Genomic DNA, 57,009 nt, shown 5'->3' on the forward strand with positions numbered 1-57,009 from the left:
TGTACGGATTGTACGGATTGTACGGATTGTACGGATTGTACGGATTGTACGGATTGTACGGATTGTACGGATTGTACGGATTGTACGGATTGTACGGATTGTACGGATTGTACGGATTGTACGGATTGTACGGATTCAACGGATTCAACGGATTCAACGGATTCAACGGATTCAACGGATGAAGCTGTGTTGGGTTTATGTGAAGAGATGCCCGTTCAAAAATCCTTCTGATCCTGTCTTTGAATCCGTCCAATCCTTTGAATCCGTATAATCCGTAGCAAACGGGCCTCCCCAGTCCTTAACGGCATTGGCCTGAAGGCGGGACTACGTACCCTTGGTGGCGGATGTCCGGGGTGGCTCCCTTGTTCATCTCGATTGGGTGAAGGTGGCGGGGGCTTCGTGTGAAATCGCTGCGGGGGGCGGGGTGTTCACCCGATTTTCCTCGCGCGGGAGGTCTGGCGGTGCTTCTGGAGAGGGGCTGATACCCGTATCCCGATGAAGCCCGTTTCCCTGCTGTCGCGCGTTTGCTTGTTCCTCGCTCTCGGCATGCCGGTGCTGCGGGGGGAGGCGGAGCTGGTGAAGGACTTGAACCGCACGCCGGGGAGCTTCTCCGCGGAGATCGAGTGGGTGATGCCGGTGGAGCACGGGGTGGTCTTCCAGATGAAGAGCATGGCGCAGGGCTCGGAGCTGTGGACCAGCGATGGCACGCCGCAGGGGACGCGCCTGCTGGCGGACATCCTGCCGGGGAAGCTGGGCTCGTATCCCGGGCAGCCGGTGCGCGCGGGGAACCGGGTGGGCTTCCGCACGCTCTTCCCGGCGAATGAGGAGCAGCTGTGGCTGAGCGATGGCACGGAGGCGGGCACGCGCATGATCTTCGATACCGCGGCGGAGGGCGGCAGCGGCCAGATCGGCCTGCTGACCGGGACGGGTCGCGGGCTCTTCTACTATGTGGCGCGGGAGGTGCCGAAGCGTTCGGGCGAGGTGTGGTTCAGCGATGGGACGCAGGCGGGCACGCAGTTGCTGGACCGCAATGAGGACCGCATCGGGAGGATCACGGAGTTCCATAGCAATCGGGCGTATGCCTGCTTCCTGGCGGATGACGAGGAGCTGTGGCGCAGCGATGGCCGGGCGGAGGGCACGGTGCTGCTGCTGAATGTGCGGACCGTGACGGGCGGTGTGCCACTGGAACTGCGGGTGGCGGAGAGGCGGATCTACTTCACGGTGCAGCAGGCGGGCGGGCGGATCGAGCTCTGGGGCTGCGGGATGGATGGCGATGGGGCCGAGCGGCTGGGCTCGGGATTCTGGACGCATGTCGGCGAGATCGAGACGATCGGGGATGAGGTGGCATGGATCGCGTGGAATCCGGACTCCACCCGCACGCTATGGTACAGCGATGGCACGGCGGGAGGGACGGGGGTGCTGGAGCTGAGCCGTCGCGGCGGGCTGCGCTATTTCCCGCAGGGCGGGCTCACGTCGTGGCGGGGCGCGATGTACTTCACGGCCTATCACGAGGAGCTGCCGCTTTCTCATCCGAATGCGGGCACGGGGGTGGAGCTGTGGCGCACGGATAGCACGGCGGCGGGCACGCGGCTGGTGAAGGATGTGCGGCCCGGAACCGCGAGTTCGAACCCCGCGCACCTGATGGGTGCGGGGGCTCACCTCTACTTCCAGGTGGAGGGGGCGGACGGGATCTCGGAGCTGTGGCGCACGGATGGCGGGGCGCGAGGGACGGAGAAGGTGGCCAGTCTGTTAGACCGTGCGGCGGCTCTCTCGACCGGTCCGCTGGTGGCGGCCTCCGGCGGCTCGTTTTACTATGCGGCCAGCCGCGGGCTGGGGGAGAACGCGCTGTGGAGGACGCGACCGAGCGGTCGGGGGGTGCAGCGGCTGAGCCGGCCGGAGAAGAGCACGGGCTCCGCCTTCACGGTGGAGCGCGGTTCCTATCTGGAGCTGGGGGGCGGGGTGCTGGCATTCGTGAATGGCCCGGGGCAATCGGTGGCGGAACTGTGGCGGCTGGGCGCGGATGGCGGGGCGCGTGCGGTATGGGCACCGGGTGCGAGGGTGAGCGGGCCCTTCGGCTTCAACTTCGAGACGAGCACGAACGGGCAGGCGATCTTCAGCGCGCAGCCGGTGGATGATCGTCCCGGCGAGCTGTGGGCCAGCGATGGCAGCCGCCGTGGCACGCGCCTGTTAGTACGGCATGCGTCGTACCATTACCTCACGGATTTCACGCACTCCGGCGGCGTGCTCTACTATGCGCTGATCCATCAATTCGACCGGACGAAGTCCTCGCTGTGGCGGACGGATGGCACGCCGGGGGGGACGCGGCAGGTGATGGCCGCGGATGGCAGCGGACCGTCGCCGATGTGGGGCGAGCTGGTGGACTATCAGGGTGTGCTGCACCTGATGGGGAACGATGGCCCGGCCACGGTCTCGCTGTGGCGCAGCGATGGCAGCGCGGCGGGCACGGTGAAGCTGCGGGAGAGTTGGGTGGGCGTGCTGGGCGGCTTCGCGTCGCATCTCGGCACGGTGGGGGATGAGCTGTGCTTCACGCTGAATGCGGGCGGGCAGCCATCGCTATGGCGCAGCGATGGCACGGCGGCTGGCACCTATAGCTGGCCGAATCCGGAGGGCGGCTTCCGGGCGGGATCGATCGGGCCCGCGGTGGATCTGGGCGGCGTGCAGGTTTTCCAGGCGGCGCCGCCCGCGATCACGGCGGCGCTGCGCTGGTATCGCAGCGATGGGACGACGGAGGGCACCTATCCCATGCTGCCGGGGAGCAGCGGCCAGCATGCCTACCAGTATGCCGCGCCGGAGGGGCATGTGGTGGTGCTGGGCGGGAGGATGATTTATCCGGGGCGGCAGGAGCGCTCGGGCGAGTTCGAGAGCGAGCTGTGGTCGAGCGATGGCACGGCGGCGGGGACCTATCGGGTGAAGGACATTCGTCCGGGGCCGCTGTCCTCACCGCCGACCGAGCTGCTGCGGGTGGGGGATGTGGTTTACTTCACGGCGGAGACGGACGAGCACGGTCGAGAGCTGTGGAAGAGCGACGGCACGGAGGAGGGCACGGTGCTGGCGGCGGACGTGGAGCCGGGCCCGCTGGGGTCCGAGCCCTTCGGGCTGCGGGTGATGAATGGGCGGCTCTACTTCACGGCTTACCGGAATGAGACGGGCCGTGAGTTGTATTCGGTGGAGCTGGAGTGAGGGGATGTTTTGTAGCGGAAGGACTCTCGTCCTTCCGGCTGGGGAAGTCCGCGAGGGAGAAGCACATGGCGATTTATGGCGGAGATGCGAGCAGCCGGAAGGACGAGAGTCCTTCCGCTACGATGGAGAAATTTCCTCATCACGTGTCCTGAATCCGGATGCGCGTTCGTCGTTCTGGTGACATCATCACCAGTTACCATGAGCACGAACCTATCGAATCACGCTGTCGTATCCCGGGAGGATTGGCTGGAGGCGCGCAAGCAATTGCTCGCGAAGGAGAAGGAGGCGACGCGCCTGCTCGACCGGCTGGCGGCGGAGCGCCGGGCGCTGCCCTGGGTGAAGGTGGAGAAGATCTACCTCTTCGATACGCCGACGGGGAAGGTCTCGCTGGAGAGTCTTTTCGCCGGGCGCAGCCAGCTGGTGATGTATCATTTCATGTTCGGTCCGGATTGGCAGGAGGGCTGCCCGAGTTGCTCGTACGTGTCCGATCACACGGATGGCCGGCTGCCGCATCTGGCGGCGCGGGATGTCTCCTTCGTGGCGGTATCGCGCGCGCCGATGGCGAAGATCGCGGGCTTCAAGGACCGGATGGGGTGGAAGTTCAATTGGGTGTCGTCGAACGGCAGCGACTTCAACGCGGACTACCACGTGTCCTTCCGCAAGGAGGAGGCGGCGAGCGGGAAGGTGGATTACAATTACGAGCTGCAGGAGTTTCCGAGTACGGAGGGGCCGGGGGTGAGTGTCTTTTACCGGGATGCGAAGGGGGACATCTATCACACCTACTCCGCGTATGGCCGCGGGGTGGAGACGCTGGTGGGGACCTATCGCGTGCTGGACCTCGTGCCGAAGGGGCGGGACGAGGATGAACTGGATTTCTCGATGGCGTGGGTGCGCTACCACGATCAGTACGAGACGAATGTATTCGCCGATGCGGACAAGCCCTACTGGCCGGAGACGGCGGGTGCAGGGTGTTGTGGGAAATGAATCACCGGCAATCCGCGACCTAACCCTTTCAGTCGTCTCCGTGTCGTCCCTGCCGGGACTCTGGACACGCTCCGATTGTTTCCGGTGGCTCACGCCACCGGCTAATATCGTCCGCCCCTTCCGGGGCTCGAGAGGTGGCGGGGAGTTCCGATGCCGCCCTTCGCTTGGAGAATGATCCCCGGGGGAGGTCCCGGCCGGGAGGAATCGCCCTGATCGGGCTCCGGGGTTTTTCTTCGGGTGCTCCCCCGGCCGGAAAGATGCTTGGATGATGGGTCTGCGTCAGACGAACTTGTCCATGCGCTGGTGCGGGCGCCCGACTTCGGTGATGATGCCGCCGACGGCCGAGTAGCCGCACTTCTCGTAGAAGCCGATGACGTTCTGACGGGCGTGAAGGAGGAAGTGGCTGACGCCGTGCAGCACGAGGAGTTGCTCGACCGTCTCCAGCAGGTTCCGGCCGTGGCCTTGGCCGCGGAGCTCGGGAAGCACCCACATCTGTCGGAGCTTCGCCGAGTCCGGGCTCAGGCGCACCGCGATCAGTCCGCCGGCGATCTGGTCGCCCTCTTTGATCGCGAAGTGCCGGTGACTGTCCTCGCCCACCCGGTCGGCCGGGTGCAGCCGCAGACCGATCGGCTGGCGCAGGTGCAAGTCCCTCAGACGCACCAGTTCCAGGTAATCCGTGCTGCCGTAAGCAACCTCGTAGGTCGGGCATGTGACAATCATCACTGCCGAGGATAGCCCCGCGCGGCGGGCTCTCAAGATAGGGGGAGTACCGGAATACGATAGGGGGATTCGCTCCCTGCGATCAGGGTGCTGCGACCTTGGCCGGGCCGGTGCTCTGGCGCGGGGTGTAGACGGTGGCGAAGACTTCCTGCCGCGGGGCGATCTCCCCGGCAGACTCGATCCGCGAGATCAGGAGGTCCGCGGCGGTGCGGGTGATCGCCTTGTAGCGTTGGCGGATGGAGGTGAGCGTGACGGGCAGGTAGGAGCAGAGCGGCACGTCATCCACGCCCACGACCGAGAGGTCCGCGGGAATCTGCATGCCGGCCTCGATCGCGGCGCGCATGGCTCCGATCGCGGCCAGGTCATTCATGGCGAGCAGCGCGGTGGGGCGCTTGTCCGGGCGCTTGCGCAGGAAGCCGGCGAAGGTCTCGCAGGCGCTCTCCACGGTGTGGCCGGTGCGCAGGATATCGATATTCGCGGCGGCGATGCCACGGGCGGCGAGCATTTCCTGGAAGAGCCGCGGGCGGCTGCCATCGGCCTGACCCTCCGCCAGCGCGCTGAGGAAGGCGAAGCGCTTGTGGCCGAGCCCGCAGAGGGCATCGACCGCCTCGGCGAGTCCTTGGGTGAAGTCCGAGAGCACGGCATCCACCGGGAGCTGCTTCTCCGGGATGCCATTGCCGAGTGCGACCAGCGGGTGATTCGCCTGCGCCATCTCCGCCAGCTCGGGGCGGAAGACTTCGTTGTCGGAAAGCCAGAGCACGCTGCCGTCCACCTCCAGGTCGCCGAGGTCGGCGAAGAGTTGCTTCTCCCGCACCAGCGAGGAGCGGCAGTTCTCGACCAGGAGATTGTAGCCGCGCTCTTCCACGGCGGCTTCCAGCTCGTCGGCTAGGGTAGAGAAGAAAGGATTCGTGAGATCCTGGATCAGCAGGCCGATGGTGTGGTAGCGGCCGGAGCGCAGAGCGCGGGCAGTCTTCGAGGGGCGATAGCCAAGCTCCTTCGCGGCTTGGAAGACGCGGGCCTCCGTCTCCTTGGATGCCCAGGAATTCGGGCGGCGGTTCAGGATGGTGGAGGCGGTATTCACCGCCACCCCGGCCCGCTCGGCCACGTCCTTCAGACGGATGCGCTTGGTCATGTAGGAAAAGTTCCTATCAGGGTCGGCGCGCGTAGGAAGTATTTCTTGTGTCGTAGGGAGAGTGCCAAAGGAACTCAGGCGAAGGCCACGCTCACCCGGGCTTCGCCGCTCCGGTAATTGAAGGGGCGCCAGCGGGCCCATGCCGGCCGGGCCTCGCCCCCGGGTGCGGCGAGCCGTAGCTTGAAGACGATGTCTCCCTTGCGGTGAAGCAGGTCGGGACCGCCACGCCAGAAGGGGCGGGTGATTTCGACGATGCGGAGCCCCTGCCGGTCGGCCCACTCCTGCACCTCCGCCATGCCGCGGGCGGTCCGGGCGCGGCGCAGGATCGGGATCACGAACGCCAGGATGACGGCGAGCACGAGCAGTTCCATGTGGCGAGAAGATAGGTGAAGGCGACAGGTCGGCTATTCCAATCGGTCGCGTCGTTCGGACTGGCCCGCGGATAGGGGGCGCGTCCAGCATCTGTCCATGCTGCTGCCCATCCTCCTGATTCTCGCGAGCTGCGCCTTCCTCTTCCTAGGGGCCGAGCTGCTGGTGCGAGGGGGCTCCTCCTTGGCGCTGAAGCTCGGGCTCACGCCGCTGGTGGTGGGACTCACGGTGGTGGCCTACGGCACTTCCACACCCGAGCTGCTGGTGTCGCTGAAGGCGGCTTTCGCGGGGAATCCCGATATCGCGATCGGGAATGTGGTGGGCTCGAACATCTTCAATATCGCGGTGATCCTGGGGCTGTCCGCGCTGGTGCTGCCGATCAAGACGAACCTGCAGGTGCTGAAGTGGGATGCGCCGCTGGTGGTGCTGGCCACGCTGCTGGTGCCGCTGACCTTCCTGGACGGGGTGGTGTCCTCCTTCGAGGGGGCCTGCCTCGTGCTGGCGGCGCTGCTCTACACTTGGTGGGCAATCCGGCTGGCACGGCGGGACGAGCGGCTGGGGCATGAGGCGCATGTGGATGTGCCGGAGATCCGCCGCCGCCCCAGCGTGGTGCTGGATCTGCTGAAGATCGTGGCCGGGCTGGCGGTGCTGGCCTTCTCCTCCCGCATCCTGGTGGAGAATGCGGTGGTGGTGGCGAAGATCGCCGGGCTATCGGATACGGTGATCGGGCTCACGATCATCGCGGCGGGCACGTCCATGCCGGAGCTGGCGACCTCCATGGTGGCGGCCCTGCGCGGACAATCGGACATCGCGCTGGGGAACGTGCTGGGCTCCTCGCTGTTCAATCTCTTCTTCGTGCTGGGCGGTGCCGCGGTGGTGGCACCGGTGAGCACCTCCGGGCTGCAGATCTTCGATCTGGTGGCGCTGGCGGTCATCACTACCCTGATGCTGCCCTTCCTCTTCACCGGGCGTTCGCTGAACCGCGTGGAGGGCGGGATCCTCTTCCTCAGTTATCTGATCTATCTGGGCGTGATGTGGCCGAAGTGAGCGCTTCCACCCGGGCGGGGGCATTGACGCCGCGGGGCTTCTGGTGCAGTGTGCCGCCGTATTTCTCCCCCCCCCCTGATGGATGACAAGACGCCGAAAGACCGCCCCCGCGCTCCGAAGAAAGCCCTCGTGCTCTTCGTGATCTCCTTCGCGCTCGCGCTGCTGGGCGGGGCCTTGTTCATCGGTCGCTCGGTGGTGCTGCCGGGGAAGCATGAGAACTTCCTGAGCCTGCTGCGGGACTGCTACGGCGCGCTGATCTGCCTGGCCGGGATCTCCGGGATGTTCTACCTAGGGATGAAGCTCGGGTTCTCTTCTAGGGAAGAGGACTGAGGTGGTGGATCTTTCGGAAGCGGGAATCTCCGGCTTGACGTAACGGTGAATTACGTTACGAGGTTCCCCGTCACGATGAATCCCGTTGAAATCTGCCGAGCACTGGGCGATCCGATCCGCTGGAGGATCGTGCGCCTGGTCTCGCGGGATGCGCTGTGCGTGTGCGAGCTGGCGGACATCCTGGGGATGCCGCAGTCCTCGGTATCCAGCCACGTGCAGGTGATCCGCCGGGCGGGGCTGCTGGAGTCCGAGAAGTGCGAGAAGTGGACCTACTTCCGCGTGCAGCGGCCGCTGCTGAAATTGCTGGCGATGCTGGAAAGCAGCGCTTCCGGCGAGTATCCGGAATGGGCGGCCGACGAGGAGCGGACGCGGGAACGGCTGGCGCGGCGGGAGGGCAGTTGCTGCCCGGGCCCGAAGCGGCTGGCGATGAAACGAAACTCTAACAAACCGATCGCGCGATGACCCTTTCCGAATTGAAGTCCCTGCTGAGCGAGCATTCCGGCCTGCACTTCCGCATCCAGCTGCCGGATGGCTCCGCGGTGCCGCAGTGCTTCCACGTGACGGAGGTGGGCCGCGTGCACAAGACCTTCCTGGACTGCGGCGGCACGCTGCGGGAGTCGATCACCTGCCAGCTGCAGGTGTGGATCGGGCCGGACTACGAGCACCGGATCGAGACCGGCAAGATGGCTGCGATCCTGGAGAAGGCGCGGACCTATCTGCCGGACGAGACGGTGCCGGTGGAGGTGGAGTATGAGGATGCGGTGATCTCCCAGTACACCATCTCCGGTCACGAGGTGCAGGCGGATGCGGTGGTGCTGGAGCTGGCGCACAAGCACACGGAATGTCTGGCCCCGGAGCTCTGCGGGCTGCCCGCGATCGGGCGCTTGCCGGCGATCGGGAAGAACCCGTGCTGCGGGCCATCGGGATGCTGTTAGACGGACGATGAAGAAGCTGCTGGCAGAGTTCCTCGCGACCTTCGCGCTCGTCTTCGCGGGCACGGGGGCGATCGTGGTGAATCAGATGAGCGGCGGCGTGATCGGTCATGCCGGGGTGGCGGCGGTCTTCGGCCTGATCGTGCTGGCGATGATCCACTGCTTCGGCAGCGTGAGCGGGGCGCATATGAATCCGGCGGTGACCCTGGGCTTCGCGGTGGCGGGTCGTTTCCCCTGGCGGGAGACGGGCGGCTACATTCTGGCGCAGTGTGCCGGGGCGATCGCGGCGAGCCTGCTGGTGAAGTTCCTTTTCCCGGCCTCCCTCACGCTGGGGGCAACGCTGCCTGCGGGGAGCGTGCAGCAGAGCTTCGTGCTGGAGCTGGCGATGAGCGCGCTGCTGATGCTGGTGATCCTGCGCGTGTCCGCGGAGGCCGAGGAGAAGGGCACGGCGGCGAGCCTGGCGATCGCGGCGACGGTGGGACTGGAGGCGATGTTCGGCGGGCCGGTCTCCGGGGCCTCGATGAATCCGGCGCGTTCGCTGGGGCCGGCGCTGGTCAGCGGGCACCTGGCAGGGCTGTGGATCTATCTGGTGGCGACGACGGCGGGGGCGCTGCTGGCGGTGCCGCTGTGCGCGCTGATGCGTGCGCCGGGCTGCTGCGGGAAGATTTCGACTCAATCATGATGAAGACACCTCCTCTTGTTCTGATCCTGTGCACCGGGAACTCCTGCCGCAGCCACATGGCGGAGGGTATCCTGCGTGCCGCCGCCGGTGATGTGCTCGATGTGCGCAGCGCGGGCTCGAAGCCTGCGGGCTATGTGCACCCGCTGGCGATCCGTGCGCTGGCGGAGATCGGGATCGATATCTCCGCGCATCGCTCGAAGCATCTGGATGAATTCCTGAGCCTGGAGGTGGAGACGGTGATCACGGTGTGCGGGAATGCGGACCAGGCCTGCCCGATGTTTCCGGGGCAGGTGAACCGGCATCACTGGGGCTTCGATGATCCGGCGCATGCGGAGGGGACGGAGGAGGAACAGATGGCGGTCTTCCGGCGCGTGCGGGACGAGATCCGAAGGGTCTTCGAGGCGTATGCGGCGGGGAGGCGGGACGGGTGTAACAGTGTGAAACGGCAATCTGTTTCTTGAGGAAATCCGCCATGATCGAGTTCAGGTATACGCCCGCGATCACTTCGGTTGCAGCCGCGTCGATCGCCGCGATGTCCTTTTCCAAGCGTTCAATCCGGGTCTTGGCCAACTGGCGGATGAGCCGGTGACCGTGGTGTTTGTCCCGGCTTTTCTCGCGGGCTAGCGAATCGACCAATTCGCCGCCGGCGCGTATCAGGGAAGGGTCCTCAGGGGGCTAGTCCCGGGAGATCCATTTCCTTTGTGCTGCCTGCAACGAAAGTGCGTTCAGCGGTACACGGGAAGAACATACAAGCGGAAGGACTCTCGTCCTTCCGCTACACCCAAAGCCCCCGATCACTCCACCGCCACCGAGAACAACTCCCTACCCGTCGCCAGGCTCGTCGCCGTGAAGTAGAGCTTATCCCCCAACAGCTTCAGCTCCTGCGGCGCGCTGCCCTCCGGCCCCGGCAGGAGATCCCACACCAGCACCGTACCCGCTTCCGTGCCATCGCTCTTCCACAGCTCGCGACCGTGTTCATCGGTCTCCGCCGTGAAGTAAACCACATTCCCCACCGCAATGAAGTTCGCGGGACTCGAGGACCTCGACCCGGGCCGGATGTCCTTCACCTGGCGCGATCCCCCCACGCTGCCATTCGCCACCCACAGCTCCAGATCCGAACCCACCGAACCCCAGCCTTCATCCTTGGCTCCGCGATAGAACATCAAGCCGCCCGTCACGGCCGTATCGCCCGGCGAATCGGTATGATACCGGCTCAGGTCCGGAATCAGCGGCTGCACCCCCTGCGGCGTGCCATCGCTGCGATACCACTGAAATGGCGCGCCGAAGCTCCCCATCGCCGCGAAAAGCTGCAGGCCGTCTAGATCCACCGAGAGCGACACATTCCCGGCCAGGAAAGTCACGTAGGGATTCCCGTAGCTCACCGTGCCAGCCTCCGTGCCATCGCTCCGCCACAGCTGCTCGTAATAGATCCCGCCCACCGAGAAGGCCAGTTGATCCCCGATCACCGCCAAGCTCCGCCGGGTGTTCGTGGATGTGCTCGCCTGCGGGAACTGCTTCACCCGCTCCGTGCCTTCCTCCGTGCCATCGCTGCGCCACAGCGCCAGGCTGCCGGAAGCCATGCCGGACATGAAGTAAAGCATGCCATTGAAAGCCACCAGCTCACCCGGCCGCGCCTGCGGTCGGGTAAAGTCCCAGGCCACCACCTGCGCCGTGCCCGCCGCCGTGCCATCCGTGCGCCACAGCCCGGACTTAAGCGGATCGGTCAAATCGTTCACGCGGTAGTAAAGCAAGTCACCCGCCACGGTGAAGTCGGACAGCTCTTGGTACTGCGTATGTCGTACCAAGCGCTTCGTCCCCTTGGCCGTGCCATCCGTGATCCAGACCTCCGCCGGAGCCAGGTTCAGCGAGGGCGTCGTGAAGAGCGCCTTCTCCCCCAGCTTGGCCGCGAAGTAATTCCCGCCCGTGCTCGCCAGCAGGCCCCTCGGCTTCCAGATCACCCGCGGACTTCCGTCCTCGCTCACGCGCCACAGCTTCGGGCTGGAGTAGCCCTCGCTGTAGGCGAAGGCCAGAATCGACCCGTTCACCGCTTCGTAGGAACCCTTCCAGCCGCTATCGAAAGCGCCCATGTTCCCGCCCGGCTCCGGCGTCGTCAGCGGCAGCGCACCCACGCCCTTCGGTTTCGTGATCCACAGCGCATTCTCCGGCGTGCCGCGTCCGGCGGCGAAGAAGAAGCGATCCTGCCAGGTCGCGTAGAGCGGACCGCTCCCGCCGAAGGCATGGTAGTCCTTCATCCGGCTCACCCGCTTCGTCCCCCGCGCCGTGCCGTCGCTGCGCCACATCTCCCAGCGCGTGTCCGCCCCCTGCTGCTGGTAGTACAGATAGCTACCCGCCACCTGCAGATGGACCGGACCGCCCACCGTGCGGATCCGCGGGCCCGTCACCGGTCGCGTGCCCTCCGGCGTGCCGTCCGTGCGCCACAGCATGTGGGAGCGCTCCGAGTAACCGCCAAAGTACAGGAACCTGTCCATCTCTACCAGCTCGCCCGGGGTGAATTGCACCTTCTTGTGCATCATCGGCAGCTGGTGCGTGCCCGCCGGCGTGCCATCCGTGTGCCAGAACTGGCGTGACAGACTCTCTGTCACCACCACGAAGGTGAGCCCCTGCTCCCATGCCTTCATCTCATCCACCTCCCACCAGATGCCCGAGCCGATCCGCACCGCATCCGTGCCCTGCCGCGTGCAAGTCCACAGCTCCTCCACGCTATCCCCCTGGTAGCTCCGGCCGACCCGCAGGTAGAAGCGCGAATCCGTCATCTCGAAGGAGATCAGAGAGCCGCCATCTGTCAGCGCGCCCGCATCTACGATGCTCGTCGTACCAGCCGCCGTGCCATCGCTGCAGAAGATGCGATCCCCCTCTACCCCGAAATACATCTGCCCGTCCCTCTCCCGGAACGAATAGGCACCGGACTCCAGCCCCGGGACCAGCGGGCTCAGCGCCTGCGTGCCCGCCACCGTGCCATTGCTGAACCACAGCGCATAGGACACCCCGGGATTCTCATAGCGCACGCGGAAGAATACCCCGCCCGCCATACCGCCCTGCATCTGGATCTCCCCGGTCCCACCCTCCGGCGAAAGCGCCGCCGTATCCAGCAGCATCACCGTGCCTGCCGCCGTGCCATCCGTGATCCACAGCTTCTCCATCTGGCTCGCATCCTCCGTCACGAAGGCCACCTTCTCTCCCACCTGCACCGGCCGCATCGGGTAGGAATTGCCCTGCCCCGGCTCGATGTCCATCAGCAGCCGTGTGCCACCCGTCGTGCCATCGCTGAACCACAGCTCATGACCCTGCGCGATCGTCTTCATCGCGAAGACCACCCCGCCCTGCACCGGCATCACCCATTGGATCTGGGCATCGTGACCGGCCGGCGTGCGGTTCAGATCCGCCACCAACTGCGCTGCCGGACCGACCTGCGCCACCGCCTGCAGCGGCAGCATGGATGCAGCAAAGGCCAGCCCGGGAATGATAAAGGAACGGGGAGTCATGAAAGTGCGGAGAAACGTGGAGGAGACAAAGCAAAGTTGACTGCGGACCCAAGCCCTCGCGCGAGGAAAATCGCCTAACAGCTAGGCTGCCCCGGGAGCGCGGAGCCTCCGGCCCGCAGAAGCCACCCTCACGCAGCGCCCCACCCTTCGTAGCGGAAAGACTCCCCGCCCCGGAAGGCCGCCGGAAGCACGCTGCCCACCGGACATCACCACCAACCAAGCTCCCCGCCCCGGAGGGGCATCGGAACTTAGCCGGTCGGCAAGCGCAGCGCAGCCACCGGTCACGCCCGCCTAACCATTCGCGTCCCGGAGGGCCGCCGGAAGGATGGCGTCACATGATCGGATCCTACCTATCGCATCTCACTCCCCATCGATCACATACAGCTCCCTCCCGATCGCCCGCCGCAGCGCATGGAAGTACAGCTTCCCATCCACCACCTTCAGATCTTCCGCATAGCTCCCCTCCGGGCCCGGCTCCACATCCGCCGCCAGCACCGTGCCCGCCTCCGTGCCATCCGTCTTCCACACCTCCAGCCCGTGCTCCGGGTGATATGCCGTGAAGTAAACCTGCCCGCCGAATGCCGTGAACCGCGAGGGCGAAGATGGATTCGTCCCCGGCCAAATGTTCTTCAAGCGGAAGGTCCCCGCCGCCGTGCCATCCGTCACCCAGGGCTCCACATCGCCATCCGCATCCACTCCCGGATAGTAGGCCTTGCCACCCGCCACCGTCACCTGGCTCTCGTAGCGCGCCAGATGATCCACCGTGACCCCGCCCTGCACGCGCTGCGTTCCCGCTGCCGTGCCATCGCTCAGCCACCACTGATACGGCTCGGTCGTCACCACGCCGCGCCCGAGGATAAGCTCCTTCCCGCCCAAATCATAAGACACGTCGATCGAGGCAAGCTGCGTCGCCACGTTGTAGACCGGTTGCACCTTCTGCGTGCCCGCCTCCGTACCATCGCTGGTCCACAGCTCTTCCGTCAGCGGCCGGCTCAGCGTGATCGAGAGCCGGTTGCCGATCGCCTTCAGCCCCTCCGGCGTCCCGTCCTGCGGCTCCCATTGATCCACGACCATCACCGTGCCCGCCACCGTGCCATCGCTCTTCCACAGCTCGCGGCGGCCACCCGACTGCGCCGTGAGGAAGTAGAGCGTGCCGTTCAGGTTCGTCATCTCGTTGTGGACCGGGGCCGCATTATGGGCTGCATCGAGCTTCGTGGTGCCTGCCACCGTGCCATCCGTCACCCACAGCTCGTTCTCGTACTCCGCGGAGCCCGACATCACCGAGTAGAAGATCTTGTTCCCCACCGTCACGAACTGCTGCGGATATCCCTGCGCTCCCACGCTATCATGCTCCGAGAGACGCCGCGTCCCCTTCGCCGTGCCATTCGTGGTCCACACCTCGCGCGCTGAATCCCCCCTCAGGCGGAAGACCGCATTCGCACCCAGCGTACCGTGGAAGTCCAAGGTCGTGCCCGAGCTGGAGAGGAAGCTCGGCGTCTTCCAGATCGCCTTGGCCTTCCCCTTCGGGCTGATCGTCCAGAGCTCGTAGCCCTTGCCCCGGCCATCCGGGGTCATGATGAAGGACAGGAACTTCCCGTTTGCCGAGCCATAGGGCACGCCCTCCATCCCGCTGGAGGAGTAGGCATCGCCCGTAGTCTTCTCCGGCGTAGTCAAGCGCGTCACGCCCTTCGTCCCGCGGGTGCGCCAGAGCGCGTTGTCCGTCACGCCCGGGCCCTTCGCATAGTAGATCGAGCCGTTCGATTCCGCCACTTGTGCGCCCAGCGCCAGGGGATTCGCGTTCACCAGGCGGTCCACCCGCCGCGTGCCCTTCGTCGTCCCGTCCGTGCGCCACTGCTCCCAGAGATTCCCTTCCGTCAGATACTGGAAATACAGGAAGCCGCCGCCATCCACGAAGAGGTCGATCTCGCCATAGTTCGTCGTCCCGATCTCCCGCACCAGCTGCGTACCCTGCTCCGTACCATCCGTGCGGTAGAGCGCCACGCCCGCTTCACTCCTCGCACCGAAGTAGAGATGCCCGTTCCACTCCAGCATCGCACCCATCGGCTGATAGCCGCTGCCCAGCGGGACCACGTGCGTGCCCGCCGCCGTTCCATCGCTGGTCCACAACGTGCGCACCAGCTGCTCATCCTCCAGCACCAGGAAGAGCTTGTCGCCCAGCGCCCCGCTCGCGCGGATATCCCAGTTCGCGGCCGATACCGCCGGCTGCACCTCGGTCAGATTCCCGCCCTCCAGATCGCAGGACCAGATCTCCGGCGGATTCAGATAGGGAGTCGCCACGAAATAGATCCGGCTGCCCGCGATGATCATGCGCGGATTGTAGGTCTCCTTGATCAACTCGATCTCCGCCAGCGCGCGCGTGCCTGCCAGCGTGCCATCGCTGCACCACAGCTCGCCGTCATTCGCCAGGAAGTAGAGCCGCCCGTTCGCCGCCTCCGCGTTCCATGCATCCTCGAAGCCCGTGCGCTCCGTGCCCGCCTGGTTCAGCGGATTCAGCAGACGCGTGCCCGCCGCCGTGCCATCGGTGAACCACAGCTCGTAGGGCAACTCCTCATTCACGAATGCCCGGAAGAACACGCCCTCGGCATTCGCGCCGAGCGTGCGTTCGATTCCCACCGCGTTCCCCGTCGCATGCTGCGTCACCTTCACCGTGCCGGCCTCCGTGCCATCCGTCACCCAGATCTGCTTGCCGTCCTGCACCGTCGTCGCCGTGAAGAAGACCCGGTCCCCCGAGCGCAACAGACCTTCAGGATGCGAGCCTGCATTGCCCGGCACGATGTCCTTCAGCAGCGTCGTCGTCTTCAGCGCACCCCGGCTCACCCACAGCTCCGGCCCGTACGCCAGGCTGTCCTTCAAGAACACCACCCCGTTTGGCAGCGCCGTAATCCCGTCGATCCCCGCACCCATATTTCGCTGGCTCTTGTTCAGGTCCGCCACCAGCCGCGCTTCAGACTGGGCCCCGGCAGGCAGCGCCGCCATTGACACGCAAGCGATTACCAGAGGAGACAGCAGGGAGAAACGGGAGATCGGGTGAATCATGAGGAGAAAGATCGGATGTTATACCGGAGATAGCGCGGAGATCCGCCCTCGCCGGACGCCCGCCAGCAAAGCCAGGCCCCTACATCCCGCCAGAAAAATCCCCTACCGGAATCGCCCCCACCGCGCGTTTTCACGGCCCGCTCATGGAATCTTCACAGGAGCCGCTGCAAGCTCCCGCGATCCCCGATGCTCGCTCTCCTGCTCATCGCCTCCATCGGCTACATCGTTTCCCTCGTCACTTCCTCCGCCCCCGCGCCGGACCCGGAGAATCCTGCGCCCGTATCCCGCTACGATCACCTCCGCCCTTGGCTGCTCGCAGGCATGGTTCCGCTCGGCACCCTCGCGGTCATGGCCTATCTCTTCTGGATCTCCGGCTTCGCCACCACCGTGCAGTTCAATGCCGGCAGCAGCCGCCGCATGAGCACCTGGTCCCTCTGGGTCGATCTCTTTCCCCTGCTGCTCATCCTCACCGCCATCAGCGCCTTCGCGAATCTCATCTGGCTTCTCCGCAGCGCCTTCACGCGCGGGCAGCGGCACCGCTTGCCCGCCATCGCCTGTTCCCTCGGGCTCTCCGTCCTCAGCTTCTTCACCGTCGCCGGGAACTTCCCCTCCGCCTGAATCACCATCCCCTACCCGGGCACCACCCTTCAAATTACCAGATCCGTAGTAGATTCCACCTACAACATCCCTGTTGCCCATCATCGCCTGAGAAATCCATCATTCCCGCGAAACCAAATCCGTTTCGGCGGGTTCGAAAGATGTCATGAGCATGCTCACCGGGAGCGGCCGCATCACCCCATCCGTGGGGTGGGACCAACGGCCAACGATTCCGGCTTGCGCGGTGCTTCCCCGGATCCCCGTCATCCGGGGAAGCATCAACTCCCTCCCCCGGGGAGCGCTGACTTCACTCAGCCGAAGCAACCCTCACCGCCCGCCATCAAGGGCAAGTAGTCCCGCCTTCAGGCGGACGAAGCCGCTCTCGCGCCCCGCACCACCCCTCATCGCAGCGGGATGACTTCGTCATTCCGGCTTCTCGCATCCTCCCCGGGATCGCCATCAGCTTCTGCATCCCCGCGTCCCCATCTCCTGCCCTTCCACTGCTCACGGATCACTCGGCACCTGCCTTTCCTTCCAACTGAACACTAAAAACTAGCAAACTCCCTCTACCTCTCACTGCTCACTCGGCACTTCCTTCACCATCCGCTCACGCCTCTTTCACGCAACACCGCATGACATCTGCGCGCGCACTGGTTAGAAAGGGAAACGCAGGGCCCGCTTGCCCTCCGGAAAAAATCCCCACCATCCGCACCCACGGACATGAGCATGATCGGCCATCTCGTTCGCATCCCGGACCGCACCCGGGAAGCGCTCCTCCGCGATCCCCACCAACTCATCCCCTTGCTCCGCGAGCGCCCCGCCCCGGCCCGCAAGCCCGCTGCCCGCGCCGCGAAACCCGCCGCCCCGCGACAGAGCTTCTTCACCCGACTCTTCAGCCCGCGTCACGGCGGCAGCGGCGTCTCCACCCTCGCGCCCCCCGTCCTCTCGCCGCCGGCCACCACCCGCCTGCCCGCACCGCGCAGCCTCCCGCCCATCCCCATGGATGACCGGCTCGACCAGGACAAGGCATGGCACGTCCACCACTTCCTCCTCACCGGCAGCGATTGGGAAGGCCCCTTCCCCTCCAGCTTCATCCTGAACGGCGGCAAGACCCTCGGCGATGTCAACGTCGGCCACGGCCCCGCCCGCTGCTTCAGCCCCGCCGAAGTCGAGGCCATCTCCGCCCACGTCCAGCGCTACGACGATGCCACCCTCCGCGCCCGCTTCGATCCCCTCGTCATGACCGACCTCGAGATCTACCCGAACATCTGGGACCGCGGCTACGACATGGACCAGCAGTGGGAATACTTCAGCATCAGCTTCGCCGACATGCAGCTCTTCCTCCACGAAGCCGCCCGCAAGAAAATGGCCCTCCTCGTCTACGTCGGCTGAATCCCGCCTCATCTACGATATCCATCGTACCAATCCTCCCCGCCCGCCCCCCCCGGGGGTAGGCAGTCCCGCCTTCAAACGGACGAAGCCACCCTCACCTCCTACGCCATCCATCGTAGAACCTCCCCGCCCCGGAGGGGCATCGGAACTTAGCCGGTGCGCAAGCGCAGCGCAGCCACCGGTCACGCACACCCAACGGTTGGCGCCCCGGAGGGCCGCCGGAAGCCCCCGACCCACTCATCCCTCCACCTCGTATCTCCTGCCTCTCCACTGATCACTGCTCACTCGGCACCTGCCTTTCCTTCCAACTGCCCCCCACCGCGCACCAGCGCGCACTCCGATTGATGATTGGAAGATTGGTGATTGATGATCTCCTCACCTCTCCCCCGGCAGCACCTCCAACACCTCATCAAACTCCCGGATCTTCCGCTCATTCTCCTCCAGCCTTTTCCTCATCAGCTCCTCCCAATTCCCCAGCGCCGAGCGCAACCCGGCATCCTCGCTCACCGGCTTCTCCCCCCGCTCCGGTACCTTCCCCAGCGCCGCGATCTTCTCCCACTCCTTCTCCAGCGCCTGCTCCCAGCCACTCACCCTCCGTCGCGCAGAGATCAACTTCTCCCCGTGCACCGGCTCGCGTGCCGCCTGCAGCCCCGCCACCTCCGCCCGCGCCTCGTTCAAAACCTCGCGCACCTGCAGCAAACGCTGGAACACCGCCGCCACGTCCGCCCGCTCGAAGAAAATCCGGTGATGCCCCGACTCCCCGCAGCCATCCACCACCCGCAGCACCTGATCATAGGAAACACCTGCACCGATCGCCACCTCGATCGCCGGCCCGCCCTTCCCTCCGGACATGCCCGCCAGCTTCGCCCGCAGCGCCCTCTCCTCCAGCCGCTCCCCATCCAGCGCCACCCCGCCGCCGGCCAGCAGCCGCAGCTCCATCATCTTCGGCAGGATCACCTCCGCCCCCTCGTCCTTCCACTCCGGCAGCGGCACATCCGCCCCCTCGATCACCTCCGGCGTCGTCTCCGTGTAGAAGCTCGCATTCGTCAGCCCCGCCTGCGTGCACAGATCCAGCACCGCCGTCACCGCGCTGTACTTCACCTCGCTCCCCGCCTCGATCATCACCGGCCGCCCCGGTCCCTCCGCGGAAAGCCGCTTCAGCTCTTCTAACAGACCGCTCCCATCCCGCTCTTGCCGGTTCACCGTCACCCCGCCATCCGGAGCGATCCGGATCCGCACCAGCTCCGGCACCCGCGACTCCATCGATTTCTCTAACAAACGCTCCGCCAGCTCGCGCGGCGACTCCGCTTCCACCTGCACCTTCGCCTTCTCATCCTTCGCCGCCGGCCTCCTCCCGTAGTCCAGCACCCGATACTGGACCATCTTCGGGTAATAGTCCTCCTGCAGGTCCAGCACCCCGCGCACCCCGTCCCGCGTCTGGAATGCCCAGATCCCCCGCGCCCGCCCGAAATTCCCGATCCCCGGCCGCAATTGCCAGGTCACCAGATCCAGATCCTCCGGGCGGATCAGCGCGAAATTCTTCCCGCTCCCCTCCGCCACCTTCAGGTCCACCGTGTTCCAGTTGCTCCCGTCGAAGTAGAGATCCGCGCCCCACTCCTCCATCCGCCGCTCGAAGCTCACCGGCGCCCAGTTATAAGTGATCGCCGCTCCCGACTCCAGATCGATCGCCAACTTCACGCCCGGCTGCCCCACCATCTGGGAGGCCGCCTTCTCCTCATGCAGCCGCGTCTTCATCGCCCGATACGGTGGATACCACTCGTAGCGCAGCGCATCGATCCCCGTGCGCGCCAGCGATAGCATCACCAGCAGCAGCACCACACCCAACGCCCAGCGCCCCTCGAAACTCTTCCGCGCCCGGATGCCTAACAGAATCCCCGCCACCCACAGCACCAGCACCGCACCCTTCACCACCAGACCGGTCGTGTCGTTCTTCAGCACCTCGTTCAGCCGGCCGAAGTAGGAGATCGCCGTCACCAAAACCGCGAATGCCGTGCACAGCCCCGCCGCGGATGCCGCCTTCCGCTGCCACCACGGCCGCTCATCCCGGCCATGCTCCCGCACATGCCTGCGATACCCCAGCCACGCCAGCACCGTGAAGCACGCCAGCGGCAGGAAATTCCCGCTCATGTAGGAGCCCGCCGCCACCAGGTGCGGCACCTCCGCCGCATACAGATACGATTGCGTCCACAGCCGGAAGACCGCCGCCACCAGCAGCACCACCCCGCCCGCCTTCAGAAACATCCGCCACGGCACCAGCCGCACCTTCACCTTCACCCGCTCCGGCTTCGCCGCCACCTCGGCAGCTGGTGGCTCCGGCGGCGGCATCGCCGGTGGCGGCGTCAGCATCACCTGCGTCACCATGCTCTTCACCTCGCTCACCTGCTGGAAGCGCAGCTCCGGCTTCGCCGCCAGCGAGCGCAGCACGATCTCGTCCAGCCGCACATCGATCTGCACCCGCCCGGATGGCACCGCACCCGCCGCCGGGCGCTCCCCCGTCAGCATCTCGTGCAGCACCACCCCCAGCGCATAGATATCCGCCCGGTGATCCACCGCCTGCGCATGCGCCGCCTGCTCCGGCGCCATGTAGGCCGGCGTCCCCGAGCGGTCCGCCGCATCCCCCGCCATCGTCGCGATCCCGAAGTCCGCGATCTTCACCCGACCCTCCCGGTCCAGCAGAATGTTCTCCGGCTTGATATCCCGGTGCACCACCCCGTGATCGTGCGCGAATTGCAGCGCATCGCAGATCGGCGGCACGATCGCCAGCGCCTGCTCGCTCTCCAGCCGCCCGTCCCGCAGCAGATCGCGCACATTCACGCCATCCACATACTCCATCACGATGTAGTAGAGCTCCCCCGCCCGGCCGAAGTCGTGGATCGTCACGATGTTCGGGTGGTTCAGCCGCGCCAGCAGCTTCGCCTCCTTCTCGAAGCGCCCCGCGAAGCCCGCCTCATCCTGCCACTCCCCCGCCAGGATCTTCAGCGCCACCACCCGGTCCAGCGCCTTCTGCCGCGCCCGGTACACGATCCCCATCCCCCCGCGGCCCAGGCACTCCAGGATCTCGAATTGCGGGAACTTCTCCCGCAGATCCTCCGGCGATGGCGGCGGCTCCACCGGCACGCTTTCCCCCGTCGGCATCGTCTGCGTCCGCAGGTTCATCGCCATCAGGCAGCGCGGACACAGGCCCGCCGCCGATGACGACAGCGGCGAATCGCAGCGCGGGCAAGAGGACGGGGAGGAAGACACATCAGCCATACCGGGAGATTCGCAAAAGACATCCCATCGTTACCGGGAAAGCGCCGCCATCAGCGCCTCCATCTCCTCATCCACCTCGGAGGCATCCACCACCGTGCGCGCCACCTCCTCCCGCACCAGCGCGCGGAAGCGCTTCCGCAGCCGGTGCGCCGCCACCCGCAGCGCCCCCTCCGTGCTCCCGCACTCCGCCGCCAGCGCCGCGTAATCCGTCTCGCCCCGCTCCGCTGTTAGAGTCGGCATCAGCCGCTCGAATTCCTCCGCCCGCCCCGTCGCCTTGTAGTCCTCTGCCAGCCGACCCATCGCCGCCTCCAGCATCGCCAGCGCCCAGCGCCGGTCGAAGAGTTCCTCCGGGCTCCGCGCACTCTCGTCCTCGTGCGTGTACAGCCGCTCCGCCAGCTCGCCATCCAGCGCCAGCAGCTCGCGACCCCCACCGCGCTTCGCCGCCTGCTCGCGACGCCACTCCCCGATCAGGAAGCGCTTCAGCGTCGCCTGCAGGAAGCTCCGGAATCTCCCCCGCGCATCATCCGCCAGCCCCAGCGTTCCCCGCTCCAGCATCATCGCGAAGAACGCCTGCGCCAGATCCTTCGCATCCTCGCTCGACTTCCCCGATCTCCGGATCACCGCATAGATCGGGAACCAATAGATCCCGCACAGCTCCTCCAGCGCATCCGCCGACTCCCCCCCGCCGGCCGCCACAACGAGCGACCACCGCGTGGTGGCAAAGAGAGGAGGACGGGTAGCCAAGGTGCCGCGCAGCATGAACACCCCTCCCCATTCGGAAAAGCCCGCGCTTTGTTACACCACCCCCGGGACCGCGAACTTCGCGCAGCGAAGAAGTCCGACTGACTATTTTAATCCCATCGGACAATTTCAGTCCGCTTGCACAGTCCGGTGAAGCACCTCTCACCGCCCGCCCTTCCACCGATCACTCCTCCCACCTCCAACTTTTTGCGCCCTTCTGCGCCTCTTCGCGGCCCCAACCCTCCCAAACCAGCATCTTCCACTGATCACTGCTCACTCGGCACCTGCCTTTCCTTCCAACTGAAAACTGAAAACTAGCAAACTTCTCCCCCCCTACTCCTTCAACTTGATCTTCAACTTCCCCGGCTCCACCGACATCTCCTCGATCCCCGCCACCTTCCCGCCCTTGCCCCCGCCCAGGATCTCCCCGAGCAAATCCTTCCCCTTCAGCTGCGCCAGCCAATCGTTCGGCACGGAGACACCCCACACCGTCAGATCGTCCAGCACCAGGCTCGGCACCCCGTTCTCCGTCTTCACGAAAAAGCGCGCCCGCGCCTTCAGCCGCTTCCCGCCCACCACCGGCAGATCCTTGTCCAGATCCGTCTCCAGCCGCGCGTGCACCGCATCCGTCGCCAGCTCGAATTGCAGCTTGTCCCCCAGCGTCGTCTGCTCGTTCAGCAGCCCGTTCAGCTCCTTCTCCGTCAGGATGATTTCCCGCGAGCCCTTCTCATACGTCGGCTCCGCCGGCGTCGGCGTCGGCACCGCATCCGGCGCCTCCACCTGCGGGTAATCCCCGCGCTGGATCGCCTCCACCTTGTGCAGCACCACCTGCTTCTCCTCCGCGCTCAGCTGCACCGGCTTGATCGGGCGGTTGATCCACAGATACACCCCGATCCCCACCAGCAGCACCACGATCACGCTGATCAGCGCGGGCACCAGGCAGGACTTGCGGCGGGGCGGCACGGCAGGCGGCACTTCATTCATGGCGACAGAGGAAAAGGGATCAGGAGAATTCAGATATCAGAAGCACGGGAGCACATCCGGCAGGAAGCAAAATCCCGGCCCGCGCGCGGGGCGAGACCGGGATGGAGAGTAGTGGCGGCGAACCGGGAAAGCTCATCATCGGAGGTTTTCTCAGATCACGGGAATCGAATCCCGCAGCCGTGGACATCAGCGAGATCTTCATCACGTTACCGCTCTCGTCACAATTACGGAATCGGGAACATTTTGGAACACTCAGTCCCGCTGGCATCTCACCAGCACCTGATCGATCCGTGTGATCGTAGCCCCCCCGCTCCTTCCGGCACCCTGCCCACATTCATTGCCCGGCGGACCTTCCACAACCACCCCCGGGCCCGCCAGTCGGAATCCAGGATCCAAGTGCCGCGGGCGGTCCGCAGCTCCAGCCCGAAATCGAGCTTCGCCACGAACACGCGGCGATCGATGCCGACAGCCTCGGCGTGAGCGGTCTACCGGGACTCGGAGAAGTCGTAGACAGTGACCCACTAACCGACTGGCGGCCCGAAGTCAGGGCACCTCACTCACGCAATTCCTGTCCGGGTGCCGGCATCGCGCCCATTTCGGGACGACTCGGGCAACATGAGCTCATATGAACACTTAACGCTCCCGGGAGTCAACCAGGCCCCGCTAAAAGTAGTGTCCTGATCTGACGCGCCCGGCTTGTTCCACGGACGTACGGCTAGCGGGGAAAGAAGAAGGAATTTCTAGTAATGGTACAATTTGAATCCCGGCCCGCGCCTAGCTTATGATAATGAGGTCGACGTTAGGCCGTATCGCCTGTTGAACTGGTAGCGTCAGTAGACGGACTGACCACACAGTTCCGAGCGCGTAGGTAAGCTTTGTCACCGAAGTTCATCGTGATGAACTTCTTGATCTCTTCGCGCGTGTAGTCGCTCTCCAAAACGGCCTCGATCATCCGAATATGAAGGCTGTGGTCCATCCTCTCGAACGTCACCACGTCCGGTAGATTATCGTTTACCCAAGCGGTAAGCTTCGCAACTGGATAGAGTCTCGCGTAATTCATCGGCACGCAAGTCGGCCGCGAAATAAACGGGTGCTCACCTGCTTGGAGAACGAATTCTCTATGCGTGTCGGCGCTATGGTCGCGCACGCTACTGAAATTAATAAATACGGCCTGACCGTCGACGGCGGGCGTTAATGCGATAAAACAATGACCGCCAGCAAAATGCTGGCTCAGTCGATCATCGAGAACAGCTCCAATACCGGAGTCGAAATTGAAGGTCATGCTGCTGAGAATAAGCGGTCCATCGCTTGCATTCCGAGTTCCTCGGACGCAATGGCGGCAGCCACATCATTCTCAAATCCAGCGCCTTTTAGCAAGTTCTCAAGTGTGATTGCAGTACTTGAACCGTTCGGAAATTCCCACTCCGGGAACGTGTGAGTGAGATCGACAAGCTTCCATTTGTCCCAGCTTCCGAATTCCGCCATCACGCGATCTAAGACCTTGCGGTCGGCCTTTGAAAATCCTGGTTCAGGAGGGGTTGATTTGAGGCATATTCCGAAGCCAACCGTCTGAAACAAAGAGTTCCAAATCTCGCCGTTCACGTTTCCTCTGATGAAATTGTAGGCGATGCTCAGCACGGGCCCCTGATTCATCGAGACGTAATGGTCACCTGTGATCGCAGTCTGATTCTCGCGAAATGACTCACGATCAGCAATATACATCAACTTCAAGAGTTTGATGTATTCAGCAGACCCCCCGAGGTTGGTGAGTATGTAGCCAGCAACGTCGGCAAGTCTCTGTTCAATCGCTTTCATTGTTCAAGGCATTCACCTCCGCTGGGGCTAAGCTTGGGCATCGCCTCACCTTACCCTTTTCCTCCGATGCCCAAGCTTAGCCCCAGCGGAGGTCAACGTCAACGCATTTATATAGTGTTGATGCTTAGTCGCTTGGTCTAGTCTTCCTGCAATGCTGCTTAGCACTAGCTAAGGGGATCCTGCAAAGCGTATTGCTCGTCAGGAGACATTGAACCTTTGAATCCTGTAGCCTGCATCCATTGCTCAGGATTCAGATTACGCGTATGCGGTTACTCTCCAGAATGCGGAAATCGGTGGCTACAAGATCACTGAGACGCGAGAAGAGTTACTCGCCTCGCGCGGATTATTTCTTGGACGTAAATCTCAACCGAGATCCGGCCCGAGCCGGTGGAACTGGGTATCTCCAGCCAGGTCTAGGCGTTGGTTGTCACTAATGGGCTTCTTAAAGAAGTAATGGAAAGCAACGCGACCGGATTCGATTCCATCCGAGATGGCCGGGAATGGCCCTTTGACAGCGACCAACTCCCACCCCGCGTCGCCGTACACGTTCAGTGTATGGACCTCGTGTTCCAGATTCTCGTCTGCATGTAACATTTCGGAGACATGGATCTGATGGAGGTATCGTTCCATCCCTGGAGGGGATCAGGACTCAGGATTCAAGGCTAGCCCAAACTATACCGCGCCCCTTGTGCTTGACCCTACAAAGTTCCGTGGCAATCTGCGGTCGCCTTGAAAGAGGCCGGGCCGTCGAGTCATGAAGCTACTTCTTCCCCTGATCCTGATCGTTTCCGCGTCCGCTCAGACGCCAACCACGCAAGAGCTTGTTCTAGAGCAAGTTGAAGAACAAACCCGGCTCCTTGAAGGCATGGAGCGAAGGGCTCGACTCGCCGAGTGGGCAAGACAGGACGAAGCACGTCGGCTGCGTAGGGAAGCGGAAGAACGTGAGATGGATTCGGAAGCACAAACCGCCGCCATCGTGAAAGCGATTCAGGACTCCGAGGCGCGGCGAGTCTTGAATGAGAGCTTGGCCCGACTCCAAGCGATCCGCGACGCTGAGAAGGCCGAACTGCGGGCGGCGCAAGTTGCGCTTGAAGACTCGCTGAAACGTTGCGAGCAAGAGCTAGCTTCTTTCAAGGATATCCGGCCCGCGCTTGTCTTGTGGGTATTGGGAGCGCAAGAAGCGTGCACGCAGCGTGATCCTGTCTTCCTCCCCTACACAAACAGAATCGCCGGGATCGCGAAAGCAATCCCGTCTACTGATGTAGCGAAAGCCAAGACGCTCAATCCGTGAGTAGGCCGATTACGTCTGTCAGCTTCCACACCCGGGCGGTCACACCCGCTGCTAAATTATTACCCTACTAGAAGACCTTTCGGAAGCTGATCTTACCTCGATCTTCTCGAGGGTTCTTCATCTCATACCGATCGTGACCGGCTGAACCACCGCTTCCTGGACACGATTCAAAAAAGGAGAGGCCCAATGGCGTGAACCATTGGGCCTCAGATGGTGGAGGCGAGGGGAGTCGAACCCCTGTCCGAAACATCTTTCATGCGGGTCTCTACACGTTTATCCAGCGGTCTGGGATTTCGGAAGTCGTAGGCCCGCTGGCAGCGTCCCCCTTCCTAGAAACCTGTGGATCTCGTCAAGCAGCCCGGTTACCCGGCTCCAAGACCAGCACGCTAAGTGTTCACCTTCCCCCTCCGCGTGCGCAAGAGTTCCGGTGTTGCTGTCAATTAAGCAGCAAGGGCAAGCTCGTTAGAGTCTGCATTTATTTGTTTTGAGCGGCTTTTTAGGAGGCCAGCCGATCAACCTCCACGTGCAACCAACACTGCGAACATCCCGTCGAAACCAGAACGCCCCCAATTGCTGACACCCCCACCATGCCCCCTCTGCCCCCCCGGGGCAATTGGAATTTCCACCACCCCTTTGGAACGCCGCCCTTGCCGCACGTTCTTGGGAAAAAACCTCCCGCGCTCCCGTCACGCCGGGGAAAAATAAACCACCCTTGCCGGCACCCCCGCGCCTCCTCTCCATGATATCATCGTCGGATGGACCAGAACTCCGACACCGCCGCTGCCACCGATCCCGCCGCCAAGAAGCTCAATCCCCGCCAGATTCAGTTCGCTCACCTCGTCGGCACCGGCACCACCCAGCGCGAGGCCTACCGCATCGTCTACGGCAGCATCAACGACGGCAATGCCCACAAGGCCGCCCTGCGCCCGAACGTCGCCGCCGCCATCGCCCGCCACCAGCAGCAAGCCGCCGCCACCTGCACCCTCAAGCGCGACGACCTCATCCGCACCCTCACCGATATCATCCTCACCCCTGTCGCCGACCTCCACATCGCCCATCCGCTCACCGCCGAATACACCGTCACCCGCACCGCCAAGACCGAGACCACCCGCATCAAAGCCCTCTCCAAGATGGATGCCATCAAGCTCCTCGCCCAGCTCTGCGGCTGGCTCAAGCCCGAGCCCCAACCCGAACCCGTCGAAATCGTCCTCAAGAAAATGTGGTGAACCCCCGGGACCGCGGATCTTCAGTCCGCATCGACGGTAGGGAAGCACTTCTCCCATCCCGCCACACCCCCACTGTAGCGGAACGACTTCGTCCTTCCGGCTGCTCGCATCCCCCCCTTTTTCACACCGCCATCTCCCCTGCTCTTACGTCACCCGCCAAATCCTCCAACACGGATCCTATCTCTCAATCAGACAAGCTCCCCTTCAAAATCCCCCTCCCGTTCCACGACACCTGCCGTAACAGATCCACCTCGCCCCCGAGAAAACTTCCGCATTCCCATCCCCGCCCCTCTTTCGCACCCTGCCAGCGGCATGAAGGTGAACCACTACCAAGTCCAGGACGGCCTCTTCGCCGGTGAATACCCCGGCCACCCCAGCCCGAATGTCGCGGAAACCCGTGTCCGCGAACTTGTCGACCGCGGCATCGTCACCTTCATCGATCTCACCACCCGCGAAGACGCCGGCTGCGGCCTGCTCCCTTACGAGCCCGTCTTCATCGAGGTCGATTCCGAAGGCAGCAAGGGCCTCAAGCGCCACTCCTTCGAGATCCCCGACATGGGCATCCCCTCCGGCCCCGAGGTCATGCGCGGCGTGCTCGATCTCATTCGCAGCGAAATCGATGCGGGCCGCACCTGCTACGTCCACTGCTGGGGTGGCATCGGCCGCACCGGCACCGCCGTCGCCTGCTGGCTCCGCGAGCAAGGCCTCGATGCCGAGACCGCCCTCTCCCAAGTCCAGGGCCTCTACGACGCCCACATGGACGCCGCCAAACGCGCCCGCTACCCCCGCTCCCCCCAACAGCCCGCCCAGCTCCAGTACGTCCGCGACTGGGCCTAACCGCCCCCCGGGGAGCGCGAACTTCGCGCAGCGAAGAAGTCCGACTGATTATTTTGATCCCCTCGGACCACTTTAGTCCACTTGTACAGTCAAGCGAACCCACCCTCCCCGCCCGCCACCAAGGGCAAGTAGTCCCGCCTTCAGGCGGACCAAGCCACCCCACCGTGCTACCACACCCATCGTAGCATCCCCCCACCGCGCGCCAGCGCGCACTCCGATTCGTGATTGGAAGATTGATGATTGATGATTTCTCCCCCACCTCCCCGCCCCGGAGGGGCATCGGAACTTAGCCGGTGCGCAAGCGCAGCGCAGCCACCGGTCACGCCCGCCTAACGATTGGCGTCCCGGAAGTCCGCCGGAAACCCCCGACCCGCTCACCCCTCCACCCCGCATCCCCTGCCTTTCCACTGATCACTCGGCACCTGCCTTCCCTTCCAACTGAACACTGAACACTAGCAAACTTCTTCCACTGCTCACTCCGCACTCTGCCTCTCAGACATTCGTCACCCTCTCCCAAAACCCCTCCCCCGCCTCCCGGTGCGCCCTCTTCTTCCCCGGCGCCATCTTCTCCCAGCTGCGCGCCATCATCGAGAGCCGCGGATTCCCCGCGAAGAACTCGTGGTAGTCCCCAATGAAACTCCAGAACAGCCCGTCCCACACCTCGCACCACTCCCCCTTCGGATAGTACGACATCTTCCGTACATAATTCGACCCGCTCAAGTAGGGCTTCGTCGTGAAAGTCCCGCCATCCGCGAACTGCGACATCCCGTACACATTCGGCACCATCACCCAATCGTACGCATCCACGAACAACTCCATGAACCAGCGGTAAACCTCGTCCGGGTGGATCCGGCACAGCAGCATGAAATTCCCCAGCACCATCAGCCGCTCGATGTGGTGGCACCACCCGTGATCCAGCACCCGCCGGATCGTATCGTCCACCGGCGGGATCCCCGTCGTCCCCGTGTAAAAGGCCTTCGGCATCTTCCGCCGGAAGCCCCAGAAGTTCCCGTTCCGGATCTCCACCCCGCGGTGCCGGTAGATCCCCGCCATGAACTCCCGCCAGCCGATCACCTGCCGGACGAAGCCCTCCAGCGAGTTCAGCGGCACCTTCGCCTCCGCCGCCTTCGCCAGCGCCCGCTCCACCATCTCCTCCGGCGCCACCAGCCCGATGTTCAGCGCCGGCGTCATCACCGAATGGAACAGCACCCGGTGGTTCCGCGAGATCGCATCCTCGTAGGCACCGAAGTCCGCCAACCGCTCCTCGATGAAGCGGTCCAGCCACGCCAGAGCCTGCCGCCGCGTCACCGGATATCCGAAGCGCGCCGTCCCGCCCGGATTATCGGGGAAGTGCTTCTCCACATACGCGATCGCCTCCGCCACTACCTCGCCCGGCTTCACCTGCGGCTCTCCCGGCGCCAGGTGATCCTCAGGAAAGCGCTGCCGGTTCTCCTCGTCATAGGACCAGCGCCCGCCCTGCGGCGAACCGTCCGCATTCACCAGGATCCCCAGCGCCTGCCGCTGCTCCTTGTAGAAGCTCGCCATAAAGGGCTTCTTCCGCTCCGGCCCCGTATGCTTCTCCAGCAGCTCCGGATCGCTCAGGAAATTCGGCGATGGCTTCACCTCCAGCTCGATCCCCCGCCCTTCGGCAAATCTCCTGATCCGCCGCATCAGCACGTCATCCACCGGATCCACCACCACCACCCGCTTCACCGCCTGCGACAGCCCCTTCTCTAACAGATTCTCGGACGCCTCCACATAGTGCAGGTCCGCCTTCCCCTCCGCCCAGGCCTTCATGCTCGCCCGGTGCAGCACCAGCCGCTGCTTGTGCACCGCCAGCGGCCAGCGCCGGTCGTTCCCGAAGAACAGCGGATCCTCGATTAGATAAGTCCTCCTCCCCTCCGCCAGCGCCGGATGCTTTGCATAAAGCTGGTGAGGATAAACCAGCGCGACCGTTCCTTCTTTCATCGGGCCTTCGCATAAGGCAGCCGCTCCAGCGGCGTGATTCCGAAATACGTGTCCAGCGCCGTCGAACCCAGAGCGCCCAGCGCGCTCAGATCGATCGACCCGTCCTCCGCAAGCTCCGTCGTGGCGAGCTGCACCACTTCCACGCTCCCGATGATGAGTTTCGTACCGTTCATGGGGATGTCGATGATCTCCGCCAGCCGCAGCCCCAGCCGGAAGCGCGACTCCGCGACGAAGGGTGCGGCGAACCCATCCTCATAATGCTCGCTCAATCCGGTCGCCGCGAACTCGGACACCTCCTTCGGATACCGCGCCGAGCATTGGTGCGCCTGCCGCATTATCCCCTCGTGCAAGTGGTTCAGCGTCCAGCAACCGGTCTCGATGAGGTTCGCCAGCGTGTGACGCTCCACCACATCCGGTCGCGTCACCATCCCGAGCAGCACCGGATTCGATCCGAGATGCACGACGCTGGAAAAGGGCGCCAGGTTGGTGGCACCGGCGGCATCCCGGGTGCCAACGAGCGCCACGGGTTTGATCCCGGGCAGGGAGGTGGCGAATTGGACCCGCACCAGCTTGTCCATGGCCGCGATATCGACGGAGCGGAGAGTAATCATGAGAAGAGTCGCAGTGAAGAAATCCCGCCATCCGGCCGCAGGATCTGGCCGCTCATGGAACGCGCAGCGTCCGAAAGCAGGAACAGCACCAGCTCCGCCACCTCCCCGGCGCTGCCTACCCGCTGCAGCGGATGACGCTTCGCCGCGGCCTCCCGCTTCGCCTCACCGTTCAATAGCATGGCCGCCAGCGGCGTATCTGTCAGGGACGGGGCGATCACGTTCACCCGGATTCCCGGTGCCAGCTCCGCCGCCAGCGCCCGTGCTAGGCCCTCCACCGCCCCCTTGGCCGCTGCTACCGAGGCATGAAATGCCATTCCCTGCGCCACTGCCACGGTCGAGAACAGGACGATCGAAGCATCCCCCGACCTCTTCAAAGCTGGCAGCGCCGCCTGAACCGCCGCCACCGCGCCAAGCAAGTTCACCTCCAAATCCCGCCGGAAGTCATCCGCCGTCAAACGGGCGAATGGCTTCAATTGGATCGTTCCCGGGAAGTAAACCAAGCCGTCCAACGGCTCCGCCAAAAGCACCTCATCCAATGCCGGCTCCTCAGCCTCGAAGGGCAGCACCGGGATCCCCAGCGCCGCCAGAGCTTCCGGCTTCCGCGCCGTGGCTTTCACCCGGTGACCCGCCGCCAGCGCCGCCTCCGCGGTCGCCAGCCCGATACCCGATCCCGCACCGACCAAGAGGATGTTCTTCGGCATTCACCACCTTCCGCAGAGGCCAGCCCTTGTCGAGGCGGTGACACGAAAAAAAGCCGCCGGGTCTCCCCGACGGCTTTTGAAAATCAAATCGCGTGAAAGGCGAGATCAGGCGAGAGCCGGATCTTCTTCCTTGTCGCAGTCGCCATCCTTGCATTTGCCGGCGAGAGCCGGATCTTCTTCCTTGTCGCAGTCGCCATCCTTGCATTTGCCGGCGAGGGCAGGGTCTTCTTCCTTGTCGCAGTCGCCATCCTTGCATTTGCCGGCGAGGGCAGGGTCCTCTTCCTTGTCGCAGTCGCCATCCTTGCATTTGCCGGCGAGGGCAGGGTCCTCTTCCTTGTCGCAGTCGCCATCCTTGCATTTGCCGGCGAGAGCAGGGTCCTCTTCCTTGTCACAGTCGCCATCCTTGCATTTGCCGGCGAGAGCAGGGTCCTCTTCCTTGTCACAGTCGCCATCCTTGCATTTGCCGGCGAGAGCAGGGTCCTCTTCCTTGTCACAGTCGCCATCCTTGCATTTGCCAGGAGCGGCCATGGTGGTCTCTTCCTTTTCCTTGTCCTTGCACTTTTCGCAGTCACCCGCGAACGCCATCGGGGCAAGGAGGAGAGCAGCAAACGAGCTGAGCACGAGTTTCATCTGAGTATTTCGGTGGTGGTTGGGTTGGTCGCTAGAGCAGATAACCTTCCCTGAGAACCACGTGAAGCGGATTTTGTTCCCGGAAAATGGCAATTTCTCCTGAAAATTTTCTCAGGGCACCACTTTCTCCACCTCCGGGGCGGTTCCCGCTCCCGGTTCCGCCTCGCCATCCGGGGATTTCAGCCCCCCCATCACGATGGCGACGATCAGCGCCACGGCCGCTAAAATGGCCACTAAAATGACAAGTTTGCTCATGGGAAGGGCGCCCACGGGGCGGCGCGGGCGATACCCTCCCACTCGCCCATGGGGCAAGCAAACACGAAATGTCCGGTTTTACCCCCCATTATCCTGAGGTGCTCCCGCCGTGACAGGGCGGCCTCAACCCTCCAGACTCCACCCCCGTGCCCGCCCTGCCCCAGCCACCGCCCGATGCCCCCGCCCCGCCGCCGGGACCGGAGGCGCTGCGCTCGCGCCGGAAGATGGGGATGATCATCGGGTTTGGCGGGTTGCTGCCGCTACTACTTTTGCTGTCGGCACCTCTATTCCTAAAAGCGCGCAAGGCGGCCGAACGGACCGAAGCGCTGAGTAACATCCGGCAGATCGGCATGAGCCTGTTCGATTTCGATTCCGATTATGGTCGCTTCCCGGACACCAGCACCATCGCTGAGGTAAAGCTCAGGACCTCCACGCCCCTGACCCTGACGGATACCAGTTCGAACCAGCTCTTCCGCCAGCTGATCGCCATGGGAATGAAATCCGAGAAGCTTTTCTACGCGAAGGTTCCCGGCAGCAAGAGGCCGGATGAGCGCTTTACGACCGACTCCACCGCCTTGGAGAAGGGAGAGTGCGGCTTCTCTTACATCGCGGGGATCCACAGCGGTTGGGACCCGGATACTCCCGTGGTCCTCACCCCCATGAAGCGGGGAACGCAATCATTCGAAAGTCTCAACAAGTGGGGTGATAAGGCCGTGATCCTTCACGTTGATAACTCCGCGAAGGCTCTCTCCATTGATAAAGCGGGCAGGGTCATCACACTTGGAGGCCGCGACATCTTGGATCCCGCCCAGCCCTTCTGGAAAGGCAAGGCGCCGGATCTTAAGTGGCACGAATGAACTCCGGCACGGCGGCATCCTCCGGGGTGGAGAATTCCACGGTCACGTTCATGCTCTGGAAGGCCCCGGTCGGGCCGAAATAGCGACCGCTCACGGGCATGACACCGCGCGGATGATGACTGGTGCCAGTGACGATGTGCTGGTGCGTGCAGCGCTTCCCGGTGGTGGGGTCGAAGCCACGCCAACCGAGCTGCGGGAAGTAGGCTTCCGTCCACGCATGGGTCGAGCCGCGGGCGGCACGGGTGGCCGCGCAATCGAGATAGCCGCTGGCGAAGCGCGCTGCGACACCCAGGTGCCGCAGTGTTTCCATCATCAGCGTGGCCACATCCCGGCAGGAGCCGGTGCCCAGTGAAAGCGTGGTGGCCGGTGTCTGCACGCCCTTTTGCTCGCGGCGCTGGTAGCCGATCTGGCGGTTGATGATGCCCGCCAGCTCCACCACGAAGGCCTCCGCACTGGGGAAGTCGCCGGGGTCCGGCAGGGTCTTGATCCAATCCTTCATCGAGGCCGCCTCCTCACCGAAGACCGGCGTCAGGTAGCCCGTCACCACCCCGCGCTCCAGCTCATCATACTCCAGCGGATAGGGATTCGGGCTCTGCGCGGCGGGCGGCGGCGTGGCGGGATCGAAGAAACGCCGCACCACCACATCCACCTCGAAGAGCAGCGACTTGCCCGGCTCGTTGAAGTGAGCATGCGCGATCGAGTTGCCGAAGATATCGCGCGTCCACACCACATCCGCGGCGGGCGCGATTGCCAGCGCGAGATTCTCCACCCGCAGGTCGTGCCCCTCCCGCGGGCGCACCACCAGCCGATGCATCTGGAAATTCACCGGCTCCGCATACGCATACTGGGTGCGATGCCGGATGCGCAGCAGGTGGCTTTCACTCATGGCTCGATCAATATCGCGTGCCCGGCGAGGTCGGCCGCACCGAGCGGGGTAAAATCATTCGAGACACAGGATACACTCATCCCGGTCATTTGCATGCTGCCGAAGATGGTGGCCACGGCGGAGTCCGCCGCATCCCGCCCGGTGGCGATCCGCACCAGCCCGTTCAAGGCCGCCAGGCGGGTGGGATCGAAGATGAACCAGCGGTTCCCGATGCAGGCCTCGAAGCAGGCGTGGAAATCCGGCGGCTGCATGAAGCAGGCATAGCCGGTGAAATAGCGCGCGGGAATGGAGAGCGCCCGGCATAGCGCGATGCCCAGATGCGCGAAATCCCGGCACACCCCGGACCGCTGAGTGAGCGTGTCAAAGGCGGAGGTGCCCGTGTCCGTGCTCCCGGAGAGGTAGTCGATATTGTTGAAGATCCAGTCGCAGATCGCCACCGCCTGATCGTAGGGGTGCGGGATATATCCGAATTCTTTCGTCGCGAAACGCCCGAGCCGGTCGGACTGGCAGTAGCGGCTGGGGAAAAGATAGGGCAGCGCGGAGCGACGGATTTGGGCCACCGAGACATCGTGCAGCTCCTCGTGGCTCACCATCGTCACCTTCGTGTCCGCCATCACCGAATACGTGATATCGAGCTGAGCGGCATCCCCGGTATCCAGGCGGATGTAGCGGTTCGCGCCCGTCTCCAGCGGGAATTCCTCCCAGCTCACCCCCGGCGTGATGGAGAACTGCTCCTCGCTGAGTGTTTGGTTCGGGGTTGAGAGGGCGTGGATATTCAGCAGCACGGTGCTGCGCTGTAGCACCTGATAGTGAAGCTCGGCATTGATCTGGAACGGCATGGCGCGCGCAACATCGCCCCTAACCGGGAAAGAGCAAAGGGAGCTTGGCTCCTTCGCATTCCTTAGCCTTTGAGCGGCACAGCCGCCTTGGACTGCGCGCAGCCTGCTGCCGTGAAGCAGCGGGGAAGGTCGCGGGTTATCCTGCGGGGACATGCAGGACTACCCGGAAGCCACTTGGTCGGGACGCACGGCACTTCGCGCCCGGGGATGATCGGGAATGTGAAGGACATCCCCCCTGCTCCGCAGCAGGCTGCGTTCGCGAAAGCGGCATCGGGCTGCGCGCAGTCCAAGGAGCCTGCGGCTCCAAGCTCCAACACGCCGTGACAGCCCCGTGAAAAATCCGCCAAGGAACGGTGAATCACTCTTACCCCCTTGGCCTTCATCGCCGCGCGATGCTACACGATGGAGTAAGCCATGAACCCGACTCCCACCTCACCTCCACACCCGGGAGATCTTCCTGAGAAACGCAAGAGCACCTCGTGGAAGAACATCGTCGGCCTGCTCCTTCTCGCGGGCTTGGTCTTCTTCTTGTTAGACGCGCTGCCGCCCATCATCCCGCGCCATAAGCCGGCCGCCGACCGGACCGAAGCCCTCAACAACATCCGTCAGGTTCACCTCGCCTTGGTCGAATTCGACAACGAATTCGGCAAGTTTCCGGATGCCGGCACGGTCGATGCCGTGAAGGCCAAGCATCCCACCGAACTTGATCTCGGCGCCGGCAGCTCGAACCAGATCTTCCGCCAGCTCGTCGCCAGCGGCCAGAAGTCCGAGAAACCCTTCTGGTGCAAGACCCCGTGGTCACCAAAGAAGCCGGACGACATCTATCTCCCCGGCAAGGCCCTCGAACCGGGCGAAGTCGGCTTCGCCTACATCGCCGGCCTCTCGATCAAGGACGATCCAAGTACGCCACTCCTCGTAGCTCCGCTCATTCCCGGCACGACCCAGTTCGATCCGAAGCCCTATGGCGGCAAGGCCATCATCCTCCGCCTCGATGGCTCCGCCACCCCCATGCAGATCCGCGCGGACAACGGCCAAGCTTGGTTCAACGGCAAGAACCTCTTCGATCCGGCCCAACCCTTCTGGAAAGGCAAGACCGCGGACATCAAGTGGCCGGAAACGCGTTGAAGCCATGGAATCCTGCGATCCAATTAGCCCGGATGAAAGGCGGTCAAAAGAAAAGAAGGCCAAGTTGTCGACCATCCTATTCGCGGTGACATCGCTCTGCTTGCTCGCTGCACTCTTCTCCCCCTTGTGGATGCGGAGAGGAAAGATCGCAGCACCCCGGACGGAGGCCTTCAACGGCATCCGATTGATCGGACAGGCACTCGAGGACTTCAAGCTGGAATACGGCAAGCTTCCCGACGACTCCACCATCGCCATGGTCCGGGAGAAGACCAGAACAGACCTGGAACTCGGCAATCGTAGCTCCAACGCGATCTTCCGGCAATTGATCGCCTCCGTGACCAAATCGGAAAGACCGTTCTGGTGTCCCACTGCGTGGTCGAAGAAGAAGCCCGATGAGGTCTTCACCGGCAGCATGGCTTTGGCCCCGGGCGAAGTCGGCTTCGCCTACGTCGTCCCGATCTCGCCGATACCCGATCCTAACATTCCGCTGGTCCTCACCCCCTTGATCCCGGGAACCACCCGCTTCGACCCGAAAACATACGGTGAGAAGGCGATCATTCTGTGTGCTGACGGTTCTACCATGGTTCCGAATATACAACCGGACAGCGGCGAGGTGTGGGTCAACGGCAAGAATATCTTCGACCCGAGCCAGCCCTTCTGGAAAGGCCAGAAGCCCGACATCCGATGGGCGGAAACCAAGTGATGTGATGAAAACGATCCGGATCAGCAACTGGAAGAGAACCGTGCTGGGGAGCTTGGCCTTGCTTGGCATTCTCGCCGTGATCCTCTTCACCCTCGTCTTGAAACAAACAGGCCGCGACTTCGATCGACGCGAGGCAATCAATCACCTCAATCAGATCAGCATGGCTCTCTTCGAATTCGATTCCGAATACGGCAGCTTCCCGAATGCCGGCACCATTGCCGATGTCCGTGAAGACACCTGCACCGAACTCGATCTCGGCACGACCAACTCGAATCAATTCTTCCGCCAACTCTTCGCCACAGGATTAAAAGCGGAGCGCCTTTTCCACATCCACCGAACCTCGCCGCCAGCCCGTAGGCCGGACGAGGTAATCACCAAAGGCAAGGCCCTCGGAGTGGGTGAATGCAGTTGGGGTTACCTGCCCGCTTCATCCGAGCCCTCCGCTCCTCTCGTCTTCGGCCCCATCATCCCCGGCACCCGCCGCTTCGATCCGGTGCCCTTGCGAGGCCAAGCTCTCATCCTGCGTCGCGACAACTCCACCAGCGCCCTGCGCATCAACCCGAGAACCGGTGGGGTCACCCTGAACCGCATGGACTTCTTCGATCCCCGCCAACCATGGGCCAAGGAGATCAAGCTGCCAGAATGAAAGCGGCTCTCACCTCTTTCCTTCCCCGGTAGCCGCTTCGCTTCCTTCTCAAGATCGTCAAGGGACTCCCTCTCGGCTTCCGCTTCAAGCATTGCCCGGCGGCGCGCGGCGAAGGCTTCATACTCCGCAGCTGCGCGGCCGTCCGCCTCTTCCCGGGATACGGAACCCGCATTCTCCAAGACCTCGCGGTCATTGAAGCGTAGGAACTCATCGAGCTTGGTCTGCCAGTCCTTCAGGAAAACCTGACGACGGCGGCGGGCTTGGTCTTCGACAAAGTCGAGCCACATCACGACAATGCGGTTCAACTCATTGATCTCCCCCTCCTGAAGGTAGTTCTTCGCCACCGTCACATCACCTTTTCGGACAGCGTCGGACTTCCAAGTCGTCAGCCCCATGTTTGGCAGGGCTGCATCCGCGCGGCGGTGAATGATTTCCGCAGCGGTCAGGCCGGTGGCGGCATAGTGGAGCTTGTTCTGGATGATCTGGACGAAGCGCCCGGTCTCCGCCGCGGAAGGAGCGTAATCCGCGGCCATGGCGAAGAGCTCCTTCACCCGGAGATACATCCGGCGCTCGCTTGCCCGGATATCGCGGATGCGCTCCAGCAGCTCATCGAAGTAATCCGGCACGCCGGCAACCGACTTCGGATTGCGCAGCCGCTCGTCATCCATCGTGAAGCCCTTCACGAGATACTCCCGCAAACGCTCCGTAGCCCAGCGGCGGAACTGCGTACCTCGCGCCGAACGAACCCGGTAGCCCACGGCGAGAATGGCATCGAGATTGTAGTGCTCGATCACGCGGGCTACCTCGCGGGAGCCCTCTTGGCGAACTATCCGGAATTTCCGGATAGTTGCCCCGGCATCGATTTCCCCGTCTTCGTAGATTCCTTGGAGATGCTCGTTGATGGTGCGGATATCCTTATCGAACAGCTCCGCCATCAGCTTCTGGCTCAGCCAGATCGTCTCTTGCTCGAATCTGCACTCCACGCGCGCCCGCCCGTCTTCCGTGACGTAGAGGAGAAACTCGCCGGCAGGCTCAGGGAGGACATTGGACATCTCGGGCGAGCTTATCGCGCACGTCGAGGCGAGCGAGAATTTCCTCTCCCCACCCTACGGACAGATCAGCGGCACGGAAGGAAAGTAGGTGCGGTAGCGGCCTGCATCCCGCGTGAGGATCTTGAAGCCCTCCGCCTGCGCGTGGGCGCCGATGAAGAAGCCCGCCAGCGGCGCCGACTTCGTGCCGCCCTTCAGCCGATAGGAACGGAAGGCCTGCGATGCGAGGAAGAGAGCTTCGCGAGGTAGCTCCAAATAGGGCAATCCAAGGGATGCGAGCAGCAGCTCCACTTCCCCGATATGGTCCGCGCCGTGGCAGAGCTCGATATAGATCAAGGGATTGATCACCATCTGTCCGATGCTCTCGGCCAGCCGGTCCTCCGACCAAGGCCGCCACACCGGATCATTGGTGGTCACGTCGAGAATGACGTTCGTATCGACCAGCACGAGATCAGTCATCGCCCCGGAGCTCGCGCATCAATTCGTCCGTGGTCTTGCCACCGGCCTTCCCGCTCCAAATCCCGGTGAAGGCCTTCAGGCGCTCCCGCATTTCCTCTGCGGTCTTGGGCGGGGCGATACCCGTTTCCAGCACGGCGGCGCTCAGGATCTCCCGCGCCTCCGCCTCCATCGAGCGCCCGTTGCTCGCAGCACGCAGCCGGAGCTTCTGCTTCACCGGCTCGGCGAGATTACGGATCGTCAAGGTGGTGCTCATGGAGCGAATGTAAGCAATGCTAGCATTGCTGTCAAATTTGACACTAATTCTGGGCAATACGCGCAAACAAAAAGGGAAAATCACTGTTCACATGAACTTTTCAGCTGCAGGTATCAAGTTCTTGCGCTAAACTCCTAACACGGTGCTGGAGTTCTCCTAGACCCCGCCGTTGTCTTGCCTCGAACGAATCCCTGAGTGTATATTAGGCCGTGCCCACCCGCTCTCCCATCGCAGATCCTTGGCAACGAGGAATTTACACGATACCCGATGCTTCACTGATTCTGAAGCTTCCGGCGGATCGCCTCAGGAGGTGGGTAACCGGAAGGGAGCATGAGGAGTCTCGGCATTTTCCGGCCGGGAATCTCGAAAGTAGGGGTCAAGGCAAAGACAGGCATCTTTCCTTTCTGACCTTGATTGAACTGTTCACAATCGACCGGCTCCGCAAGCAGGGTTTGACAATGTTGACCTTAAGAAAGGTAAGGGATGAGTTGAGTCAGCGGTTCCACACTGAGTTCCCCTTTGCATTGGAAGGCTTAATGATTTCAGGCAAGATGGTATTGAAGGAATTAGGTGACGCCGCGCTTTTGGAGCTGGGAACGAATGGGCAAACAGCCTTCAACAAGCTCGTAACGCCTTTTTGTGAACGTCTGGATTTCAGTCCCGCCACAAAGTTCGCTTCCCGTTACTTCCCGCTAGGAAAAGAAAAGCCTATCGTGGTTGATCCCAAGCATGCTTTTGGAAAGCCAACAATTGTAGGCACCAACATCACCACCGAGGCGATTTGTTCGATGCTTAGGAGTGGGGATTCCTCTGAAGACATAGCCGAGGCTTTCCAAGTTTCGCTGGAACATGTTAGTGTCGCGAGAGCCTTCGAAATGAAGCGTGCGGCATGAGGATCTATTTCGACGAGAATTTCTCACGCAACCTCACAGCTGGACTGCGTCTTATACAAGAGGGACGTCCTAGTGAGAACGTCTCAATCATATGGGGTCCGGATGAGTTTGGACGTGGCGCAGCAGACGAAGATTGGATTCCCAAAGTCGCGGCTAAGCACGGCGTGGTCTTCACCCAAGATGCAAACATTCATAGAATGAGAGCCCAGTGGGATCTCTGCCAAGAGAACAAAATTGGGATGTTCTTCTTGAAATTACCGGAAGGCGGCTGGGGCTACTGGCAGATTGTGGAAGAGGTAGTTAGACGATGGCGCAATGTAAAAGAACTCGCCGGGATTAAACGTCCATTCGGATTCATCGTCGACCCGCGTATCAAAAAGCCGAAGCGTCTTTAGCTGCGAGTGTACCGGTTGCTCTCTTAGCGTGTTACAGCCGTCTTTTTTGGGAAAGCGGTACAATCAAAAAACCCGCCCCTTTGCAGAGGCGGGTTTCTTTTTCGAAGTGGGAGGAAGGACTCGGGTGAACGAATCCAGTTGTCAGCAGGGAATTGCTTACTCGCCGAGGCCGAAGCGGACGAAGCGCTTCACCACGAGGGTGTCGCCGACTTCCTTGCCCTTGGCTTCCACGAGCTTCTTGATGCTGGTTTCCGGGTCCTTCACGAAGGCCTGCTCGAGGAGCACGGCTTCGGAGAAGAACTTGCCGATCTTACCTTCCACGATCTTCTCGATCATGGCTTCCGGCTTGCCTTCGGCGGCGAGCTGGGCGCGGTAGACGCTCTTCTCGGCCTCGATGATGTCGGCGGTGATCTCGTCGCGGGACAGGCCCTTCGGCGCGGCAGCAGCGATGTGGAGGGTGATGTCCTTCACGAGGTCGCGGAATTCTTCCTTGGAAGCGGTCTCGCCGTTGGAGGCGGACACTTCGAGGAGCACGCCGACCTTGCCACCCATGTGGATGTATTGGGCGATGGCACCGCCGTCCTGCAGGTCGAAGCGCTCGAACTTGCGGAGGCGCATGTTCTCGCCGAGCTCCAGGGTCTTCGCCTTCACGAAGTCTTCCACGGAGATGTCACCGATCTTCACGGCCAGTGCTTCTTCCAAGGTCTTGGCGCTGGAAGCGGCGAGGGTATCGGCGATCTCACCGACGAAGGCGACGTAGTTGTCGTTGCGGGACACGAAGTCGGTCTCGCAGTTCACTTCGATCAGGATGCCGGTCTTGCCGTCGCCGGAGAGACGGGCGGCGATGATGCCTTCGGAAGCCTCGCGGTCGGCCTTGGCAGCGGCCTTCATCATCCCACGCTCGCGCAGGTAGGTCACGGCGGCGTCGATGTCGCCGTTGGTTTCGGTGAGGGCCTTCTTGCACTCCATCATTCCGACGTTGGTCTTCTTGCGGAGTTCGTTAACGAGAGATGCGGTGATCATGGTGATATGAGCGGAGAGCGTTGAGCTGAGAGTGGTAAATGCGGGAATGAAAACGCGGATCGGGCGCTGGTGTGGCCGGATCCGCGGGGAGAGTTCCGGCTGCGGGCGAAACCCGCAGCCGGGGAAATGTGACGGATCAGCCCTTCTTGGCGACGACGATGGCGTCCACCAGGTTCTGCAGGATGATGCGGATCGAGCGGACCGCGTCGTCGTTGCCGGGGACCGGGTAGTTCACCACGGACGGGTCGGCATTGGTATCGACGATGGCGACGATCGGGATCTCCAGGCGGCGGGCCTCGGCGACGGCGATCGACTCGCGGGCGGAGTCCACGATCACGATGGCGTCCGGCTTGCCTTCCAGGCCGCGGATACCGCGGAGGTTGCGCAGGAGCTTCTCGCGCTCGCGACCGAGTGCGGAGAGTTCCTTCTTGGACATGGCCTTGAACTCCGGCTGCTTCTCGATGTTTTCGAGCCACTTGAGGCGCTCGATCGACTTGCGGACGGTGGCCATGTTCGTGAGCATGCCGCCGAGCCAGCGGTGGTTCACGTAGAATTGGCCGGTCGCCTCGGCGGCTTCACGGACGGCGTCCTGAGCCTGGCGCTTGCAACCGACGAAAAGGATCTTCTTGTTCTTGCCGGCGAGGTCCGCGAGGAAATCGGAGGCCTTGTCCAGGCACTTCACGGTCTGCTCGAGGTTGATGATGTAGATGCCACCCTTGTCCTTCATCAGGTAGGGCTTCATCTTCGGGTTCCACTTCTTGGTCTGGTGGCCGTAGTGGACGCCTGCGTCCACCATCTCGCTGATAAGTTCGTTAATCATTGGAATTCAGGTTATCCCGCCTTGATTCAGGACGGGCGATTGGCTTGGAAAATCCGCCGCATGTGATCCCTTCCGGAGTTCCCGTTGTTGCGTGGCGGCGAGCGAAGGGGCGGGTTGGATAGGGAGGACCGGCCCCCTTGGCAAGGGGAAAAGGCGCGGAAGTGCCGGGAGATCAGTGTCCCGCAGCCCGGAGGGGCGGCAGCCCGCGATTTTCCTTGGTCAGCTTCTCCCGGGATTTGGAATAGGTCTGCGATGAGCAACCAACCCGAGCGCGGCGCCGCTTTCTCCACCGGGGATGAATCCCTCGGTGCGCAGATCGAGGTGCTGCGCCCGGCGCTGAAGGGCTACGTGCTCTCCCTGCTGCCGGACCGGGATGCCTGCGAGGACGTGGTGCAGGAGACCTGCCTTTTCCTCTGGGACCGCCGCGGCGAATTCGAGCCGGGGAGCAATTTCCGCGCATGGGCCTTCAAGGCGGCTTGGTTCAAGGTGCTGACCCACCGCCGCGAGATGCAGCGGCGGAAGCTGGTCAGCTTCTCGGAGGATGTTTTGGAGCGCATCTCCCGCGCCTCCGAGCAATTCTCCGAAGGCGCCGACCAGCGCCTCGCCGCGCTGAGCCAATGCGTGGCCAGCCTGCCGCGGGAAAGCCAGCAGCTCCTGCGGCTCCGCTACCTCGACCGCGTGTCGCTCACCGCGCATGCCAAGGAGCTCGGCGTGAAGCCGAACCAGATCCAGAAGAGCCTCTCCCGGCTCCGGATCGCGCTCCGCCAGTGCATCGAGAACCGCCTTCCTTTCATTCCATGAGCCGCCGTCCACCCCACCCCAAACTCAGAGCCCTGGTGGATCGCCTCCACGATGGACCACCGCTATCGAAGACGGAGGTGGCCCAGCTCGAGGAGCTGCTGGAGGATGATGAGGCGCTGGCATACTACCTGGAGGTGAGCCAGCAGGAGGCGCTGCTCGCCTCGGTCATTCCCGCAGAGAGCCCGGTGATCGCTCCGGGTCCCCGCATCCTCCGATTCCCACGGCCGCTACTCATCGCCGCGGGCGCTGCGGCGGCCTGCCTACTCTTCGCGCTCGGATTGGGCTTCGGGCGCTGGCTGGACCAGCCCGCGAGTGCGATCGCGGTGGACACCGGCACGGATCCCCTCCCCAGCGCTCCCCCCGCCCGCATCACCGGCATGGTGGGCGTGCAGTGGACCGACGAGAGCAAACCTCACCAGATCGACCTGAATCCCGGAGCGAACCAGATCTCCATCGCATCCGGCTTGGTGGAGCTCACCTATGCCAGCGGCGTGTCCGTCACGCTGGAGGGCCCGGCCGATTACGAGGTGGTGGGCCACGAGGAAGGACGACTCGGGAAGGGCAAGCTCTACACCACCGTGCCGAAGGGGGCGGAGGGCTTCAAGGTCCACTACTCCGGCGGGATCGTGGAAGACCTGGGCACGGAATTCGCGATGGACGCCCTGCCGGATGGCAGCACGGAGGTCGGCGTCTTCTCCGGCAAGATCAAGCTGCACTCCTCCGGACGCGAGGCGATCACGCTGTTCGAGAACCAATCGCTGCTGCAATCCGCGGATGCCGCGGAGCCGCTGCAGGCGGTGCCGCTGGACCGGAAGAAATTCGTGCCGAAGCTGCCTGCCCGCGATTTCCGCTGGGAGGTGGATTCGCCCGCCGAGCAGGAGCTGTCCTTCGATGTGACGCACCTGCTGTGGAAGCCGGCGAAGTACCGCGCCATCTTCAAGTGGATGAACGGGCCGGATGCGGCGGAGATCCGGGACGTGCGGCTCTACCGCGATGACAAGCTGGTGACCGCCGACGATCACGCGGGCCGTACCGGCGTACTGCGCTTCGTCTCGGATAATATCTACGCGCTGGATGTCTTCCCCGGTAGCTATGCGCGGGGGCGGTGGACGGTGGTGGTGCGGATCCGGACGATGGACCGGAAGGGCGGCGGGCTGGCGGAGACCAGCGTGCCGATCCGGAGCCAGGGGATCCTGCAGTTCGAGGAAGGCCTGGTGACCGGGGCCGGGGTGGATGAGTTCGTCGGGCGCTGGTCGTATCGCCATATGGGCGATCTTTTCGTGCGGGAGTTCCACCCGGACGGTTCGGTATCGCTGACGCGGAATGGCGTGAATGAAGCGGGAGCCTGGGGCAGCGGTCACTGGAGCGTGCGGAACGGCCAACTGGATATCACCTTCCCGGACAAGCAGCTGGTGGAGCGCCATGTCCTGCGGGACGCGAAGACGCTGATCTTCACCAGCAATCCTTACGAGAACGCAATCAAGGCATCCGGGGACTAAATTTTTTTCGGTAAATCGGTCAGCATCATTTCCGGCGGGGAATAAAGACGGGTCAAACCCCATCCCCTGATGCAGATCATCAAGTTCCTTGCCGCCTCCACCGTGCTCGGCTTCGGCCTGGCGAATGCCGCGCTGCTCTCCCACTACACCTTCGACGAGACCACGGGCAGCGTGGCAGCGGACAGCGGTCCTGCCGCCGCCCCGGGTGCCATCGGTTCGAATGTCGTGCTGGGCACGCCGGGCAAGTTCGGCACCGCCTTCACCTTTAACAACGACGCGAGCCAGAACGGCATCGTGGACATGGCGAATGCCGCGAGCTTCGCCGCGATCAACGCCAGCCAGGCGGTCACCGTCTCGGCGTGGATGAACTGGACCTCCTCCACGGACAACCGGGACACGGTGGTCTTTCTGGGGAACGACACGGTAAGCGACCGCTATCTCGACGTGGGTGCGACCGGCGGAGTGAATACCGCGAACCTGGGCGGCGTCTTCGGGCGGACGCGCGGCACCGGCTTTCCCAGCTTGCTGGCGAGCTCCGGCCTGAACAACGGCCAGTGGCACCACATCGCCTACACTTCGAATGCCGCTACCGAGGTGACCGAGCTCTATGTCGATGGCGTGTTGGTAGCCAGCACCACCACGCCCGCTTTCGCCTTTCCTACTTTCAATAACTTCGAAGTGGGCCGGCTCGGGCGCAGCAGCCCCACGGATGCCTTCGCCGGTTCGGTGGACGAGCTCCGCATCTATGACAGCGTGCTGACCGCGCAGGAGATCGCCACGCTGGCGCAGGGACCGACGGGTGACCCGGCATTGAGCGTGGCTTCCACGGTCAGCTTCAACACCGGCGGTGCGCCCACCACCCTCTCCGTTTCCTTCTCGAACACCGGGACGAACCAGACGCTCACGCTCTCCGGCGCGACTCCGGTGACGATCAGCGGTCAGGATGCGGGCCTCTTCTCGGTCACGTCCTTCGACAACAACCTGGCGCCCGGAGCATCCGGCGCGATCCAGCTGCAGTTCACTCCCGTGGCGGCGGGCGACTACAGCGCCACGCTGAGCATCGCCTCAAACGACGCGCTCAATCCCACCAAGCAGACGACGCTGCAGGTGAAGGTGGCGGACCCGATCGCTTCCGTGGTTCCGCTCTCGATCGACTTCGGCAGCTTCGCGACTTCTCCCGCAGCGCAGACGCAGACCTTCACCGTCTCCAACCAAGGGGCGGCCTTCGATCTGGTCGTTTACGATCTGCTGGTGAGCGGCAGCCAGACTTTCTCCACGAACACCACGCTGCCGCTCACCGTGCCGCCGGGTGAAAGCCGGGACATCGGCGTCGTCTTCGATCCCGAAGGTGCCGACGGGAACTTCTCCGCGAGCCTGCTGGTCACCACCGATGGCTACAACCAAGCGACCTTCACCATCCCGCTGAACGCGCAGGTGAAGCTGAGCAATCCCGGGGCGAGCCTCGTCTCCCACTTCAGCTTCGACAGCGAGGCAAACGTGGCGGACGACAGCGGGCCTAACAACCTGGACGGAACCGTGGTGGGCGATGCGCAGCGCAGCACCGCAGCACGGATCGGCAGCGGAGCGCTCTTGCTCGATGGCAGCGGCGATCTGATCGACCTCGGCCTTGCATCGGGCCCGGCCTACACCACCCAGCTTGTTTCGGATGGCGATGGTTTCACGGTTGCCTGCTGGGCGCATGTGCCGGGCAGCACGGCGATCGACCGCACGCGCTTCTTCTCCACCTATGCGAATGGCGCCAGCGCGCTGACGGAAGGCTGGGGCGTGGGCCGCCGCAATACCGGACGCACGCTGGTGGCGACGACCTATGGCAAGGCGGATTACCTGAGCCCGGCGAACACCGCACCGGCCGCGGGTGCATGGCATCACTACACGTATGTCCTCCGGAATGTGCCGGTGAACCGCGTGGACTTCTATGTGGATGGCGTGCTGGTGGATTCCCGCACCACGACGGTGACCGGCTTCAATGATCCGACTTCTGTAGGCTTCGCGATCGGTGCGCTGGGCCGGTCGAATGCCTTCGAGGGTTTCGATGGTCGTCTCGATGACCTGCGCATCTACAACCGCGAGCTTGCCGCCGCGAACGTCGCGGATCTCTACAACTCCGCGCCGCCGCTCTCCGGCTACGATAGCTGGGCCTCGTCCTTCGGACTCGATCCGGCCGGCAACGGTGCGCCGCTGGAAGATGCCGATCGGGATGGCCTGGCGAACTCGGTGGAGTTCCTGCTCGGTGCGAGCCCGGTGTCCGGGGCATCGGTGAATCTGCCGCTCGTCACCAAGGGCGCGAATGGCATCACCTTCGTTTACCGTCGCGAGTCGGCGGCCTTGGATCAAGGTTTCGTGGATGCGGTGGAATACTCGAACCTGCTTTCGGCCGGAAGCTGGAGCACCGCGGTGCAGGGCGTGAACGGCGTGACGATCAGCAGCGTGGACCTCGATGCGGATACGGAAGAGGTGACGGTGACGATTCCGACCACGGGCAACCGGGCCTTCGCACGCCTGAAGGTGACGGCACCGCAGTAGTGGAGGCTGCATCGCGTGGCGGAAGGACTCTCGTCCTTCCGGCTAGGGGAGTGATCGCACGAGAACACGATGGCGATCAAAAGGTGGATCCGCCCCGCCGGAAGCACGAGAGTGATTCCGCTACGATGGGAAGCGAAGCCGTAAGGAGCGGGGACATTCTTGTCCCCGTTCATCACGCTCACCCCGACGACAGGAATGTCGTCGCTCCTTACGTGAACGCATCAGGTGTAGCGGGACGACTTCGTCGTTCCGGCTGGGGGAGTGATCGCCAGAGAACCCCATGGCGATCAAGGGGTGGATCCGCCCCGCCGGAATCACCAAATGCTTCCGCTACGATGGGAAGCGGAGTCGTAAGGAGCGGGGACATTCCTGTCCCCGTTCATCACGCCCACCCCGACGACAGGAATGTCGTCGCTCCTTATGTAGGCGCTGCGGTTTGACAACGAAGCCCGTGCCCATCAGCCTGCGAGAAGATGAGGGCTTTCCTCCTGCACACCGCCGCTCTCTTGATGACGCTCGGCTTGGCGAGTGGCGTAGCGCCCGTCTTCGAGAAGACGCCAGAGTATGTGGATCCTTCCGTCGGCACCTTGATCCCGTATCATGACGGGGTCCTTGCGATTTCCTCGGATTTCCCCGGCGTGCTGGAGGCAAATTGGAATACTCCAGCCGCCCGACCCTTGAAGTTGGAGAGGATGGATCACATAATCGATGCCCAAGCCTTAGGGGCGGAATTTCTATTCTTGGGGTGGTCTAAAGAGCGCTTCCAGCTGGCGATCCAGTCTGCGAACAAGGAGATCCGGGTGTTGGAGTTACCCGAGGAACTTCGGCGATTGAGAGCCCCCATGACCCGGGAGTTCAAGGGGCCGCGACTTGTACCGACGACGACCTATCCGGCATTGGTCGCCGACTACAATCTCCATTGGTTGGAAGGGGAAAAATGGCGCCGCTGCCCCCTGCCCCGCGAGGACATCAACTTCTATTTTCCCTTTCATCTCGGCAGCGAGTCGGAGGTCAGCGCTTGCTTCCGAAAGACCACCCTCTTCGCGGGTCTTAACGATGGAGAATGGGGCGGAAAGTGTGCATCGATCCAAGCCGATGCCGCCAAGCCGAAATGGATTCGTCTCAACGGGAGGCCTAGAAAAGATCCCGGGGGATTTCCTGGAACAGAGGCGATAATTGCCATGGCTTGCCCGCTCGGAAAGGATCTCTGGATTGCCAGCGGGAGCTCGCATCTCATGAGCCACAGCAAAAGTCTTCACTGTCGGTCCGCAGATGACGGGAAATGGAGATCAGTGGTGGACTACTCGCCGGAGGATCCTTTCAAGGTTGAGGAACGGAATCATGGCTCCTTAGAGCTCCCGGATAAGGCGTCACTCGATTGCCTCGCAGCGGACAAGATGGGCCGCTTCTACATCTTGGCCGACCGCCGTGGAATCTACGAGCTGCGCGAAGAGCTTGTTCCGATGATGGATTTCAATTTCTCGAGTATCAGCGCCAGGATCGGAGGGGCAACCTCCCATTGCGCCTCTACCTCGTTCGCCGCCTCAGGAAGAAACCAATTCTACGTCGGCACCAACGGCTTCGGCATCCTCGCCTTCCGGAAAGAGGGTGATGCGTGGGCGGCCCGTCAAATATTGGTGACGAAGGGCTAGCTGCCTCGAATGCGTGGATGGCGGCGGAAGAACTCTCGTAAGGCTCATCAAGAGGACACGAGCCACCACTACTGCTCTTCATCTTCCGCGTTCTTCCGGGGAACAGTTGAGGACTGCGCCTTCAGCTTCCCTTCCATGACCTGGATGGCCATCTTCTTCACCTCATCGTAGCCGGGGTTCTTGGTCAGGATGCCATAGGTGCGGTGGCTGCCGTCGGTGCCGTAGCCATCGAGATGGTAGCCGCGCTCGTCCTTTCCGATGGTGCCGGTCTCCCGCATCATCTCGGTAGTGCCTGCGTAGCTGCCGAAGGAGAGGTAGTAATCGTGCTGCTCCTCGCCCCTCTTCAGGATGAACTTCCAGACCAGGGCCCGCTCCCCTTCCAACTCGAAGTATTCCAGGACGAAGGCGCGGATGCCATCGATCTCGAACTGATCGCGGATGAAGAACTTCTCGGCCGCGAGATCCTCATGCTTGCCGGAAGAGCGTTCCTTCCGCAGCGCGGCGATCTCTTCATCGCGCTCCCGCTTCATGCCTGCACCCTCGTAGGCTTGGATCAGCTTGCCGCGAAGCTTCCAATCCAGCGGCTCAAGCTCCTTGAGCCGCTGCCAGTAGCCGATGGACTTCTTGAAATCGCCGGACAGATAGGTGAAAAGGCCGGCATTGTAGAGAGCGGATCGGTCCTTGGGATCCTTCGCGAGCGCTTGGTCGAACTCCTCCAGACTCGGCGGCTCCTGGGCGAGAAGCGGGAGCGCAAGAAGGGCGGAGAGGAAGGACAAACGAAAGCGCATCAGGTGAGAGATAGCAGAAGGACAGAGGCGGGCAAGGTGCGATGGCATCCCGTGTAGCGGGACGACTTCGTCGTTCCGGCTGAGGGTGTGATGGAACGGGACCAGGAAGGCGATCCGGGGCTGGATGCGCCCCACCGGAATCACGAAATGCTTCCGCTACGACGACTTCTAACAGCCCCGCGAATATATCCCTCCCCGATGGGGTAGCGGTATCTGTGCCGTTCATGGATCAGGCACCGGAACTACGGCACAAGCACTGTTTAAAATGACAAAATTTCAATTTATTCCAGCGTTTCGCACTCCGGGTGCTTTGCATCCTCGGCCTCAAAACGCGATTTCCCTTCGCGGTTCTTGAGGTCGAACGACCGAACCCGAAACAGACCCGTGACCAAAAAATCGACCCTGACCCGCCTCCCGATCCGATCTTCGATCATCGCCCTCTCCATCCACACCGTGGTCGCCGCCGACGGACTGTGGACGAATCCCGCCGGCGGTTCCTGGGCGAGCGCCGGGAACTGGTCCGCTGCCACCATCGCGGATGGCTCCGGCTTCACGGCCGACTTCAGCACGCTGGACATCGCCGCGGATGCGACCGTGACGCTGGATGGCCCGCGGACGATCGGCATCCTGCGTTTTGCGGATGCGACGACGCCGAGCAACAACTGGATCCTGGCACCCGGTACGGGTGGTCCGCTCACGCTCTCCTCGATCGGTGTGCCGCAGGTGCTGGTGAATAGCCAGAGCGCGGACATCGGCGCGGTGGTGGAGGGCACGCAGGGCATCAACAAGGGCGGCGCGGGCGTGCTGACGCTCTCCGGCGCGAACACCTTCAGCGGCCTGCTGCAAGTGGGCGCGGGCACGGTGAAGGCGGGCAATGCCGCCGCACTGGGTGCCGCCGGCGCCGGCAATGAAACCGTGGTGGCGAGCGGTGCGACCTTCGATGTGAATGGCAGCGCGCTGAGTCCCACCGAGATCGTCCACATCTCCGGCAGCGGCGTGGGCAGTGCCGGCGCGCTGGTGAATACCGGCGTGGCGCAGCAAAACGCCCTGAACCGCGTGGTGCTGAATGGCAATGCAACGGTGGGCGGCACGACGCGCTTCGACATCCGCCCGGGCACGGCGCCGACGCTGGATCTGGCGGGCTTCACGCTGACGAAAACGGGTGCGAACCAATTCAGCATGGTGGGCACCACGATCACGCCGGGCAGCATCGTGATCAACGAAGGCACCTTCAGCATCGAGACCACCAGCGTGGTGAATGCGAGCGGCCTGATCACCATCAATAGCCCCGGCATCCTGGGCGTATACGGGAATGCGATGGATGGCGCCACCACCCCGGCCCCGCTCTTCATGCGCCCGATCGTCTCGAACAACGGTACGATCTCCAACCTCAACAGCGACGCGAACATCGGCGGCACGGTGGCGATCAACACCGGCACCACGCTCACGCTGACCGGCGGCTTCACCACGCAGATGCGCGGGGTGATCTCCGGCACCGGCTCGATGCTGAAGACCGGCCCCGGCACCTTCGCCTTCCTGCCGGCGAATACTTTCGTGGGCAAAACCACGGTCACCGGCGGCCACCTGGGCATGCACAATGAAAGCGCGCTGGGCCCTGCGCCCGCGACCTTCCAAGCGGATCAACTGACGCTGGATGGCGGCGGCCTCTACACCGTGGCCGGCGGCTTCTTCTACATCGGCGGCGGTCCGGTCTTCTCCGGCACGCGCGGCATCACCGTGGGAGCGAACGGCGCGATCTTCGATGCCTACGGGCATGCCAACGCGCGCTCGCGCATCGGCCTGAACAGTCTGGTGAGCGGCCCCGGCGGCATCACCAAGAACGGCGGCGGCGTGCTGGAAATCCTGACACCGAACACCTACGGCGGCAGCACCACGGTGACCGGCGGCCCGGACATCTCGGATACCGCGGCGCTCGCGGCGATCCAGCTCGGCGACTACGGTGGTCTTAGTACCGGCGCGCTGAACTTCACGAACACCGGCGCGATCAACGGCCTGCGCTTCCTGGCCAGCGGCAACTTCACGAACAATGTCACGCTGAGCTCGGCGGTGGGCTCGCGCACGCGCTTCGTGGCGGATGGCAACGTGACCGCGGTGATCGACGGCTTGATCGAGGGCGGCAGCTTCGATGGCCCCGAACTGCAATTCGGCGGTGGTGCGGGCACGATCGTCCTGAACGGCGACAAGACCTACGCCAGCGATACCGTGGTGAACGGCGGCACGCTGATCCTGAACGGCTCGATCGAGGCCAGCGATACCGTGGTGAAGGCGGGCGGCACGATCGGCGGCTCCGGCACGGTGCGCCTGCTGACGCTGGAGGATGGCGCGACGATCCTGGCAGCGACCCCGCCGCTGAATAGCATCTTCGGCGTGGATGCCTTCAAGACCACCACCGGCGTGAACGTGCTGGTGCGCGGCGGCTCCCCCACCCCGGGCGTGAAGACGGTGGATGTGGTGGCCTATGGCGATGACACCGACGGCGTGCCACCGGACATCGCGAACTTCAACACCGCTGCTTACCGCGGTGCGACGCTGAGCGACGACACGGTGAACAACAAGATCACCCTGAGCTACACCAGCTCCGCGCTGACCTGGAACGGCACCGGCCCGAACTGGGACGTGGCGACCAGCGCCTCCTGGGTGGAGGGCACCGGCATGTTCTACCAAGGCGATGCGGTGACCTTCAACAACCCCGCCGCGGAGAGCACGGTGACGCTGGCCGGACAGCTCGCGCCCTCGTCCATCACGGTGAACAACACCAACACCTACACCTTCAGCAACACCGGCACGATCGTGAGCGGCTCGCTGGTAAAGACGGGCACCGGCATGCTGGTGCTGCCGGGTGCGAACTCCTTCGACGGTGGCACCACGATCAACGGCGGCACCATCTCGCTGAGCGCCTCCGCCACGGCCTCCGGCAGCAACAACCCCGGCGCGTTGGGCACCGGCCCGGTGACCGTGAACAGCACCGGCCTGCTGAAGCTGTGGATCGCGAACGGTGCGACGAGCTACTTCAGCAATCCGATCACGCTGAACGGCGGCCGCATCCTCGGTGAGGACGGTGTGAACGTGCTGAAGGGCGGAGTGACGCTCGCTGCCGGCGGCGGCACGATGTCCGCGAAGTGGAACAACAAGAACGTGGTGGTGGACAGTGTCATGTCCGGTCCGGGCAAGTTGACCGTCTATCGCGAGACGCCGAGCGGCGAGACGCAGGCATCGGTGATCCTGACCAAGGCGAACACCTATACGGGCGGCACGGACATCCTCTCCGGCTTCCTGCGCGTGGCCTACTCGGATAGCGCGCTGAGCACGGGCACCGTGACCTTCACCGGCGCGGGCACCCTGGCCACCGCGGTGAATGGCGGTCCGCGCACCGTCTCGAATGCGGTCTCGCTGCCCACGGGCATCATCGGCTCGCTGGATGGCGGGCAGTTCCCGCTCACGCTCTCCGGCGTGATCAGCGGCCCGGGCACGCTGCAATCGACCTCCTCCGGCCTGATCGTGCTCTCCGGCGCGAACACCTACACCGGCGGCACGAATGTGACCGGCACCGCGCTGCTGCGCCTGGATAGCCCGGGCGCGCTCGGCAGCACCGGCACCATCTCGATGACCGGCGGCACCCTGCAGGCCTCCGCGGCGAACACGGCGGACTACTCCGCACGCTTCTCCTCCGCGGCCGGCCAGCTCTACCGTCTGAACACGAACGGTCAGAGTGTCGCGTGGGCATCGCCACTGCTGAGCTCGAACGGCAGCCTGTGGAAGTATGGTCCGGGCACGCTGACCGTTACCGGTGCCAGCACCTACGGCGGCGGCACGAACGTGCAGGGCGGCGTGCTGGAGACGGCGCTCGTCTCCGATACCGGAGCAACCCCGATCGGCACCTTCGGCACGGCGGGCGGCAGCTTCCTGAGCCTGGGCGGCGGCACCTTCCGCTACACGGGATCGGCAGTGGTGAGCACCGCGCGCTCGCTGTGGAGCGATCAGGTGGCCAGCGGCATCGAGGTCACGAACCCGGCGGCGGTCCTGACCTTCACCGGCACGGGTGGCAACATCAACAAGCCCTTCACCAAGTCCGGTGCGGGCAGCCTGGTGATCACCCAGCCGATCAACAATGCAGGTACTACGATCACCGTAACAGGCGGCAACCTGACGCTGAACGGCGCGAACACCTATACCGGGGATAGCCTGGTCAGCGGCGGCACGCTCACGCTCGGCACCGCCACCCTGCCGAATACCGCGGATGTCCGCCTAGGCACCGGCGGTTCGCTGGTGCTGAACTTCGAGGCCACCGATGTGGTCGACGAGTTCTACATTGATGGCGTGGCACAGGCCGCCGGCACCTGGGGCAGCTTGGCCTCCACGGCCACGAACAAGACCTCGCGGATCACCGGCACCGGGATCCTGAGCGTGACCACCGGCGGCAGCGGCGGCGGCAATGCCTACGATACCTGGGCCAGCGCGGCCGGCCTGACCGGTGCGAACAATGGCAAGCTGATCGATGCGGACATGGATGGCTGGGATAACCTGACCGAGTTCGCGCTCGATGGTGCCCCGCTCTCCGGTATTCGCGGTGGCAAGATGGTCTCGAAGATCGCGACGGTGGGCGGGGTGTCCTCGCTCACGCTGACCCTGCCGGTGCGCACGGGAGCGACCTTCAGCGGGACCACGGAGAAGACCTCCGCGGCGATCAACGGGGTGATCTACAAGATCCAAGGGACCGAGACGCTGAGCAGCTATCCGCTGGAGGTGATCGAGGTGACCGGTGCGGATGCCACGGCGCTGCAGAGCGGGATGCCCGCGCTCTCCACCGGCTGGACTTATCGCAGCTTCCGCCTGGCCGGAGCGGTCACGGCGACCTCGAAGAAGTTCATGCGCGTGGTGATCTCGGAGGGCTGATTGGCTTTCCTGGTCGACGAAGATGGTCAGACGCCCCGGTGCTTCGGCACCGGGGCGTTTTTTTAAAATGTGAGGAAAGAACCGAAGGCAAAGTCTTTTGGTGATCTTAACTTTCAGGTTTTGTAACTAACTAATTTCAAGCAACTAATGCCTATTTATAGGTTGCAATAGATCAATTATAGCTATAGCTAGGGACATCCCTCATGTCCCAACCCCCGAAAAAGCCAAAAAAACTCTATGGAGATTCAAGACCGATTCCGGTAGAAGTCGCTGCAGCGCTTCTTGCAGCTCTAATTCTCATTCTCGTCCTCGTTGCGTGGCTCCCCTGATTTAAGACGAAATCCGCTCTTCCGAGAATAGTACTATTTTTTTGAAGGCCGTCATGAACAATCGGAACTCCAATTTCCTCAAACAGCTTGGCCTGACCCAAACTGCACTTGCCGACATTCTGAATGTAAAGCAACCGACCGTGCATGCGGGTCTCCAAAGAAATGCGGACTATTTCACTCCGCTTCGTCTCTCCCAACTCGCCAAGCATCTTCGTGACAATCTGCCGGACGAACTCGAAGCTTTTGAAGAGGCTCGCCAACTTTACATCTCAGACCCGAATTCATTCCAATCGGAAGAGCCCGGCAGATCAACCGCACTGGAAGCACTTGAATTTGCTCAGCAATGGGTTGTCGGAGACAGTCCCCGAGAACAACGCGATCTGGTTTTCGTCGACGACTTGCTGAAGTCGAGAGTCGACGACTCTGGCATTTCGCTCGTCTACGCAGTGTCCAACTGGAGAGGGGCAATTTCCCTTTTTAACATTCTGGCAGCGCAGATTGCCGGTAGAAACGATTGCATTCAGATCTACCTCTTTGAGATTCCTATACTGAGATATTTTCCCAAGCTCAGGATTCTCGATCCCCAATCGAAAGTTCCTAAAGTTTTCGGGCACCTTGCTAATGAAGAGGAAGCCTCTCTCTCCCCTTCTTTCGCAGAAGGACTCATTCAAATGTTTCGCGAGAACGGTTTGGGGCTGCTTTCAGACCGATTTGTAGACGACGACAAGATTCCTTCGTCCCCAGACTTCCGACTCGTGGCCAAACCGCTAGATTTCATCCGAGGCGAGCTGCCTTCGGCACATCTTCACGCTGTCTGATTCGAAGATCTTCCCGATGCTTCGGAAATGTTAGATACCCCTTGAACATCAATACCTTGAAGATCCCCATGTTTCCGGTAGGTTCCCTCCCGTCCCCCAAACATGGATCCTGTACTGTCTCCCCAGTCGCGCCATACCCTCCCCCGAACGCTCCGACTCCTCGCCCCGGGAATGCTTTGTTCCCTAGGCACCCTCGTGCCCATCGATGCGGCCACGACGCCGCTGGTGGTGCGGGTGAACGATTGGGCGGCAATGCCCCTGTCCGGCGATACGGCCACGGATTCCGGGCTGCGCGGTTATCTGGCGCGGGTGAACTTCATGCGGCCGGAGCCGGGGGGTGGCGGGCGGATCTGGGTCTGCGACCTGAATGGCAACCTGCACATTCTCTCCGCCGCGGGTTCCTTCGCGACCCGCAGCAGCCAGCTGCTCGATCAGGCGAAGACGCGCACGGCGTACCTCGATTTCAACGGGCAGTCCGGCACGACGCTGGATGCCGAGAAGGCCTGGGTGCCGGACAGCGCGGGCACCGATACGAGCGCGGTGGCACCGAACGGTTTGTTCCAGCTTTTCACGAAGCAGACGGGCTTTGCCAATGGCCTCGTGACCTTCGAGTTCGATCCGGCCTACGCGAGCAACGGGAAGTTCTACACGGTCCACATCGAGGCGGTGCCGACTTCCTCCAGCCAGGAGAGCGATACGCTGCGGCGACCGGTGACGAGCAAGTTCCCGGGCCTGAATACCACGGGCTACAGCTCCACGCCGCGGATCGCTCCGCCGACTGGCAGCACGACGCGCCAGGCGGTGCTGATCGAGTGGACCGATAGCAATCGCTCGAACCTGAGCTTCGAGGGCACGGCACGCGAGATCCTGCGGATCGGCTACAACAGCAACATCCACCCGCTGGGCGATATCACCTTCGACCCCACGGCGGTCCCCGGCAGCCCGGAGTATGGCGTGATGTATCTGGCGAGCGGCGACGGCAAGGCGGGCGAGACCTATAGCCAACGGCACAATCCGCAATATCTCAGCGGCCTGGTGGGGAAGATCCTGCGGATCATCCCGGATACCACGCTGCACAGCTCCACCAGCACGCTCTCCACGAACGGTCGCTACCGCATCCCGAACAACAATCCCTTCCGCAGCATCGCCGGGGCGCGGGCGGAGATCTGGACGCTGGGTCACCGCAACCCGCACCGCTTCGCCTGGCATGTGGACGAGGCCGGCGGGAACCCGGTGCTGCTCGTGAACGAGATCGGGCTCGATGGCTGGGAAGAGCTCAACCTCGTGAAGCGCGGGAAGAACTATGGCTATAGTGAACGCGAGGGCCCGCAGCAGCTCACCATCCCCTCCAGCGGGACCAGCTACGCGCTCTCCAGCCTGCCCGCGAACGACAAGCTGCTGATCCGCATCACCAACATCTCGAACGCACCCGGCGAGG

General features: G+C 63.3%; 49 protein-coding genes, 1 other RNA gene and 1 pseudogene (1 of these 51 running past the window's edge). 26 read left to right on the forward strand and 25 right to left on the reverse strand.

Translation table 11 applies throughout. The annotated features are described in order from the left end of the window. Positions 1 to 495: 495 nt before the first annotated feature. Both OJ996_RS22250 and OJ996_RS22255 read left to right on the forward strand, forming a co-directional pair. The gene (locus OJ996_RS22250) at positions 496 to 3,201 is read left to right on the forward strand and encodes an ELWxxDGT repeat protein (RefSeq protein ID WP_264515901.1); all 2,706 of its coding nucleotides are present in this window, start codon (positions 496 to 498) and stop codon (positions 3,199 to 3,201) included. A 198-nt stretch (positions 3,202 to 3,399) separates the two neighbouring features. After that, entirely contained in the window at positions 3,400 to 4,185 is a 786-nt protein-coding gene (locus OJ996_RS22255) for a DUF899 domain-containing protein (protein WP_264515902.1), read from the forward strand. Between the two features lie 279 nt (positions 4,186 to 4,464). Here the strand turns inward: OJ996_RS22255 and OJ996_RS22260 are convergent, their stop codons facing one another. From OJ996_RS22260 to OJ996_RS22270, 3 genes are all read right to left on the reverse strand, one after another. Further along, positions 4,465 to 4,905, reverse strand: coding sequence for a GNAT family N-acetyltransferase (locus OJ996_RS22260; protein ID WP_264515903.1), 441 nt, complete (start codon positions 4,903 to 4,905; stop codon positions 4,465 to 4,467). Between the two features lie 82 nt (positions 4,906 to 4,987). Continuing rightward, complete coding sequence (locus tag OJ996_RS22265) at positions 4,988 to 6,037, reverse strand: LacI family DNA-binding transcriptional regulator (RefSeq protein ID WP_264515904.1); 1,050 nt, start codon at positions 6,035 to 6,037, stop codon at positions 4,988 to 4,990. Positions 6,038 to 6,111: 74 nt separating this feature from the next. Beyond that, positions 6,112 to 6,408 carry a hypothetical protein gene (locus OJ996_RS22270; RefSeq protein ID WP_264515905.1) on the reverse strand — a complete coding sequence of 99 codons (297 nt, stop codon included), beginning with the start codon at positions 6,406 to 6,408 and terminating at the stop codon, positions 6,112 to 6,114. Between the two features lie 97 nt (positions 6,409 to 6,505). On the opposite strand from OJ996_RS22270, the gene OJ996_RS22275 reads away from it, so the two are divergent. The 6 genes from OJ996_RS22275 (at position 6,506) to OJ996_RS22300 (ending at position 9,858) form a co-directional block, all read left to right on the forward strand. Beyond that, complete coding sequence (locus OJ996_RS22275; protein WP_264515906.1) at positions 6,506 to 7,453, forward strand: calcium/sodium antiporter; 948 nt, start codon at positions 6,506 to 6,508, stop codon at positions 7,451 to 7,453. Between the two features lie 78 nt (positions 7,454 to 7,531). Then, positions 7,532 to 7,783 carry a hypothetical protein gene (locus OJ996_RS22280; RefSeq protein WP_264515907.1) on the forward strand — a complete coding sequence of 84 codons (252 nt, stop codon included), beginning with the start codon at positions 7,532 to 7,534 and terminating at the stop codon, positions 7,781 to 7,783. 75 nt (positions 7,784 to 7,858) lie between these two features. Further along, the gene (locus tag OJ996_RS22285) at positions 7,859 to 8,245 is read left to right on the forward strand and encodes an ArsR/SmtB family transcription factor (RefSeq protein WP_264515908.1); all 387 of its coding nucleotides are present in this window, start codon (positions 7,859 to 7,861) and stop codon (positions 8,243 to 8,245) included. Further along, positions 8,242 to 8,718 carry a DUF6428 family protein gene (locus OJ996_RS22290; RefSeq protein WP_264515909.1) on the forward strand — a complete coding sequence of 159 codons (477 nt, stop codon included), beginning with the start codon at positions 8,242 to 8,244 and terminating at the stop codon, positions 8,716 to 8,718. The genes OJ996_RS22285 and OJ996_RS22290 overlap by 4 nt, the downstream gene beginning before the upstream one ends. Positions 8,719 to 8,725: 7 nt before the next feature. Continuing rightward, positions 8,726 to 9,397, forward strand: a complete 672-nt coding sequence (locus tag OJ996_RS22295) for an MIP/aquaporin family protein (protein WP_264515910.1) — start codon at positions 8,726 to 8,728, stop codon at positions 9,395 to 9,397. After that, on the forward strand, positions 9,397 to 9,858 hold the full coding sequence (locus tag OJ996_RS22300) for an arsenate reductase ArsC (RefSeq protein ID WP_264515911.1): 462 nt from the start codon (positions 9,397 to 9,399) through the stop codon (positions 9,856 to 9,858). The genes OJ996_RS22295 and OJ996_RS22300 overlap by 1 nt, the downstream gene beginning before the upstream one ends. Before the next feature lie 333 nt (positions 9,859 to 10,191). Here OJ996_RS22300 and OJ996_RS22305 read toward each other — a convergent pair whose 3' ends face one another. Continuing rightward, positions 10,192 to 12,900, reverse strand: a complete 2,709-nt coding sequence (locus OJ996_RS22305; RefSeq protein ID WP_264515912.1) for an ELWxxDGT repeat protein — start codon at positions 12,898 to 12,900, stop codon at positions 10,192 to 10,194. Positions 12,901 to 13,260: 360 nt separating this feature from the next. Further along, the gene (locus tag OJ996_RS22310) at positions 13,261 to 15,957 is read right to left on the reverse strand and encodes a hypothetical protein (protein WP_264515913.1); all 2,697 of its coding nucleotides are present in this window, start codon (positions 15,955 to 15,957) and stop codon (positions 13,261 to 13,263) included. A 186-nt stretch (positions 15,958 to 16,143) separates the two neighbouring features. Between OJ996_RS22310 and OJ996_RS22315 the strand changes: the two genes are divergently transcribed. Next, positions 16,144 to 16,575, forward strand: coding sequence for a hypothetical protein (locus tag OJ996_RS22315; RefSeq protein WP_264515914.1), 432 nt, complete (start codon positions 16,144 to 16,146; stop codon positions 16,573 to 16,575). Positions 16,576 to 17,274: 699 nt separating this feature from the next. Next, positions 17,275 to 17,946, forward strand: a complete 672-nt coding sequence (locus tag OJ996_RS22320; RefSeq protein WP_264515915.1) for a YfbM family protein — start codon at positions 17,275 to 17,277, stop codon at positions 17,944 to 17,946. 375 nt (positions 17,947 to 18,321) lie between these two features. On the opposite strand, the gene OJ996_RS22325 is transcribed toward OJ996_RS22320, so the two are convergent. The 6 genes from OJ996_RS22325 to OJ996_RS22350 form a co-directional block, all read right to left on the reverse strand. Continuing rightward, on the reverse strand, positions 18,322 to 21,219 hold the full coding sequence (locus OJ996_RS22325) for a protein kinase domain-containing protein (protein WP_264515916.1): 2,898 nt from the start codon (positions 21,217 to 21,219) through the stop codon (positions 18,322 to 18,324). A 30-nt stretch (positions 21,220 to 21,249) separates the two neighbouring features. Further along, on the reverse strand, positions 21,250 to 21,978 hold the full coding sequence (locus OJ996_RS22330; RefSeq protein WP_264515963.1) for an RNA polymerase sigma factor: 729 nt from the start codon (positions 21,976 to 21,978) through the stop codon (positions 21,250 to 21,252). Positions 21,979 to 22,293: 315 nt separating this feature from the next. Beyond that, positions 22,294 to 22,944, reverse strand: coding sequence for a hypothetical protein (locus OJ996_RS22335; RefSeq protein ID WP_264515917.1), 651 nt, complete (start codon positions 22,942 to 22,944; stop codon positions 22,294 to 22,296). Between the two features lie 799 nt (positions 22,945 to 23,743). Further along, positions 23,744 to 24,226 (reverse strand): hypothetical protein, encoded by a 483-nt coding sequence (locus OJ996_RS22340; protein WP_264515918.1) that lies wholly within the window; start codon positions 24,224 to 24,226, stop codon positions 23,744 to 23,746. Beyond that, positions 24,223 to 24,759: a Panacea domain-containing protein gene (locus OJ996_RS22345; RefSeq protein ID WP_264515919.1), complete on the reverse strand. Its 537-nt coding sequence runs from the start codon at positions 24,757 to 24,759 to the stop codon at positions 24,223 to 24,225. Before OJ996_RS22345 ends, OJ996_RS22340 begins: the two co-directional genes overlap by 4 nt. Before the next feature lie 363 nt (positions 24,760 to 25,122). Then, complete coding sequence (locus OJ996_RS22350) at positions 25,123 to 25,389, reverse strand: hypothetical protein (RefSeq protein WP_264515920.1); 267 nt, start codon at positions 25,387 to 25,389, stop codon at positions 25,123 to 25,125. Between the two features lie 124 nt (positions 25,390 to 25,513). Here OJ996_RS22350 and OJ996_RS22355 point away from each other — a divergent pair, with 124 nt between their 5' ends. Then, on the forward strand, positions 25,514 to 26,050 hold the full coding sequence (locus OJ996_RS22355) for a hypothetical protein (RefSeq protein ID WP_264515921.1): 537 nt from the start codon (positions 25,514 to 25,516) through the stop codon (positions 26,048 to 26,050). Between the two features lie 211 nt (positions 26,051 to 26,261). Here OJ996_RS22355 and ssrA read toward each other — a convergent pair. Then, positions 26,262 to 26,618, reverse strand: a transfer-messenger RNA (tmRNA) gene (ssrA, locus tag OJ996_RS22360). A gap of 187 nt (positions 26,619 to 26,805) precedes the next feature. On the opposite strand from ssrA, the gene OJ996_RS22365 reads away from it, so the two are divergent. Next, positions 26,806 to 27,276: a terminase small subunit gene (locus OJ996_RS22365; protein WP_264515922.1), complete on the forward strand. Its 471-nt coding sequence runs from the start codon at positions 26,806 to 26,808 to the stop codon at positions 27,274 to 27,276. 312 nt (positions 27,277 to 27,588) lie between these two features. After that, positions 27,589 to 28,113, forward strand: coding sequence for a protein-tyrosine phosphatase family protein (locus tag OJ996_RS22370; RefSeq protein WP_264515923.1), 525 nt, complete (start codon positions 27,589 to 27,591; stop codon positions 28,111 to 28,113). 492 nt (positions 28,114 to 28,605) lie between these two features. Here OJ996_RS22370 and OJ996_RS22375 read toward each other — a convergent pair whose 3' ends face one another. The 5 genes from OJ996_RS22375 to OJ996_RS22395 all read right to left on the reverse strand — a co-directional run bounded on the left by OJ996_RS22375 (position 28,606) and on the right by OJ996_RS22395 (position 32,278). Then, the gene (locus OJ996_RS22375; RefSeq protein WP_264515924.1) at positions 28,606 to 30,081 is read right to left on the reverse strand and encodes a cryptochrome/photolyase family protein; all 1,476 of its coding nucleotides are present in this window, start codon (positions 30,079 to 30,081) and stop codon (positions 28,606 to 28,608) included. Beyond that, the gene (locus tag OJ996_RS22380; protein ID WP_264515925.1) at positions 30,078 to 30,692 is read right to left on the reverse strand and encodes a flavin reductase family protein; all 615 of its coding nucleotides are present in this window, start codon (positions 30,690 to 30,692) and stop codon (positions 30,078 to 30,080) included. The genes OJ996_RS22375 and OJ996_RS22380 overlap by 4 nt, the downstream gene beginning before the upstream one ends. Continuing rightward, entirely contained in the window at positions 30,689 to 31,393 is a 705-nt protein-coding gene (locus OJ996_RS22385) for an SDR family NAD(P)-dependent oxidoreductase (RefSeq protein WP_264515926.1), read from the reverse strand. The genes OJ996_RS22380 and OJ996_RS22385 overlap by 4 nt, the downstream gene beginning before the upstream one ends. 105 nt (positions 31,394 to 31,498) lie before the next feature. Continuing rightward, positions 31,499 to 32,023 (reverse strand): hypothetical protein, encoded by a 525-nt coding sequence (locus OJ996_RS22390; RefSeq protein ID WP_264515927.1) that lies wholly within the window; start codon positions 32,021 to 32,023, stop codon positions 31,499 to 31,501. Positions 32,024 to 32,134: 111 nt separating this feature from the next. Continuing rightward, a complete protein-coding gene (locus OJ996_RS22395) occupies positions 32,135 to 32,278 on the reverse strand; it encodes a hypothetical protein (protein ID WP_264515928.1) in 144 nt (47 codons plus the stop codon). Positions 32,279 to 32,424: 146 nt separating this feature from the next. Here OJ996_RS22395 and OJ996_RS22400 point away from each other — a divergent pair, with 146 nt between their 5' ends. Then, complete coding sequence (locus OJ996_RS22400) at positions 32,425 to 33,135, forward strand: hypothetical protein (RefSeq protein ID WP_264515929.1); 711 nt, start codon at positions 32,425 to 32,427, stop codon at positions 33,133 to 33,135. Here OJ996_RS22400 and OJ996_RS22405 read toward each other — a convergent pair. Both OJ996_RS22405 and OJ996_RS22410 read right to left on the reverse strand, forming a co-directional pair. Then, positions 33,119 to 34,021 (reverse strand): transglutaminase family protein, encoded by a 903-nt coding sequence (locus tag OJ996_RS22405; RefSeq protein WP_264515930.1) that lies wholly within the window; start codon positions 34,019 to 34,021, stop codon positions 33,119 to 33,121. The two genes, OJ996_RS22400 and OJ996_RS22405, sit on opposite strands and share 17 nt — an antisense overlap. Continuing rightward, entirely contained in the window at positions 34,018 to 34,860 is an 843-nt protein-coding gene (locus OJ996_RS22410; protein ID WP_264515931.1) for a transglutaminase-like domain-containing protein, read from the reverse strand. The genes OJ996_RS22405 and OJ996_RS22410 overlap by 4 nt, the downstream gene beginning before the upstream one ends. Positions 34,861 to 35,274: 414 nt before the next feature. Between OJ996_RS22410 and OJ996_RS22415 the strand changes: the two genes are divergently transcribed. The 3 genes from OJ996_RS22415 (at position 35,275) to OJ996_RS26470 (ending at position 37,334) form a co-directional block, all read left to right on the forward strand. Next, on the forward strand, positions 35,275 to 35,985 hold the full coding sequence (locus OJ996_RS22415; RefSeq protein WP_264515932.1) for a hypothetical protein: 711 nt from the start codon (positions 35,275 to 35,277) through the stop codon (positions 35,983 to 35,985). Positions 35,986 to 36,070: 85 nt separating this feature from the next. Beyond that, positions 36,071 to 36,688 carry a hypothetical protein gene (locus OJ996_RS22420; protein ID WP_264515933.1) on the forward strand — a complete coding sequence of 206 codons (618 nt, stop codon included), beginning with the start codon at positions 36,071 to 36,073 and terminating at the stop codon, positions 36,686 to 36,688. 4 nt (positions 36,689 to 36,692) lie between these two features. Beyond that, on the forward strand, positions 36,693 to 37,334 hold the full coding sequence (locus tag OJ996_RS26470) for a hypothetical protein (RefSeq protein WP_345783805.1): 642 nt from the start codon (positions 36,693 to 36,695) through the stop codon (positions 37,332 to 37,334). Positions 37,335 to 37,366: 32 nt separating this feature from the next. On the opposite strand, the pseudogene OJ996_RS22425 reads toward OJ996_RS26470, so the two are convergent. From OJ996_RS22425 to OJ996_RS22435, 3 genes and pseudogenes are all read right to left on the reverse strand, one after another. Next, positions 37,367 to 38,386, reverse strand: a pseudogene (locus OJ996_RS22425) (virulence RhuM family protein); the annotation flags it as partial. A 54-nt stretch (positions 38,387 to 38,440) separates the two neighbouring features. Next, positions 38,441 to 38,842, reverse strand: a complete 402-nt coding sequence (locus OJ996_RS22430; protein ID WP_264515935.1) for a type II toxin-antitoxin system VapC family toxin — start codon at positions 38,840 to 38,842, stop codon at positions 38,441 to 38,443. Next, entirely contained in the window at positions 38,835 to 39,095 is a 261-nt protein-coding gene (locus tag OJ996_RS22435) for a FitA-like ribbon-helix-helix domain-containing protein (protein ID WP_264515936.1), read from the reverse strand. The genes OJ996_RS22430 and OJ996_RS22435 overlap by 8 nt, the downstream gene beginning before the upstream one ends. Positions 39,096 to 39,304: 209 nt before the next feature. Between OJ996_RS22435 and OJ996_RS22440 the strand changes: the two genes are divergently transcribed. Both OJ996_RS22440 and OJ996_RS22445 read left to right on the forward strand, forming a co-directional pair. After that, positions 39,305 to 39,988, forward strand: a complete 684-nt coding sequence (locus OJ996_RS22440) for a DUF433 domain-containing protein (protein WP_264515937.1) — start codon at positions 39,305 to 39,307, stop codon at positions 39,986 to 39,988. Then, complete coding sequence (locus OJ996_RS22445; RefSeq protein WP_264515938.1) at positions 39,985 to 40,383, forward strand: PIN-like domain-containing protein; 399 nt, start codon at positions 39,985 to 39,987, stop codon at positions 40,381 to 40,383. Before OJ996_RS22440 ends, OJ996_RS22445 begins: the two co-directional genes overlap by 4 nt. Before the next feature lie 156 nt (positions 40,384 to 40,539). Here OJ996_RS22445 and tsf read toward each other — a convergent pair whose 3' ends face one another. Together tsf and rpsB are read right to left on the reverse strand one after the other, a co-directional pair. Next, the gene (tsf, locus tag OJ996_RS22450) at positions 40,540 to 41,406 is read right to left on the reverse strand and encodes a translation elongation factor Ts (protein WP_264515939.1); all 867 of its coding nucleotides are present in this window, start codon (positions 41,404 to 41,406) and stop codon (positions 40,540 to 40,542) included. A gap of 136 nt (positions 41,407 to 41,542) precedes the next feature. Then, on the reverse strand, positions 41,543 to 42,226 hold the full coding sequence (rpsB, locus tag OJ996_RS22455) for a 30S ribosomal protein S2 (protein ID WP_264515940.1): 684 nt from the start codon (positions 42,224 to 42,226) through the stop codon (positions 41,543 to 41,545). Positions 42,227 to 42,478: 252 nt separating this feature from the next. Between rpsB and OJ996_RS22460 the strand changes: the two genes are divergently transcribed. The 4 genes from OJ996_RS22460 (at position 42,479) to OJ996_RS22475 (ending at position 48,722) form a co-directional block, all read left to right on the forward strand. Further along, positions 42,479 to 43,027 (forward strand): sigma-70 family RNA polymerase sigma factor, encoded by a 549-nt coding sequence (locus OJ996_RS22460; protein WP_264515941.1) that lies wholly within the window; start codon positions 42,479 to 42,481, stop codon positions 43,025 to 43,027. 35 nt (positions 43,028 to 43,062) lie between these two features. After that, positions 43,063 to 44,526 carry a FecR family protein gene (locus OJ996_RS22465; protein ID WP_264515942.1) on the forward strand — a complete coding sequence of 488 codons (1,464 nt, stop codon included), beginning with the start codon at positions 43,063 to 43,065 and terminating at the stop codon, positions 44,524 to 44,526. Positions 44,527 to 44,595: 69 nt separating this feature from the next. Then, entirely contained in the window at positions 44,596 to 47,070 is a 2,475-nt protein-coding gene (locus OJ996_RS22470; protein WP_264515943.1) for a LamG-like jellyroll fold domain-containing protein, read from the forward strand. Positions 47,071 to 47,579: 509 nt separating this feature from the next. After that, the gene (locus OJ996_RS22475) at positions 47,580 to 48,722 is read left to right on the forward strand and encodes a hypothetical protein (RefSeq protein WP_264515944.1); all 1,143 of its coding nucleotides are present in this window, start codon (positions 47,580 to 47,582) and stop codon (positions 48,720 to 48,722) included. Between the two features lie 68 nt (positions 48,723 to 48,790). Here the strand turns inward: OJ996_RS22475 and OJ996_RS22480 are convergent, their stop codons facing one another. After that, on the reverse strand, positions 48,791 to 49,510 hold the full coding sequence (locus OJ996_RS22480) for a tetratricopeptide repeat protein (RefSeq protein WP_264515945.1): 720 nt from the start codon (positions 49,508 to 49,510) through the stop codon (positions 48,791 to 48,793). A 384-nt stretch (positions 49,511 to 49,894) separates the two neighbouring features. Between OJ996_RS22480 and OJ996_RS22485 the strand changes: the two genes are divergently transcribed. The 3 genes from OJ996_RS22485 to OJ996_RS22495 all read left to right on the forward strand — a co-directional run. Then, positions 49,895 to 54,424 carry a beta strand repeat-containing protein gene (locus OJ996_RS22485; RefSeq protein WP_264515946.1) on the forward strand — a complete coding sequence of 1,510 codons (4,530 nt, stop codon included), beginning with the start codon at positions 49,895 to 49,897 and terminating at the stop codon, positions 54,422 to 54,424. 382 nt (positions 54,425 to 54,806) lie between these two features. After that, complete coding sequence (locus OJ996_RS22490) at positions 54,807 to 55,571, forward strand: hypothetical protein (RefSeq protein ID WP_264515947.1); 765 nt, start codon at positions 54,807 to 54,809, stop codon at positions 55,569 to 55,571. Between the two features lie 171 nt (positions 55,572 to 55,742). Beyond that, positions 55,743 to 57,009, forward strand: partial view of a PQQ-dependent sugar dehydrogenase gene (locus OJ996_RS22495; RefSeq protein ID WP_264515948.1) — the 5' portion only. It continues 1,112 nt past the right edge of the window; 1,267 of the gene's 2,379 nt are visible here — the first part of the coding sequence; its start codon is at positions 55,743 to 55,745; its stop codon lies beyond the right edge, outside the window.

The organism is Luteolibacter rhizosphaerae, from assembly GCF_025950095.1.
Lineage (GTDB): Bacteria > Verrucomicrobiota > Verrucomicrobiia > Verrucomicrobiales > Akkermansiaceae > Haloferula > Haloferula rhizosphaerae.

Excerpts from the sequence above, each read along its gene's own strand:
- OJ996_RS22250 (WP_264515901.1), top strand. The coding sequence starts at position 496 with ATGAAGCCCGTTTCCCTGCTGTCGCGCGTTTGCTTGTTCCTCGCTCTC.
- OJ996_RS22255 (WP_264515902.1), top strand. The coding sequence starts at position 3,400 with ATGAGCACGAACCTATCGAATCACGCTGTCGTATCCCGGGAGGATTGG.
- OJ996_RS22260 (WP_264515903.1), bottom strand. The coding sequence starts at position 4,905 with ATGATTGTCACATGCCCGACCTACGAGGTTGCTTACGGCAGCACGGAT.
- OJ996_RS22265 (WP_264515904.1), bottom strand. The coding sequence starts at position 6,037 with ATGACCAAGCGCATCCGTCTGAAGGACGTGGCCGAGCGGGCCGGGGTG.
- OJ996_RS22270 (WP_264515905.1), bottom strand. The coding sequence starts at position 6,408 with ATGGAACTGCTCGTGCTCGCCGTCATCCTGGCGTTCGTGATCCCGATC.
- OJ996_RS22275 (WP_264515906.1), top strand. The coding sequence starts at position 6,506 with ATGCTGCTGCCCATCCTCCTGATTCTCGCGAGCTGCGCCTTCCTCTTC.
- OJ996_RS22280 (WP_264515907.1), top strand. The coding sequence starts at position 7,532 with ATGGATGACAAGACGCCGAAAGACCGCCCCCGCGCTCCGAAGAAAGCC.
- OJ996_RS22285 (WP_264515908.1), top strand. The coding sequence starts at position 7,859 with ATGAATCCCGTTGAAATCTGCCGAGCACTGGGCGATCCGATCCGCTGG.
- OJ996_RS22290 (WP_264515909.1), top strand. The coding sequence starts at position 8,242 with ATGACCCTTTCCGAATTGAAGTCCCTGCTGAGCGAGCATTCCGGCCTG.
- OJ996_RS22295 (WP_264515910.1), top strand. The coding sequence starts at position 8,726 with ATGAAGAAGCTGCTGGCAGAGTTCCTCGCGACCTTCGCGCTCGTCTTC.
- OJ996_RS22300 (WP_264515911.1), top strand. The coding sequence starts at position 9,397 with ATGAAGACACCTCCTCTTGTTCTGATCCTGTGCACCGGGAACTCCTGC.
- OJ996_RS22305 (WP_264515912.1), bottom strand. The coding sequence starts at position 12,900 with ATGACTCCCCGTTCCTTTATCATTCCCGGGCTGGCCTTTGCTGCATCC.
- OJ996_RS22310 (WP_264515913.1), bottom strand. The coding sequence starts at position 15,957 with ATGATTCACCCGATCTCCCGTTTCTCCCTGCTGTCTCCTCTGGTAATC.
- OJ996_RS22315 (WP_264515914.1), top strand. The coding sequence starts at position 16,144 with ATGCTCGCTCTCCTGCTCATCGCCTCCATCGGCTACATCGTTTCCCTC.
- OJ996_RS22320 (WP_264515915.1), top strand. The coding sequence starts at position 17,275 with ATGAGCATGATCGGCCATCTCGTTCGCATCCCGGACCGCACCCGGGAA.
- OJ996_RS22325 (WP_264515916.1), bottom strand. The coding sequence starts at position 21,219 with ATGGCTGATGTGTCTTCCTCCCCGTCCTCTTGCCCGCGCTGCGATTCG.
- OJ996_RS22330 (WP_264515963.1), bottom strand. The coding sequence starts at position 21,978 with ATGCTGCGCGGCACCTTGGCTACCCGTCCTCCTCTCTTTGCCACCACG.
- OJ996_RS22335 (WP_264515917.1), bottom strand. The coding sequence starts at position 22,944 with ATGAATGAAGTGCCGCCTGCCGTGCCGCCCCGCCGCAAGTCCTGCCTG.
- OJ996_RS22340 (WP_264515918.1), bottom strand. The coding sequence starts at position 24,226 with ATGACCTTCAATTTCGACTCCGGTATTGGAGCTGTTCTCGATGATCGA.
- OJ996_RS22345 (WP_264515919.1), bottom strand. The coding sequence starts at position 24,759 with ATGAAAGCGATTGAACAGAGACTTGCCGACGTTGCTGGCTACATACTC.
- OJ996_RS22350 (WP_264515920.1), bottom strand. The coding sequence starts at position 25,389 with ATGGAACGATACCTCCATCAGATCCATGTCTCCGAAATGTTACATGCA.
- OJ996_RS22355 (WP_264515921.1), top strand. The coding sequence starts at position 25,514 with ATGAAGCTACTTCTTCCCCTGATCCTGATCGTTTCCGCGTCCGCTCAG.
- OJ996_RS22365 (WP_264515922.1), top strand. The coding sequence starts at position 26,806 with ATGGACCAGAACTCCGACACCGCCGCTGCCACCGATCCCGCCGCCAAG.
- OJ996_RS22370 (WP_264515923.1), top strand. The coding sequence starts at position 27,589 with ATGAAGGTGAACCACTACCAAGTCCAGGACGGCCTCTTCGCCGGTGAA.
- OJ996_RS22375 (WP_264515924.1), bottom strand. The coding sequence starts at position 30,081 with ATGAAAGAAGGAACGGTCGCGCTGGTTTATCCTCACCAGCTTTATGCA.
- OJ996_RS22380 (WP_264515925.1), bottom strand. The coding sequence starts at position 30,692 with ATGATTACTCTCCGCTCCGTCGATATCGCGGCCATGGACAAGCTGGTG.
- OJ996_RS22385 (WP_264515926.1), bottom strand. The coding sequence starts at position 31,393 with ATGCCGAAGAACATCCTCTTGGTCGGTGCGGGATCGGGTATCGGGCTG.
- OJ996_RS22390 (WP_264515927.1), bottom strand. The coding sequence starts at position 32,023 with ATGAAACTCGTGCTCAGCTCGTTTGCTGCTCTCCTCCTTGCCCCGATG.
- OJ996_RS22395 (WP_264515928.1), bottom strand. The coding sequence starts at position 32,278 with ATGAGCAAACTTGTCATTTTAGTGGCCATTTTAGCGGCCGTGGCGCTG.
- OJ996_RS22405 (WP_264515930.1), bottom strand. The coding sequence starts at position 34,021 with ATGAGTGAAAGCCACCTGCTGCGCATCCGGCATCGCACCCAGTATGCG.
- OJ996_RS22410 (WP_264515931.1), bottom strand. The coding sequence starts at position 34,860 with ATGCCGTTCCAGATCAATGCCGAGCTTCACTATCAGGTGCTACAGCGC.
- OJ996_RS22415 (WP_264515932.1), top strand. The coding sequence starts at position 35,275 with ATGAACCCGACTCCCACCTCACCTCCACACCCGGGAGATCTTCCTGAG.
- OJ996_RS26470 (WP_345783805.1), top strand. The coding sequence starts at position 36,693 with ATGAAAACGATCCGGATCAGCAACTGGAAGAGAACCGTGCTGGGGAGC.
- OJ996_RS22430 (WP_264515935.1), bottom strand. The coding sequence starts at position 38,842 with ATGACTGATCTCGTGCTGGTCGATACGAACGTCATTCTCGACGTGACC.
- OJ996_RS22435 (WP_264515936.1), bottom strand. The coding sequence starts at position 39,095 with ATGAGCACCACCTTGACGATCCGTAATCTCGCCGAGCCGGTGAAGCAG.
- OJ996_RS22445 (WP_264515938.1), top strand. The coding sequence starts at position 39,985 with ATGAGGATCTATTTCGACGAGAATTTCTCACGCAACCTCACAGCTGGA.
- tsf (WP_264515939.1), bottom strand. The coding sequence starts at position 41,406 with ATGATCACCGCATCTCTCGTTAACGAACTCCGCAAGAAGACCAACGTC.
- rpsB (WP_264515940.1), bottom strand. The coding sequence starts at position 42,226 with ATGATTAACGAACTTATCAGCGAGATGGTGGACGCAGGCGTCCACTAC.
- OJ996_RS22460 (WP_264515941.1), top strand. The coding sequence starts at position 42,479 with ATGAGCAACCAACCCGAGCGCGGCGCCGCTTTCTCCACCGGGGATGAA.
- OJ996_RS22470 (WP_264515943.1), top strand. The coding sequence starts at position 44,596 with ATGCAGATCATCAAGTTCCTTGCCGCCTCCACCGTGCTCGGCTTCGGC.
- OJ996_RS22475 (WP_264515944.1), top strand. The coding sequence starts at position 47,580 with ATGACGCTCGGCTTGGCGAGTGGCGTAGCGCCCGTCTTCGAGAAGACG.
- OJ996_RS22480 (WP_264515945.1), bottom strand. The coding sequence starts at position 49,510 with ATGCGCTTTCGTTTGTCCTTCCTCTCCGCCCTTCTTGCGCTCCCGCTT.
- OJ996_RS22490 (WP_264515947.1), top strand. The coding sequence starts at position 54,807 with ATGAACAATCGGAACTCCAATTTCCTCAAACAGCTTGGCCTGACCCAA.